The organism is Caballeronia zhejiangensis (assembly GCF_000698575.1).
In the GTDB taxonomy this organism is placed as follows: Bacteria; Pseudomonadota; Gammaproteobacteria; order Burkholderiales; family Burkholderiaceae; genus Caballeronia; species Caballeronia zhejiangensis.
The window spans coordinates 284,550-325,850 of record NZ_JFHD01000004.1 but is presented as its reverse complement, the minus strand read 5'-3'; the positions used below and the strand labels follow the sequence as shown (position 1 = coordinate 325,850).

General features: G+C 64.2%; 40 protein-coding genes and 1 pseudogene (1 of these 41 cut by a window edge). 20 read left to right on the top strand and 21 right to left on the bottom strand.

Annotated elements, in window-relative coordinates:
• From BG60_RS09355 to BG60_RS09340, 4 genes are all read left to right on the top strand, one after another.
• A partial coding sequence (locus BG60_RS09355) for a tetratricopeptide repeat protein (protein WP_034471141.1) occupies positions 1-1,319 on the top strand: 1,319 nt, incomplete at its 5' end.
• A gap of 11 nt (positions 1,320-1,330) precedes the next feature.
• Positions 1,331-1,732, top strand: coding sequence for a hypothetical protein (locus BG60_RS09350; protein ID WP_008345340.1), 402 nt, complete (start codon positions 1,331-1,333; stop codon positions 1,730-1,732).
• A 49-nt stretch (positions 1,733-1,781) separates the two neighbouring features.
• Positions 1,782-2,180 (top strand): MarR family winged helix-turn-helix transcriptional regulator, encoded by a 399-nt coding sequence (locus tag BG60_RS09345; protein ID WP_008345341.1) that lies wholly within the window; start codon positions 1,782-1,784, stop codon positions 2,178-2,180.
• A gap of 48 nt (positions 2,181-2,228) precedes the next feature.
• Positions 2,229-3,536: a chloride channel protein gene (locus BG60_RS09340; protein WP_008345342.1), complete on the top strand. Its 1,308-nt coding sequence runs from the start codon at positions 2,229-2,231 to the stop codon at positions 3,534-3,536.
• Between the two features lie 9 nt (positions 3,537-3,545).
• Here BG60_RS09340 and BG60_RS09335 read toward each other — a convergent pair whose 3' ends face one another.
• Both BG60_RS09335 and BG60_RS09330 read right to left on the bottom strand, forming a co-directional pair.
• On the bottom strand, positions 3,546-4,877 hold the full coding sequence (locus tag BG60_RS09335; protein ID WP_033535671.1) for a type II toxin-antitoxin system HipA family toxin: 1,332 nt from the start codon (positions 4,875-4,877) through the stop codon (positions 3,546-3,548).
• Positions 4,877-5,218: a helix-turn-helix transcriptional regulator gene (locus tag BG60_RS09330; RefSeq protein ID WP_008345344.1), complete on the bottom strand. Its 342-nt coding sequence runs from the start codon at positions 5,216-5,218 to the stop codon at positions 4,877-4,879. The genes BG60_RS09335 and BG60_RS09330 overlap by 1 nt, the downstream gene beginning before the upstream one ends.
• Positions 5,219-5,372: 154 nt before the next feature.
• On the opposite strand from BG60_RS09330, the gene BG60_RS09325 reads away from it, so the two are divergent.
• The 3 genes and pseudogenes from BG60_RS09325 to BG60_RS09315 form a co-directional block, all read left to right on the top strand.
• Positions 5,373-6,644, top strand: a complete 1,272-nt coding sequence (locus BG60_RS09325) for an acyl CoA:acetate/3-ketoacid CoA transferase (RefSeq protein WP_008345345.1) — start codon at positions 5,373-5,375, stop codon at positions 6,642-6,644.
• Positions 6,641-7,192, top strand: a complete 552-nt coding sequence (locus tag BG60_RS09320) for a shikimate dehydrogenase family protein (RefSeq protein ID WP_008345346.1) — start codon at positions 6,641-6,643, stop codon at positions 7,190-7,192. Before BG60_RS09325 ends, BG60_RS09320 begins: the two co-directional genes overlap by 4 nt.
• A pseudogene (locus BG60_RS09315) lies at positions 7,135-7,533 on the top strand (fumarylacetoacetate hydrolase family protein); the annotation flags it as partial. The gene BG60_RS09320 and the pseudogene BG60_RS09315, both read left to right, overlap by 58 nt.
• Before the next feature lie 63 nt (positions 7,534-7,596).
• Here BG60_RS09315 and BG60_RS09310 read toward each other — a convergent pair.
• Entirely contained in the window at positions 7,597-8,742 is a 1,146-nt protein-coding gene (locus tag BG60_RS09310) for a porin (protein WP_008345348.1), read from the bottom strand.
• A 387-nt stretch (positions 8,743-9,129) separates the two neighbouring features.
• Here BG60_RS09310 and BG60_RS09305 point away from each other — a divergent pair, with 387 nt between their 5' ends.
• Both BG60_RS09305 and BG60_RS09300 read left to right on the top strand, forming a co-directional pair.
• Entirely contained in the window at positions 9,130-9,849 is a 720-nt protein-coding gene (locus BG60_RS09305; protein ID WP_008345349.1) for a response regulator, read from the top strand.
• An 11-nt stretch (positions 9,850-9,860) separates the two neighbouring features.
• The gene (locus tag BG60_RS09300) at positions 9,861-11,165 is read left to right on the top strand and encodes an ATP-binding protein (RefSeq protein ID WP_034471160.1); all 1,305 of its coding nucleotides are present in this window, start codon (positions 9,861-9,863) and stop codon (positions 11,163-11,165) included.
• A gap of 8 nt (positions 11,166-11,173) precedes the next feature.
• On the opposite strand, the gene BG60_RS09295 is transcribed toward BG60_RS09300, so the two are convergent.
• The gene (locus BG60_RS09295; protein WP_008345351.1) at positions 11,174-11,866 is read right to left on the bottom strand and encodes a response regulator; all 693 of its coding nucleotides are present in this window, start codon (positions 11,864-11,866) and stop codon (positions 11,174-11,176) included.
• Positions 11,867-11,869: 3 nt separating this feature from the next.
• A complete protein-coding gene (locus BG60_RS09290) occupies positions 11,870-13,477 on the bottom strand; it encodes an ATP-binding protein (protein WP_008345352.1) in 1,608 nt (535 codons plus the stop codon).
• Positions 13,478-13,683: 206 nt separating this feature from the next.
• Between BG60_RS09290 and BG60_RS09285 the strand changes: the two genes are divergently transcribed.
• A complete protein-coding gene (locus BG60_RS09285; protein WP_051078953.1) occupies positions 13,684-13,977 on the top strand; it encodes a DUF2866 domain-containing protein in 294 nt (97 codons plus the stop codon).
• A gap of 2 nt (positions 13,978-13,979) precedes the next feature.
• Positions 13,980-14,732 (top strand): winged helix-turn-helix domain-containing protein, encoded by a 753-nt coding sequence (locus BG60_RS09280; RefSeq protein WP_008345354.1) that lies wholly within the window; start codon positions 13,980-13,982, stop codon positions 14,730-14,732.
• Positions 14,733-14,785: 53 nt separating this feature from the next.
• On the opposite strand, the gene bamA is transcribed toward BG60_RS09280, so the two are convergent.
• Both bamA and BG60_RS09270 read right to left on the bottom strand, forming a co-directional pair.
• A complete protein-coding gene (gene bamA / locus BG60_RS09275; RefSeq protein ID WP_034471139.1) occupies positions 14,786-17,080 on the bottom strand; it encodes an outer membrane protein assembly factor BamA in 2,295 nt (764 codons plus the stop codon).
• Positions 17,081-17,116: 36 nt separating this feature from the next.
• Entirely contained in the window at positions 17,117-17,506 is a 390-nt protein-coding gene (locus tag BG60_RS09270) for a hypothetical protein (RefSeq protein WP_008345356.1), read from the bottom strand.
• 353 nt (positions 17,507-17,859) lie between these two features.
• Here BG60_RS09270 and BG60_RS09265 point away from each other — a divergent pair, with 353 nt between their 5' ends.
• The 3 genes from BG60_RS09265 (at position 17,860) to BG60_RS09255 (ending at position 21,485) form a co-directional block, all read left to right on the top strand.
• Complete coding sequence (locus tag BG60_RS09265) at positions 17,860-18,129, top strand: hypothetical protein (RefSeq protein ID WP_008345357.1); 270 nt, start codon at positions 17,860-17,862, stop codon at positions 18,127-18,129.
• A 396-nt stretch (positions 18,130-18,525) separates the two neighbouring features.
• Complete coding sequence (locus BG60_RS09260; protein ID WP_008345358.1) at positions 18,526-18,825, top strand: hypothetical protein; 300 nt, start codon at positions 18,526-18,528, stop codon at positions 18,823-18,825.
• A complete protein-coding gene (locus BG60_RS09255) occupies positions 18,822-21,485 on the top strand; it encodes an ATP-binding cassette domain-containing protein (protein ID WP_008345359.1) in 2,664 nt (887 codons plus the stop codon). Before BG60_RS09260 ends, BG60_RS09255 begins: the two co-directional genes overlap by 4 nt.
• 61 nt (positions 21,486-21,546) lie before the next feature.
• On the opposite strand, the gene BG60_RS09250 is transcribed toward BG60_RS09255, so the two are convergent.
• From BG60_RS09250 to BG60_RS09200, 11 genes are all read right to left on the bottom strand, one after another.
• On the bottom strand, positions 21,547-22,539 hold the full coding sequence (locus BG60_RS09250) for a UDP-glucuronic acid decarboxylase family protein (protein ID WP_033535669.1): 993 nt from the start codon (positions 22,537-22,539) through the stop codon (positions 21,547-21,549).
• 27 nt (positions 22,540-22,566) lie between these two features.
• Positions 22,567-23,526: a glycosyltransferase family 4 protein gene (locus BG60_RS09245; protein WP_008345361.1), complete on the bottom strand. Its 960-nt coding sequence runs from the start codon at positions 23,524-23,526 to the stop codon at positions 22,567-22,569.
• Positions 23,513-24,568, bottom strand: coding sequence for a glycosyltransferase family 9 protein (locus BG60_RS09240; protein WP_008345362.1), 1,056 nt, complete (start codon positions 24,566-24,568; stop codon positions 23,513-23,515). Before BG60_RS09240 ends, BG60_RS09245 begins: the two co-directional genes overlap by 14 nt.
• A complete protein-coding gene (locus BG60_RS09235) occupies positions 24,565-25,581 on the bottom strand; it encodes a glycosyltransferase family 2 protein (protein ID WP_051078954.1) in 1,017 nt (338 codons plus the stop codon). Before BG60_RS09235 ends, BG60_RS09240 begins: the two co-directional genes overlap by 4 nt.
• Positions 25,582-25,613: 32 nt before the next feature.
• Positions 25,614-27,359, bottom strand: a complete 1,746-nt coding sequence (locus tag BG60_RS09230) for a carbamoyltransferase family protein (RefSeq protein ID WP_034471137.1) — start codon at positions 27,357-27,359, stop codon at positions 25,614-25,616.
• Positions 27,360-27,362: 3 nt separating this feature from the next.
• On the bottom strand, positions 27,363-28,523 hold the full coding sequence (locus BG60_RS09225; protein WP_008345365.1) for a glycosyltransferase family 9 protein: 1,161 nt from the start codon (positions 28,521-28,523) through the stop codon (positions 27,363-27,365).
• Positions 28,520-29,098, bottom strand: coding sequence for a D-glycero-alpha-D-manno-heptose-1,7-bisphosphate 7-phosphatase (locus tag BG60_RS09220; RefSeq protein ID WP_008345366.1), 579 nt, complete (start codon positions 29,096-29,098; stop codon positions 28,520-28,522). Before BG60_RS09220 ends, BG60_RS09225 begins: the two co-directional genes overlap by 4 nt.
• A complete protein-coding gene (locus tag BG60_RS09215; protein WP_008345367.1) occupies positions 29,095-30,366 on the bottom strand; it encodes a glycosyltransferase family 4 protein in 1,272 nt (423 codons plus the stop codon). Before BG60_RS09215 ends, BG60_RS09220 begins: the two co-directional genes overlap by 4 nt.
• A gap of 184 nt (positions 30,367-30,550) precedes the next feature.
• Entirely contained in the window at positions 30,551-31,498 is a 948-nt protein-coding gene (locus BG60_RS09210; RefSeq protein ID WP_008345368.1) for a glycosyltransferase family 2 protein, read from the bottom strand.
• Entirely contained in the window at positions 31,491-32,165 is a 675-nt protein-coding gene (locus BG60_RS09205; RefSeq protein ID WP_008345369.1) for a PIG-L deacetylase family protein, read from the bottom strand. The genes BG60_RS09210 and BG60_RS09205 overlap by 8 nt, the downstream gene beginning before the upstream one ends.
• A gap of 351 nt (positions 32,166-32,516) precedes the next feature.
• A complete protein-coding gene (locus tag BG60_RS09200) occupies positions 32,517-33,458 on the bottom strand; it encodes a helix-turn-helix domain-containing protein (protein WP_008345370.1) in 942 nt (313 codons plus the stop codon).
• A gap of 93 nt (positions 33,459-33,551) precedes the next feature.
• On the opposite strand from BG60_RS09200, the gene BG60_RS09195 reads away from it, so the two are divergent.
• The 5 genes from BG60_RS09195 (at position 33,552) to BG60_RS09175 (ending at position 39,140) form a co-directional block, all read left to right on the top strand.
• Positions 33,552-34,802 (top strand): DUF1479 domain-containing protein, encoded by a 1,251-nt coding sequence (locus tag BG60_RS09195; RefSeq protein ID WP_008345371.1) that lies wholly within the window; start codon positions 33,552-33,554, stop codon positions 34,800-34,802.
• Positions 34,803-34,842: 40 nt separating this feature from the next.
• Entirely contained in the window at positions 34,843-36,090 is a 1,248-nt protein-coding gene (locus tag BG60_RS09190; RefSeq protein ID WP_008345372.1) for an ABC transporter substrate-binding protein, read from the top strand.
• Positions 36,091-36,300: 210 nt separating this feature from the next.
• Positions 36,301-37,377 carry a taurine ABC transporter substrate-binding protein gene (gene tauA / locus BG60_RS09185; protein ID WP_008345373.1) on the top strand — a complete coding sequence of 359 codons (1,077 nt, stop codon included), beginning with the start codon at positions 36,301-36,303 and terminating at the stop codon, positions 37,375-37,377.
• A gap of 49 nt (positions 37,378-37,426) precedes the next feature.
• Entirely contained in the window at positions 37,427-38,242 is an 816-nt protein-coding gene (locus BG60_RS09180; protein WP_008345374.1) for a taurine ABC transporter ATP-binding protein, read from the top strand.
• 10 nt (positions 38,243-38,252) lie between these two features.
• The gene (locus BG60_RS09175) at positions 38,253-39,140 is read left to right on the top strand and encodes an ABC transporter permease subunit (RefSeq protein WP_200889158.1); all 888 of its coding nucleotides are present in this window, start codon (positions 38,253-38,255) and stop codon (positions 39,138-39,140) included.
• A gap of 6 nt (positions 39,141-39,146) precedes the next feature.
• Here BG60_RS09175 and BG60_RS09170 read toward each other — a convergent pair whose 3' ends face one another.
• The 3 genes from BG60_RS09170 to BG60_RS09160 are packed head-to-tail and all read right to left on the bottom strand — an operon-like array spanning position 39,147 to position 40,894.
• A complete protein-coding gene (locus BG60_RS09170) occupies positions 39,147-39,686 on the bottom strand; it encodes a hypothetical protein (protein ID WP_008345376.1) in 540 nt (179 codons plus the stop codon).
• A gap of 33 nt (positions 39,687-39,719) precedes the next feature.
• Positions 39,720-40,298, bottom strand: coding sequence for a hypothetical protein (locus tag BG60_RS09165; protein WP_144403557.1), 579 nt, complete (start codon positions 40,296-40,298; stop codon positions 39,720-39,722).
• Positions 40,299-40,324: 26 nt separating this feature from the next.
• The gene (locus BG60_RS09160) at positions 40,325-40,894 is read right to left on the bottom strand and encodes a hypothetical protein (RefSeq protein ID WP_008345378.1); all 570 of its coding nucleotides are present in this window, start codon (positions 40,892-40,894) and stop codon (positions 40,325-40,327) included.
• Positions 40,895-41,064: 170 nt separating this feature from the next.
• Between BG60_RS09160 and BG60_RS09155 the strand changes: the two genes are divergently transcribed.
• Positions 41,065-41,301, top strand: the 5' portion of a protein-coding gene (locus BG60_RS09155) for a DUF6484 domain-containing protein (RefSeq protein ID WP_008345379.1). 231 nt of this gene lie beyond the right edge of the window; the window shows 237 of its 468 coding nt (coding positions 1-237); the start codon lies at positions 41,065-41,067; its stop codon lies off the right edge, out of view.

The following is a 41,301-nucleotide window of genomic DNA, read 5'->3' as shown; positions in this document are numbered from 1 at the left end:
CCTATTGCGACGCGGCGCGCGTGCAGGCGTCGGCGTATCGGCATGAAGCGGCGCTTCGGCTCGTCGCGCGCGGGCTCGAAATCGCGGATGCGGACAGCGACCGCGCCGCGCTCGAATGCCTGCGCGGCACGATCCTGCACGACGCGGGCGACATGACATCGGCGCTCGCGGCGTTCGAAACCGCGCTCGGCTTCGCCACGACCGACACGGCGCGCTGTCACGCGTGGATCGGGCGCGCGACGGTGAAGCGCGTCATCGACGATCTCGATGGCGCGTGGGCCGATCTGAATCGCGCCGCATCGGCCGCGACCGCGCAAGGACTGCTGCGCGAGGAAGCGCGCATCCATTTCCTGCGCGGCAACCTGTGTTTTCCGCGCGGCGATATCGAAGGCTGCGTGCGCGAACACGAACGCAGCCTCGCGCTCGCGCAGCAAGCGGGCGACGCGGAACTGGAGGCCGCCGCGCTCGGCGGAATCGGCGACGCGCAGTACATGCGCGGACGGATGATCAGCGCGAACGACGCCTTCAGCCGCTGCATCGAGCTGTGCCGGCGTCACGGATTCGGACGGATCGAAGTCGCCAATCTGCCGATGCACGCGATTACCGCATGGTTCGCGGGCGCGGCGAACGCGGGGCTCGATGCGGCGCTCGCGAGCGTGGCCGCGGCGGAGAAGGTCGGGCAGTTGCGGGCGCTCGCGGTTGCGCATCATGCGGCGTTTCACTGCCTGCACGATCTCGCGCAGTGGGATCGCGCGTGGGAGCATGTCGGCCCGGCGCTGCGCTGTGCGCGCGAACTGAAATCGAGGCGCTTCGAAGGCGAGGCGCTCGCGTTGCGCGCGGAATTGCATCGTGTTGCGGGACGCCGGCGCGACGCGCTCGACGATATCGAAGAGGCGCTGTCGATCAGCCGCGAGACCGGCATGACGTATCTGGGCGCCGCGTATCTCGGCGTGCTGGCGCGTTCGACGGACGACGTCGCGGTCTTCGACAGCGCGCTCGCGGAAGGCGAAGCTCTGCTCGCCAGCGGCGCGGTGAGCCACAACCACTTTCTCTTTCGGCGCGACGCGATAGACGCGTGCCTCGATCGCGGACTTCTGGACGCGGCCGCGCATCACGCTGCGGCGCTCGAAGATTACGCGCGACGCGAGCCATCGCCGTTTTCGGCATTCGTCGTGGCGCGGGCGCGCGCGCTCGTCGCGCATGGCAAGGGCGACCGGAAAGCGGCGTCGACGGATGCGCTACAGCGACTCGCGCAAGAGGGCAGGAAGCGCGGCTTGGTTTGCGCGGTCGCAGCAATCGATGACGCGCTGCGTCGATGAGGACGGCGATCATGTGGAACGAATGGACGCGTCGAATCAAGGTCTTCGTTCAACGCTTCTGGCAGCCGACGAGCGCATGCATGACGTGCATGCCCGGCAGCTGGGGCAATATCGCCAGCGCCGCGCACTGGATGGTGGCGTTCAAGACCGGGCTTCTGACCGGACTGCTCGCGCTGCTTCTGACCTTCACGCCCGCCGCGAAACTCTACGGAAACCGGTACGGCAATGCGGCGCTCGTCGGCGTGCTCACCGCGATCGGCGATGCGTATGCGCATCCGGGCCACTATCGTCTGCCTTACGTCGAGCATGTGCTGACGGGCGCCGTCTCCATGCTTCTCGCGCTGCTCGCTTCGTATCTGTTCGAGGACCGCGCGCGGCGCCTTCGGGTGGCGTGGCGACGCGTGTTCGGGTAGCCGGCGTCGTATGATCCGCGAGCAAGCCAATCTCGAATCAGGATCGCCAATGTCATCGAGCATCAACAAGCAGGACCTGGAAGCGATGTCGAGCTTCCGTTACGAGCTGCGCAAGTTCCTGCGCGTGTCGGAGGAAGTCTGCAACGCGGCCGGCATCACGACGCTTCAGTACCAGTTGCTTCTGCATGTACGCGGATTTCCCGAACGGCGCTGGGCCACCGTGGGCGAGCTCGCGGAGCGGCTGCAGGCCGCGCCGAACGGCACCGCGGCGCTGGTGTCGCGATGCGAGACGGCGGGACTCGTCACTCGCAAAACCGACAAGACCGATCGCCGTCAAGTGCAGGTTCACCTCACCGCGAAGGGCGAGCGGTGCCTGCTCAGGCTCGCTGCAGAACACAAGGCGCACTATGGATCGTTCGGCTGGGTGTTCGGTCCGCAGGAAGTGTGATGCAACTTTTATGTCACAATGTGCCTTAAATTTTAGGCGGCTTCCCCGATGCACATTCCTGGATTCATCGACCGGCGCACCATCCTGCGCGCGCGCAGACTGTGGCTGCATTACGGCGTGTTCTGGCTCGGCGCGATCGCGACCGGGCTCGTCGCGGTCATGTATGCACGGCTGATCGACTTCGGGTACGACGCTTTTCTGCGCGTCGTCGCCGTCTACTGGTGGTTGCCGCTGCTGCTCACGCCCGCGATCGGCGCGCTCGCTGTCTGGCTGACGCGCCGCTTCTTTCCCGGCTCCGAAGGCAGCGGCATTCCGCAGGTCATCGCCATGCTGCACGACAAGCGCGAGCTCGGGCCGCGCTTGCTCACGCTGCGCATTCTCGTCGGCAAGATCGCCATATCGTTTCTGTCGATTCTCGGCGGCTTCACCATCGGACGCGAAGGGCCGACCATCCATGTGGGCGCGGCGCTCATGTTCAGCTTGCGCCGCTTCTATCCCACACGCTTGCGCAACATGCGCGGCGGCGCGCTGGAACGCAATCTCGCGCTCGCGGGTGCGGCTGCGGGATTGTCGGCGGCGTTCAATGCGCCGCTCGCCGGCGTGGTGTTCGCCATCGAAGAGCTCACGCGCAGCTTCGAGCAGCGCACGAGCGGCGTGCTGATTACGGCGATCATCTTTGCCGGCATCGTTTCGCTCGCGCTGCAAGGCAACTACGTCTACTTCGGCACGATCGATCTCACCGGACACTTCCCCGAATCGCTCGCGCTCGCCGTCGTTTTGCTCGGCGTGGTGACGGGCATCGCGGGCGGCATCTTCTGCTGGCTGTTGCTCAACACGGAGCGCTGGATGCCGGGCCGTCTCGCGAGCTGGCGTCAGACGCATCCGGTGGCGTTCGGCGCGGCGTGCGGGCTCGTCATCGCGGTCATCGGCGTGGTGGCGGGCGGCCATACCTTCGGCAGCGGCTATGCGGAAGCGCGCGGCATGCTCGAAGGCCACACGGAAGTCGGCGCGAGCTATCCGTTGCTGAAAATGGCGTCGATGGTCGGGTCGTATCTGCCGGGCGCGCCGGGCGGACTTTTCGCGCCGTCGCTCGCGATCGGCGCGGGCATCGGCAATGCGCTGCATCTCGTGTTCGGCAACATGGAATTGCCGATGCTGATCGCGCTCGGCATGGTCGGCTATCTCGCCGCCGTCACGCAGAGTCCGATCACGGCGTTCGTGATCGTCATCGAGATGATCAACGGTCACGCGCTCGTGCTGTCGCTGATGGCCACCGCGCTGATTGCGAGCCAGGTGTCGAAGCTGTTCGCACCGCCGCTCTACGAAGCGCTCGCGCAGAAGTACATGGGCAAGTGACGCCGCGCGTCACGATGCGAGCTTGCGCGCGAGGCGGCGCATGCCGTCGAAGATCGTCTCGGCGACGTCCATCGGGAAATCGCGTGGCAAGCGTGCGGCCACTTCGTCGATGACGTGCGGCGTGCGCGCGCCGAGTTCATCGATCTTCGTTTCGACATCGTTCGCGGCGAGTCCCACGCGCCGCCCCTGCGCGATCCAGTGCCGCCGCTGAATCTCGCCGATCAGATAGTGCGCGTTCTTGCTGCGCACGGCCATCGCGAGGCGCACGCGTTGCGCGGCGAATTGATTGGCCCGCGTACCGATGACCGGATGCGCCGAGAGCACGTCATAAAGCGGCGTCGATTCATACCGGTTGCCGGGCAGATGCGCGATGCTGAAGTTCTTCGCGTGACCATCGGTGGCGGCGAGTATCCAGAAGATCATCTGCGTGCGAAAGAAGCGAAGACGGTCCTGTGCGGCGTGCGTCGATCCGGCGAGCACCTCCATGATCCGTTCGATGCCGGGACCGCCGTCCGACTCGTACTTGAGCAGCGCGGGCGTGCCGGTGGCCTGACACATGTCCTCTTGCGGCAGGCGCAGGATCCACGATTTGTCGCTCGACAGACGGCGATCGAAGCGCTCGACGACGAGCACCTTCTGATCGTCGAAGCGTTCCATTTCGCATCGCGCGATGGGCAGGCCGAACGCCGCGACGATCTTCGAGCAGAGCCATTCGTTCTCGACCGACGTACGCATGTCGGCGCGCATGTTGCCGACGAGCCCGAGCGGCAGCTTGAAGATATGCGTGGTCGGCGTGCTGCCTTCGGGCAGAAGCCAGCGCTTGCCGTGACGCAGAAGCGCGGTCTTTTCCTGCGCCCCGGCGATGGACAGGCGCAGGTCGTCGACCGTTTCGTGCTGACCGAGTTGTGGCGCCGATGTGGTCTCGCGTAACAGACGCGCGATCTGCGATGCGGTGAGCGCACGGCCTTTTATGGTGTCGAGATCGACGGGCGCTTCGCCGGGCGGCAGCATTTGAAGGGCGCCGACGCAATCGCGGCCCAACTGCGCGAGCAACTGGAACGGCGCCGTGCCGCCGGTGCGGAATCGCGTGGCGATGCGGCGGCGGATCGGCTCGCTATCGGGCAGGAGATTGTCGAAGAAGTCGGTGACGACTTGCCCGCGCCACGGCTGATTGCCCGGCGTGAAGGGCAGCGACAGCGATAGCGGACGGCCTTGAGGATCGGCGATCCAGTCGTCGCGATAGACGAGGCGTTCGCCGGCCGCGCCTGTTTCCCAATGCCCGACGGGCAGGCCGTTCATCCACAGGTCGAGTCGGCCGGATTGCGTGCGGCGCGCCATGATTACCAGTTCTCCCGTTTCTTCGAGGCCGCAGCGGCGGCCGTGGCGCGCTTGCGTGCGGGGCGCGCGGCGGTGGCCTTGGCCGCGATGGGCGGCGGCGGGTGTATCGGCGTGGCTTCGCTCGCCTTTTCCGCTCGCGTGAGCGCGAGTTCCACGTCGAGCACGCGTAGAACCTTGAAGAGACGTTCGACGCTCACTGCTGCCGGATTGGCTTCGAGTTGCGCGTACGTCTGCTGCGTAACGCCGAGACGCGCCGCGACCGCCGCTTGCGTAAGGCCCGCCGCCTTGCGAAAGCCGATCAGGATCGGCCTGAGCTGGCTCAGTGTTTTCAGCGAATAGTCCATCGCGTGCTCCTACAGGTTTTGATCTGTAAAGCCATTTTACAGCCTTTGATTTGTTAAGCGTGAAAACAGATCATAGCCTGTAAATCGATGCGTGCCCGTCGATGCCTCGTACTTTGGGTTTGTCCCAATGGCCTCGTCGTCAAGGTCTCAACTGATGCGCGAAATGGCGGGCGGGCGTCCCGGCCTCATCACGAAGACCGGGCTCGGCACGTTCGTCGATCCGCGTCAGCAGGGCGCGCGTCAGAGTCCGTCGACGGAAGAGATGCTCGTCGAGCTGATGCGTATCGACGGCGAGGAATGGCTGCGCTTCAAGCCGTTCCCGATCGATATCGCGTTCCTGCGCGGCACCACCGCCGACGAAGACGGCAACGTCACGATGGAACAGGAAGCCGTGCTCGGCGAAATGCTCGCGATGGCGCAGGCGACACGGCGCGCGCGCGGCATCGTCGTCGTGCAGGTGAAACGCATGGCGCGGCGCGGCACGCTGCCGCCCAAGCAAGTGAAGATCCCCGGCATTCTCGTGGACTTCGTCGTCGTCGAGCCGGAGCAGCGTCAGACTTACGCGACCGATTACGATCCGAGCTACGCCGGCGAATTGCGCGTGCCGCTTTCGGAGATTCGTCCGCTGCCGTTCGGCCCGCGCAAGGTAATCGTGCGGCGCGCGGCGATGGAGCTGTATCCGCATGCCGTGTGCAATCTCGGCGCAGGCATTTCGACGGGACTCTCGACCGTCGCCGCGGAAGAAGACCTGCTCGACTCGGTGATCCTCACCAACGAGCAAGGGCTGATCGGCGGTGCGCCCATCACAGGCCGCGATTCGGGCGGCGCGCAGAACTTCGCCGCGATGATCGAGCAGCCGTCGCAATTCGACTTCTACGATGGCGGCGGTCTCGATCTCGCGTTCCTCTCGTTCGCGGAAGTCGACGCGCACGGCAACGTGAACATCAGCCGCTTCGGCGACAAGATCGTCGGCGTCGGCGGGTTCATCAACATCAGCCAGAACGCGAAGCGCGTGATCTTCAGCGGCACGCTCACCGCGGGCGGGCTCGACGTGCAATGGGAGAACGGCAAGACGCGGATCCTGCAGGAAGGCAGGCATCGGAAGTTCGTGCGTTCGCTCGAACAGATCTGCTATAGCGCGCCGCTCGCGCACGAGCGCGGCAATTCCGCGTTGTTCATCACCGAGCGCGCGGTGTTTCGTGTCGGCGATAAAGGGCTGGAGTTGATCGAAGTCGCGCCGGGCATCGATATCGAACGCGATGTCTTCGCGCAGATGGATTTCGGTCCAGCCATCGCCACCGACGTGCACGAGATGGACGCGCGCATCTTCGCGCCGCAACTCATGGGCATCAAGGATGAAACGGTGGCCCGGGAACGTAGGCATCGTTCGCAACGCATCGCCGAGTGGTACGGGAGCCGCGCATGAGTGCCGCGTCGATCACGGGGCGCACGCGCTTGTACGGCATCATCGGCGATCCTATCGCGCAGGTGCGCTCGCCCGAAGTCTATACGCGCAAGTTCGCCGACGCGGGCATCGATGCGGTGCTCGTGCCGATGCACATCGAGGCAAGCGAGATCGATGCGGTTCTGCCCGCGCTGCTGCGCCTGAAGAACCTCGACGGCCTGCTCGTGACGTCGCCGTTCAAGACACGTGCGCTCGCCATCGCCGATGAAGTGCATTCGCGCGGACGGCGCATCGGCGCGGTGAACGCTTTGCGTCGCGATGACGAAGGCCGCTGGCACGCCGACATGTTCGACGGCGAAGGCTTCGTGCGCGGCCTGTTCGCGAAGGGCCACGACGTGAAAGCGAAGCGCGCGCTCGTGCTCGGATGCGGCGGCGCGGGCGCGGCCATCGCGGTATCGCTCGCGGATGCAGGCGTCGCGCACATCACGCTCTGCGATATCGATCGCGCGAAGTCTGCAACGACGTGTCCGAGCGCGCGTTCCAGCTCGAACACGGCGGTCAATGGGTGAAAGGCAAGATGGCGCCCACCTTCGGTCCGCTCGGTCCGTGGCTCGTCACGCCCGATGAACTCGGCGACGTGCAGAATCTGCCGCTGTGGCTCGAACTGAACGGCAAGCGCATCCAGAACTCATCGACGTCCGACATGATCTTTCCGATCAGCAAGCTCGTTTCGTACATCAGCCAGTTCGTCGTGCTCGAAGCGGGCGATGTCATCACGACGGGCACGCCGCCGGGCGTCGGCCTCGGCATGAAGCCCGAGCAATACCTGAAACCGGGCGACGTGATGAAGCTATCCGTCGAAGGGCTCGGCGTTCAGGAACAGACCGTCGCGCGCTGGGACGATCAGTAACGCCGCAACCCATGCGACGCAAAAACGGCGGACATACGCGTCCGCCGTTCGCTCACGCTTCGATCAGAAGCGGTGACGCAAGCCCACGGTCGCCGAGACCTGGCTGTTCGTCGACGATGCCGACAGTCCGTTGATCGCCGCCGTGATGCCCGAATCGCCCGTATCGCTCACGTGCTGATACACGCCTTGCAGATACACGTCGGTGCGCTTGGACAGCGCGTACGCCGTTTGCAGGCTGAACTGATTCCACTTCGGATCGACGCCTTCGAGATGGCCGTCGGTGAAGGTGTACGCGCCCGACACCGACCACGCGGGCGTCAGGTTGTAGCGGCCGTTCACTTCGTAGTTGGTGAAGCGCGCGCTGCCGCCATCGAGCGTGATGCCGTTGGTCGTGCCCGATGCCGATGCGCCGATGCCCGTCGCGCCGTCGAGTCGCGTCTGCGTGAAGACGAAGCCCGCTTGCGCCGCGCCGAACGTGTAGCTCAGGCCCGCGCCGAACGTGCGCTGACGGCTTGCGCTGAACGTGGCGTCATCGCTGACTGCGCCGCTCGAATTCAGCGTCGCGCCCGCGTTGTTCAGCTGCATGTAGCTCGCCGCTACGTTCAACGGACCGTAGTTGTACGATGCGCCCACGCTATACGCGCGATTCGTCGCGAAGCCGCCCGCATCGTTCGAGAAGCCATACAGGCCGCCGAACTTGAAGCCGCCGTAGTTCAGGCTCTGGTACTTCACGGAGTTGCTGACGCGGAACGAGTTGTCGAGGTTGTCGTTGTCGAACGGATGCGCGGCCTGCGTGCCGCCGTATTGCGTGCCCGTGAGTGCGAGCGGGCCGAGATAATCGACGACGGAATCGTACTGACGGCCGAGCGTGAGTGCGCCCGCGCGATCGCTCGACAGTCCGACGAACGCCTGACGGCCGAACTCGCGTCCGCCTTGGCCGAGCTTGCCGTTCATGATGCTGAAGCCGCTTTCGAGGGTGAAGATCGCCTTCAGGCCGCCGCCGAGATCTTCCGTTCCGCGCAGGCCCCAGCGGCTGCCGTTGACGGCGCCGCTCGTCGCCTGAACGTTATGCGCGCCGCCCTGATTGTTCGTGTAGGTGAGGCCCGCGTCGATGAGGCCGTAGAGCGTCACGCTGCTTTGCGCGTGCGCCGTGCCGGCGACGGTGCCGAGCGCGGCCAGCGCGCTCAGCGTGAATAGGGATTTCTTCACTGTGGTATCTCCAAGAGAGCTTGAGGTTCTTTCCGATCGATCGGTCGACGCATCGGACGGCGGATTAAATCACGGCACATGACGTGCTTTCGTTGGACGCGAGTTACCGAATGTTGTGTAACGCGTGCGCCTGCGGAGCACAGCGAAAGAGGAATCCCTTGAGCATCAATGCGTTCGCGTGCGCGCGATGCCGCAATGCGGCGCGAATCGGGATTACCTGCGGTAATGTCTTGTGCGAATCGGAAGGACGTTGTGGTCTGCGCGCGACATCCGCGTACTGAGTAAGATGGCTGAGTGTGTCCGGATTGACATCAAGTTCAGGTCCGGATTGATGGACAATCTCGTCTTGAGGCGCGACGCCGCCCGCTCTCGAACCGGTGCAACGAAGTGAACGAATCTCAACTGCTGCTCGTGGAAGACGACCCGGAAATCAGCGAATCGCTCGCGGATTATCTGCGCGGCAAGGGCTTTCGCGTGCAGGTCGCCGGAAGCGCGGAAGCCGGACACGAACTGCTCGCGCGCGGCGGCTTCGACCTCGTGCTGCTCGACGTGATGCTGCCCGGCGAAGACGGCCTGAGCTTCTGCCGTCGCGTGCGTGCATCGGGCGGGCCGCCCATCATCATGCTGACCGCGCTGTCCGAACCGACCGACAAGGTCGTCGGCCTCGAACTCGGCGCGGACGATTACGTGTCGAAGCCCTTCGATCTGCGCGAGCTGCTCGCGCGCATCCGCGTCGTGTTGCGCCGCGGCCAGACGAACGAGGCCGCCGCGCGCGCGCCGGCAAGCGAAATCGTGATGACGTTCTCCGGCTTCACGTTCTATCCGTACCGGCGCTTTCTACGCTCGCCCGCCGGCTTGCGCGTGCCGTTGACGGGCGCCGAAACCGACTTGCTGCTCGTGCTGTGCCAGCATCCGCGGCAAGTGCTATCGCGCGAAGAACTCATCCGTCTCACGCGCGGCAAAAACTTCCCGATCGCGACGCGCTCCGTCGATCTGCTCGTGAGCCGGCTGCGCCGCAAGCTCGCGGGCGACGATCCGCTCGATGATCCGATCCGAACCGTGCGCGCCGACGGTTACGCGTTCCAGCCCGAAGTGACCGCCCAGTGATGCGCCGCCTGATGCCGCGCGTTTTCGCGACCACGCTCGGGCAGATTCTCGCGATCGTCGCGGGCTCGTCGGCGGCGACGCTGTTGCTCTTCATCGTGTTGCTGTTCTATCCCGGCGCGCCGCCGAGCCCGCCGTGGCCGTGGCAGACGTCGTATCGCATCGTCGCGCTGGTGGACATGCTGAGCGCGACGCCCGACGCGGACCGCGTGCGCGTGCTGGCCGCCGCCGGTCGCGCGCGCATGACGGCGAAGCTCGTCGACGATGCCGTCATCTGCAAAGGCTCGACGCTCGACACCCACGATCTCGAAGCCGCGCTCAGAGCGGAACTGCACGCGGGCGCGGCGCTGACGGTGCGAACGTGCGATGCGCGTCAGCCGACGCAGAATCTTCAAGTGCTGATTCCCCTCGGCCAGCGCACGCTGGAGATTCGCACCGACCGCAACGAACGCGAGCCCGATCGCTTCACGATTCCGTTCTTCGGCGCGCTCGCGTTTCTGTGCGTGGGCGTCGCGGGATTGTCGGCGTGGGCGGTGTCGCGCGTGATTCGCCCGTTGCGGCGATTGTCCGAGAAAGCCGATGCGTTCGGCCGCGACATCACCGTTGCGCCGATCGATGAAGAAGGACCGCTCGAAATCCGCCGCGCCGCGCATGCGTTCAACCGCATGCAGGAACGCATCGCGCGCTCGATGCAAAGCCGCACGCGCATGCTCGCCGCGATCAGCCACGATCTGCGCACGCCGCTCACGCGCATGCGCCTGCAGCTCGACGCCGAGAAGAAAGAGATCGAGCGCGCCAAGCTGCTGCGCGACATCGATCTGATGCAGACAATGGTGAGTTCCGCCCTCGCATTCCTCACGAGCGATGCGGGCGCGGAGAAAAAAGAGTGGCTCGATCTCGGCGCGCTGCTCGGCACGCTATGCGACGAATACGCGGAGTCGGGCGCGGCGATCCGCTACGACGGGCCGGATCAGATTCCGTTCTTCTGCAAGCCGGATGCGATCCAGCGCGTTCTCACGAATCTCATCGACAACGCCATTCACTTCGGCACGGAGATCGTCGTGACGGCGGCGCTCGATGCAGGCAACGTGGTGATCGACGTGACCGACGACGGGCCGGGCATTCCCGCAGATCGCCTTCAGGACGTGATCGAGCCGTTCGTGCGCCTGGACCCGGCGCGCGCGCAGCGGCCCGGCAGCGTGGGCCTCGGGCTGTCGATCGTCGATGACATCGTGCGTTCGCACGGCGGCACGCTCGCGCTCATCAATCGCGAGCCTTCGGGCCTGATCGCGCGCGTGACGATGCCCGCATCGAACTGAACGTTCGCTCAGATTTCGAGCTTGTATCCGACGCCGTAGACCGAGACGATGATCTCGCCCTCGGGCCGGACGTCCTGCAGCTTGCGGCGCAGATTCTTGATGTGGCTGTCGATCGTGCGATCCGTCACCACGCGATGATCCGCGTAGACGTTATCGAGCAGAAACGAGCGCGGCAGTATTCGGCCCATCGACACATGCAGCAGATGCAGCAATCGGAATTCGATCGGCGTGAGGCGCAGTTCGTGGCCGTCGAGCGTCACGCGATGAAACTGCGGATCGATTTGCAGCGCACTGGCCGCCGCGCCGCTCGCGGTTGCGTTCGCGCCGCCCGCGCGACGCAAGATCGCCTTCACGCGCGCGACCACTTCACGCGGGCTGAACGGCTTGCACACGTAGTCGTCCGCGCCGGTTTCGAGTCCGAGCAGACGATCGATCTCGTCGATGCGCGCCGTCAGGATGATGACCGGCAGCTCCGAAAACGTCCGCAATTCGCGGCAGATATCGAGTCCGCCGCGGCCCGGCAACATCAGGTCGAGCAGCATCAGCGAAGGCGGCGTTTGACGCACGAACGGGATGACCTGCGCGCCATCGGCGAGCGTCGTCACGATGTAACCCGCGACGCGCAGATAGTCGGCGAGCACGGCGGCCAGCTTCGGCTCGTCCTCGACGATCAGGACATGGGCGGGAGAAGTTACGGGCATCGCTTACTCGCGGTGGGAAGGAAAGCGCGCGGTGATCGACACGCCGCCGTGCGCCGAATCGTCCGCGCGGATGCTGCCGCCATGCGCCGTGACGATCGCCTTGCATAGCGAGAGCCCGAGTCCCGCGCCGCCGCTTTGCCGGCTGCGCGATTCGTCGACGCGATAGAAACGGTCGAAGAGATGCGGCAGCGCGGACGTCGGCACGCCCGGCGACGAGTCCTGCACGTTGAGCGTCCAGTCGTCGGGTGCGCCCGCGAGCGCGACGCGCACGCGCCCGTTCGGATCCGTGTAGCGCAGGGAATTCTGCAGCAGGTTCTTCAGCAATTGCACGAAACGCGCGGCGTCGACATCGACATCGGCGGAGGCGAGCGCATCGCTGCATTCGACATCGATGGCGAGCCGCTTCGCGCGGAACGACTGACGCATCGCATCGACGGACGCGCGCGTGAGCGCGTTCACCTGCGCGGGCGCCTTGCGATAGCGCAGCATGCCGACATCGCTCAGCGACAGGTCGTACAGGTCTTCGATGAGCTTGTTCAGCGCCGCGACTTCCGTCTGCAGCGAGGCGAGCGATGCGGCATCGAATACATGCACGCCGTCTTCGATCGCTTCGAGTTCGCTGCGCAGCACGGCGAGCGGCGTGCGCAATTCGTGCGACACGTCCGCGATGAACTCGCGCCGGCAACGTTCCGCGCGCTCCAGCGAATCGGCGAGCGAGTTGAAGTCCGATGCGAGCTTGTCGAGCTCGTCGCGATTCTTCGCGGGCACGCGAATCGAATAGTCACCGCTCGCGAGCCGATGCGTCGCGGCCATCACGCGGCGCACCGGCACGAGCACGAGGCGCGCGAGCACCATCGCGACGACGGCGGCGAGTATCACGGCGACGCCGCCGATCTGCCAGGTCGCGCGCATCTGCTGCGCCTGAAACGCGATGTCGGCGGCGTCGGTGAGCGGCGTCGGCCCGGCGGTTGCGAGCCAGCCGACGATCTTGCCATGCACGCGCACGGGCGACGCGGGCGCATCCGGCGGCGGCGGCTCGTTGGTGGATGCGACGAGCGCGCGATCCGCATCGAACAGCGCGGCAGGCGGACGTTCCCGTCTATGCCCGCGCACGCGATCCGCCGATTCGATTTCGGGCGCTGTATTCAGCGAATCGCGCAGACGTGCGGATTCGGGCGGCGCGAAAGGCGACGGGTTCGGCAACGCGTTCGAAGGACGCATGCCCCAGTGCGGACCGTGCCACGGCTCGCCGAGCGGCCCGAGGATGCGCGCCACGCTCCCGCTGCCCGGAAAGCTGCGCCACGCGCTCGGCACGGTCGCGCGCATGTCTTCGATCTCGCGCCGCACGAACTGCTCCTGTGCGTCGTCGAGCAGCGCGAGCCATGCGTCGTCGTTGCCGCGCAGGAACGCCCAGTTGCCGTGCGCGGCGTACTCGCTCGCGACCTTCGCCATCACGGCGCGTTCGCGCCCCGCATCGCGTTCGCGCACGTAATGCAGAAAGCCGTTCTCGAAGCTGACGCGCACGGCGTAGCCCATCGTCAACGTGATGACGAGACACGCGACCAGCACGAGCAGAAAGATCTTCGAGGCGATGCCAAAACGAAACTTCAATGAGGAACCCTTCGCGTGGCAGGCGGATTGAATGACGGCCGATTCTAGTTGATGCGGCCTTCGTCACGCAGTTTCCTCGCGAATCTCCACGACTTCTCCATTTTTTCTCCATGCTGGATGCGGCATTGATCGCTAACGTCGCTGGCAATCTCAAGGGAAAACCACGGAGTTACGCCATGCCACGCACCGAACGAAAGGAGGCCGATATGAAGCGCCCGTCCTGGCCCGGACGAAGTTCCGCCGATGTAGCGCAGATCGCCGACGAACCCGCGACGAAACTGCGCGGCTGCCGCCTTTCCGCGCCGATCGTGCAGCCGTGGGGCGCGTCCTGCCGTGTCGTCGAATGGATCAACTTTCGCGGCGAACGCTCGTTCATCGCGGTGCATGTGAGCGCGACGGAACCGGAAATCCGCGAGCGCATGCGCCTGCACGCCAACGGCGAACGTCACGTCGCGCTCGATGCGGCCGCGCTCGGCCGTCCGAAGCTGCGGAGGGCGTAACGATGATCTCAGGTACGCACGAGCCGCATCGCATTGTCATCGTCGAGCCGGATGACGGCGTTCGGCAAAAACTGCGCGCATTTCTTTCGAGCTATTACCCGGCGATGCGAACGATCTCGAATGCAGAGACGCTCGCCGTCGAGATCGAGCACACGAAGCCTTCGCTGATCCTGCTCAGCAACGAACTGACCGACACGCCCACGGCAGCCGTGCTCTGCGATCTGCGCACGCTGCATCCGGATATCGCGGTGCTCGTCATCGGCGCGCCGCACGGCTGGATGGACGCCATCACCTGTCTCGATCTCGGCGCCGACGACTTCGTGCAAATGCCCTGCAACGAGCGCGAGATTCTTTCGCGGATGCGCAATCTGTTGCGTCATCGCGCGCGGCGTGCATTGCCGGTCACGCCCGGCGACGGCAAGCTGCGCCTCGGCGACTTCGTGCTCGATCCGGCGAAGCGCACGCTGAAGCGCAAGCGCGTGGCCATCGACGTACACGACAGGCTCATCGAACTGCTCGCATTGTTCGCGCGCAATCCGATGACGGTGATGTCGCGCCTGCGCCTCACCCGTCAGTTGAGCGAGCAGGGCTGTGCGCTGTCCGAGCGCTCGGTCGATGCGCTCGTGTGCCGTTTGCGACAGATCGTCGAGGACGATCCCGCAGAGCCGCGCCTCATTCAGACGATACGCGGGCGCGGCTACGCCTTCAGTCCGAATGGCGCGAAGCTCGGCGCGGTCATGCCCGCTCATGCGTAGATCGCCGAACCGGGACGGGCCGGACTGTTCGCCGGAGATTCACGTAAAGAGCCTTAAAACGCGGTGCCGATCTGAAACTGGAACTTCTGATACGTGTCTCCGCTGTGATGCACGATCGGGAAACCGAGGCTCAGCTTCAGCGGGCCGATCGGCGAAATCCATTCGAGGCCCATGCCGTAGCTGTAACGCAGGCCGTTCGATCCGGTGCTGTTGCCTTCGTCGCCCCAGACGTTGCCGCCATCGACGAAGGTGAACACGCGCAAGGTGCGGTCGTAGCCGGTGCCCGGCAACGGGAACGTCATCTCGATGTTGGCGACGACCATCTTCGAGCCGCCGATCGGATCGTTCGTCGTCTTGTCGCGCGGACCGAGCGAGCTCGACTCGTAGCCGCGCACGGAACCGATGCCGCCCGCGTAGTAATTCTTGAAGATCGGATACGACTTGCCACCCAGACCCGAGCCATAGCCCGCCTGAAGATTCACGCCGAACACGAAGCCGCGCGAGAACGAGTGGTAATACTGCGCGGTGAAATCGGTCTTGTAGTACTCGGTGTTGCCGAGCGGCGTGCCCACTTCCGCGTTGGCCTGCAAATAATAGCCGCGGCTCGGCACCAGCGCGCTGTCGCGATGGTCGCGCTTCCAGCTCGCCGTGAGCGGCACGTTGTTCACCACACGGCCGAACTCGCTCACGTAGTCCAGATACGATTGCGGCGTATCCGAATCGGTATTGAAGCGATCCTGCTCGACGCCCGCGCCGAAGTACACCATGTCCGATTCGGAGAACGGAATGCCGAACTTCGTGTCGACGCCCATGCTCACGATACGAAAGCTCGAATCGCTCGAATAGTAGAGCGGATACGTCGTCCGGTAATACGCATCGGTGATGCGCTGAATGCCGTCGACGGTGAAGTACGGGTCCGTCTGCGTGATGCTCAGCGTGCGATACGTCTTCGCCGTATTGACGTTCACGCCGAGACTCGTGCCCGAGCCGAACACGTTGTCCTGCGTGACGCCGGCGGACAGCACGACCTTGTCCGTCGATGAAAAGCCCGCGCCGAGCGTGATCGCCCCTGTCGGTTTCTCTGTCACTTTCATCTGCACGTCGACCTGATCCGGATCGCCTTCGATGGGCACGGTCGTCACATCGACATCGGTGAAATAGCCGAGACGGCTGATGCGGTCTTTCGAGAGCTTGAGCGCCTGACTGTCGAACCATGCGCTTTCGAACTGGCGCATTTCACGGCGCACGACTTCATCGCGCGTGCGCGTATTGCCGATCACTTCGAGGCGGCGCACATACACGCGCTTGCCCGGATCGACCTGCAACGTGAGCGCGACCGTGTGATGCGCCTGATCGATGTCCGGCTGCGCGTTCACGCTCGCGAAGGCGTAGCCGTATCCGCCGAGCCTGTCGACGAGCGTCTGCGTCACTTGCTGCAGCTTGTTAGCCGAGAACAGCTCGCCCGGCTCGATGCTCACGAGCCGCGCCAATTCCGCATCGCGCCCGAGCAGATTGCCCGCGAGCTTCACGCTCGTGATGGTGTAAGGCTTGCCTTCGTGCAGCATGATCGTCAGATACATGTCCTTCTTGTCGGGCGAGATCGAAACCTGCGTCGATTCCACGCTGAATTCGAGGTAGCCGCGATCGAGATAGAACGAGCGCAGGTTTTGCAGATCGCCGGTGAGCTTCTCCTTCTGATAAAGATCGTTCTTCGTGTACCAGGAAAACCAGTTGGGCGTGGAGAGCTGCATCTCGTCGTGCAGCGTCTTTTCATCGAACGCGGTGTTGCCGAGAAAATTGATCTGCCTGATCTTCGCGCTCGGTCCTTCGGCGACCGAGAAAAGCAGTTGCACGCGGCCGCGATCGAGCGGCGTCACCGTGGTCGTGACTTCGGCGGCGTAAAAGCCGCGCATCAGATATTGGCGCTTGAGTTCCTGTTCCGCGCGGTTCGCGAGCGCCTTGTTGTAGGTCTGACCCGGCGCGAGTCCGACCGATTTCAACGCCTTCGACAAATTGTCCTTGTCGAATTCATGCACGCCCGCGAACTGAACGCCGGCGATGGCCGCCGCTTCGACGACGCGCACGACGAGCACGTCGCCTTCGGTCGACACGCTCACGTCGGTGAAGAGGCCGGTGTCGTAGAGCGCGCGGATCGCATCGGTGGCTCCCGTCTCGGTGAAGGTGTCGCCGCGCCGTATCTTGAGATTGGCGAAGACCGTCGACGGATCGACGCGGCTCACGCCTTCCACGCGAATGTCGCGCACGATGAAGCTGCTGCCGGCATGCGCGTGCGCGCTGACGAGGGCGCCCGCCGCGACTGCGAGCGAGCGATAGATGTGATGCTTCATGCGGGAACCGGGAAAAGTGGAGAGAGCGGCGCGGGCTTACTGGATCGGTGCATCGCCGATGGCGGGCAGGGACTGGCCGGTCGCCGCGCCGATGACTTCATGGATCTGCAGCGCGCTTTCGCGGCGTATGCGAAAGGAGAGCTGCGCGCCGCCCTGAAGGACGAAGGAGAGAATCAGCGCGCCGGTGCCATCCGCATCGAGCGCGACTTCCCAGCCTGCGCAATGCATCGTGAATTTGGCCGCGCGATTTTTCTTGCGGATTCTTTCCGAGCACGCGATGGCGTGCGCGAGCGCGGCGATCAACTCGTGCATGACGGAGCAATGCAATGCGACCGACGAGCCCGAGCGCGCGTCGACGACGAGATAGCCGCCGTCTTCGCTAAGCCGGAAGCTCGCGAGCGAATCGATGGTGAGAGCCGGGCGCATGTGCGTTCGAAGCGGGTTATCGAAAGCGCACAGTCTATGAAGGCACGACGCGCATTGGGTTACGCGCCTCTTACCGGATGTTGCCCGGGATGCGGCCAAGAAAGCGGCGCATTCAATCGAATGCTTTCCTATAACCACATCATGAAATGCGCGTGATTTTTTAGGCGCCGCGGTCCGATATTTGCTCGATAAGGGCTAAGCTATCCGAATGCCTGATTTACATCGCATGTCTGGAAAAACGTGCATTGCGTGGCCGTCGAAAGCGGCGCGGCAAGGCAGCGCTCGAACGGTCGGGCGTTTCTCCGGGCGTTCGGACCTTGCATCAGCAGATGTGCTTTTAAACGAAGGACATCATGTACTCCATGAGCGGTTTTTTTGTCGAGATCATTCCAGAACACGTACCGGATGATGGCTGGACCGCGATCGCACAGTTCTCGCGCCAGCGAGATTATCGAAAGCACGACGAAGTGCCCAAAGCGACCTTTCCGACCAACGTCGCGTATGGAACACGGAGCGCCGCCGAGCGCGCCGCCACGCAATGGGCACGCGAATTCGTCACGTCTTCGAGCGAAGTTCTCGAATCGTCTTTGCGGCTGGAAGAGGCGGCGCGCAAGGCTCATTGAAGGCAATTGCCTGCAAACGTACTGGGTCGAGTCTTTTCGATCTCAATCCACTACGACAAGATGGATAGGCAGACTCTCTCGAGGATCGACCTCACGCTCACGCAATTCGAGCGTAGAGTTTCCGAACAGGAATAGCGTCAGATTCGTCTACGACAGATCGGTTGCAATGGTAAAGAGTGCATGGCATTGCTTCACGAATTGCAAAACAGCCTGAGATGCCTCCGGCGATATCGATTCGCTGTCGGACAAGACTTCGGGCGCCCCGATGATGACGTGGGTTCATGCTGGATTCAGGCCCCTTGACGCTTCCCATTCGGTCCGTCATTGCGGTCCCGGGCGCACGGGTTGCTGATCGACACACCAGTGCTGACCACTCCCTGTTGCAGGAAGAACGCCATGAATCGCAAATTACGATCGGGAATGATCCACACGCTCGCGTGCGTCTCGCTGTCGGGCGTCACGCTCGCAAACGCCCAGCAAAACGGTGCGCCGCCAGGCCATTCCACATCGGGAAACCAGGCATCCGGGAAATCCGCGGGTGTCGCCGGCGGCGCGGGCGCCGCGGGCCAGTCGGGCACGGACCCGGCCACGCTTAGCCGCATGGAAGAAGAGCGCGTGCAGAAGAACAACGCGCAATCCGCGACGAAGGGCGCATCGAGTCCCGGCGCGGGCAAGCGCAAGGACTGGAAGGAGTGACGGCCCGCGTAACGGAGGATCAGGAGCGCGCGCGCGTGCGCAGGCGCATCGGCGCCGATCTGTGGCGCGCGGTGTGGGCCTGGCGCTATCAGACCGCCGCGGCGGTCGCGCTGATGATCGGCGCGCGGCTCGCGGTGGTCGGCGTGCCGCTGATGCTCAAGCGCGTCATCGACGAGTTCAGCCATCCCGCATCGAGCGTCGTCTTTCCGGTCTTTCTCGTCCTCGCCTACGTGCTGCTGCGCTATCTCGGCGATGTGCTCAACGAAGCGCGCGACGTCGTCTTCAGCATCGTCACGCAGCGCACGGTCGCGTCGTTCACCGAGCGCACGTTCGCGCATCTTCATGCGCTCGGCGCGCGCTTTCATGCGCGGCGCGAAACCGGCGCGGTCGTGCGCGACGTGCAGAAGGGCGCGGACGGCATCGGCTTTTTGCTCGGCACATCGCTCTTCACGATCGTGCCGGTGATGATCGAGATCGGCACGATCGTCGCGGTCATGGTGCACGCGTATTCGCTGGAATTCATGGCGATCATCGGCGCGACGTTCGTGCTGTATTCGGTGTGGACGGTCATCTTCACGCGCTTTCGCATGCGCTTCCAGCGCGCGGTGAACGGCCTCGAAGCACAATCGGACGGCCGTCTCGTCGACAGCCTGCTCAACTACGAAACGGTGAAGTTCTTCGCGAGCGAAAGCATCGAAACGCGGCGTCTTTCGAGCGTGCTGGAGCAGTGGGTGCATGCGCGCATCGCCAATCAGCGCGCGCTCACGCTGCTGCATGTCGGGCAGAGCACGATCATCACGATCGGCATTGCGGCGGTGATGTTGCGCGCGGCGCAACACGTCGTCGCGGGCACGATGAGCGTGGGCGATCTCGTGCTCGTCAACGCGTATATCGTGCAGGTGTGCAATCCGCTCAACACGCTCGGCTTCGTGTTTCGCGAGACCAACGACGCGATGGTCAACGTCGAGCGCATGTTCAACATTCTGCTGTCGCGCGGCCGCGTGCGCGAGGATGTCGATGAAGCGCACGCGAAGCCGCTCGTCGTGACGGCGGGCGAGATCGAGTTCGATCATGTCGAGTTCGGCTACGATCCGGCGCGGCAGATTCTGCGCGATGTCGATTTTCGCGCGCATCCGGGCAAGAAGCTCGCGGTCGTCGGCGGCAGCGGATCGGGCAAGTCGACGCTCGTGAAGCTGCTGTTCAGGCTCTACGAGCCGACGGCGGGCGCGATACGCATCGACGGTCAGGACATCTCGCAGGTCACGCAGAACAGCCTGCGCGCGACCATCGGCATCGTGCCGCAGGACACCGTGCTCTTCAACGACACGATCGCCTACAACATCGGCTATGGGCGTCCCGGCGCGACGCGCGCGGACATCGCGCGGGCGGCCCGCGCGGCGCAACTCGACGGCTTCATCGAGCGTCTGCCGGACGACTACGAGACGCGCGTCGGCGAGCGCGGCGTGCGGCTCTCCGGCGGCGAGCGTCAGCGCATCGCGATTGCGCGGGCGATACTCAAGAATCCGCGCATCATCGTGTTCGACGAAGCGACGTCCGCGCTCGATACGCGCTCCGAACGCGCGATCCAGAACGAGCTCGACAGGCTCGCGGAGGGCCGCACGTCGATCGTCATCGCGCACCGGCTGTCCACTGTCGTCGATGCCGACTGGATTCTCGTGATGGAGCATGGACGCATCGTCGAGCAGGGACAGCACGACGAACTGCTCGCGCGCGATGGCGTGTACGCGCGCATGTGGTCGCTGCAATGGCAGCAGGGCGAGCTGAAGCACGCGCAACGCAAGGTGTCCGCGACGGCGCTCGGACTGGATGCGCTCGTCGCAGGCGTGGTCGATGCGCTGCACGACGAGATCGTCACGCGCGGCGTGAATCTCTACACGGTCATCAGCGATCCGGGTTTGCGCGTCTCGGGCGATGCCAGCGTGCTGCAGCAGATCGTGGCCGATCTGTGCCGTTCGCACATGAGCTCGGCGGCGCGCGGCGAGCGCATCGAACTGCGCGTGTTTCGCGAAGACAATCACGCGAATCTCACGGTGATCGGTCAGCGCGCGAGTCCCGCCGATCTGTCTTCGCAGCAGATGCGGCGGCTCGAATCCGCATTGAACGAAATGGGCGGCGGCTTCACGGTGCGCTATATCGACGAGCATGTCGCGTATGTCGCGACGATGCCGCTGCGTCCCGTGCTCGACGATCCGCAAGCGTCCGAAGCCACGCATGACGATGCATTGGCCGGCATCACCGTGATGGTGCTCGACGATCAGGAAGACGCGCGCGATGCGCTCGAAGCCGTGCTCGAATCGGTGGGCGCGCGCGTCATGTCTTGCGCATCGGGCGATGAAGCGCTTGCGCGTCTGCGCGAACTGCCCGGCGCGCAGTGGCCGGACGCGCTTCTGTGCGACATCGTGCTAGGCGGCGAACAGAACGGCTACGACGTGCTGCGACTCATTCGCGAGGAAGAGTCGCGCCGCGGCGCGTCGCTGTCCGAACGCATGCCCGCGATCGCGCTGACGGGACACACGCAGGCGGATGCACGTTCGCGCGCACAGGCCGCGGGCTTTCAGGCGCATCTGACGAAGCCGGTCGCCGCGCCGAAGCTGATCGCGACGATCGGCGACGTGACGGCGCGCACATCGCTTCGATGAGGGCGGCGCGAGCGCGCGTTCGAATGTGACCGATGCAATGCTGCGCCGTTGAACGGAAGCATCAACCTGACGTGGCGATATTGAGCGCGTGACGCCCCTGCATCGCCTCGATGACGCCACGGAAATGCTGCGCCGTGCGACGCAGGCCTTCGTCGAGCGGCGTCGTCGGTGTCCAGCCGAGGGCATCGCGTGCGAGCGCGATATCCGGCTGACGATGCCACGGATCGTCCATCGGCAAAGGCTTGAACACGATCTCCGATGACGATCCCGTCAATTCGATGATGCGCCGCGCGATCTCGAGCATCGAAAGCTCGTGCGGATTGCCGAGATTGACGGGTCCGGTGAGTTCATCGGGCGTGTCCATCAGGCGGATGAATGCGTCGACCATATCGTCGACATAGCAGAAGGAGCGCGTCTGCGAGCCTTCGCCGTACACGGTGATCGGCTCGCCCGAGAGCGCCTGCATCATGAAGTTGGAGATCACGCGTCCGTCCGACGGATGCATGCGCGGCCCGTACGTGTTGAAGATGCGCGCGATCTTGATCGACAGTCCGTGCTGCCGCCGATAATCCATGAAGAGCGTTTCGGCGCAGCGCTTGCCTTCGTCGTAACACGAGCGCGGACCGATCGGATTCACGTTGCCCCAGTACGCTTCCTGTTGCGGATGCACATGCGCGTCGCCATACACTTCGCTCGTCGATGCCTGGAAGATGCGCGCATGCACGCGCTTCGCAAGCCCGAGCATGTTGATCGCGCCGTGCACGCTGGTCTTCGTCGTCTGCACCGGATCGTGCTGGTAATGAATCGGCGAAGCGGGGCAGGCGAGGTTGTAAATCTCGTCCACTTCGACGTAAAGCGGAAATGTCACATCGTGCCGCATCAGTTCGAAATTCGGGCTGTCGAGCAGATGCGCGATGTTGTCCTTCGTGCCGGTGTAGAAGTTATCGACACACAGCACATCGTGCCCGAGCGCGAGCAGCCGCTCGCACAGATGCGAGCCGAGAAAGCCCGCGCCGCCCGTCACCAGAATTCGCTTTCTATAGGCTTCTCTCATGTCGCCTTCATCCTTTCGATGTGTGTGCTAACTGCATACGAAGCGCAGCGTTTCGTCCCAGTCGCGGGCGAAGCGCGCGATATTGAATCGTTCGAGCGCGGTGCGCCGCGCGCCTTCGCCGAGACGCCGCGCTTCGGCGGGATCGCGCAGCAGGTGCTGCATCGCGTCGATGAGCGCCTGCGTGTCGGTATGCACGTAGCCGCTTTCGCCGTTGCGGATCACGGTGGCGAGTTCGGTCGTCGCGAGACCGATGATCGGCATGCCGATCGTCATCGCTTCGACGATGGCGAGCCCGAGGCTCGTCCAGCGAATCGGATTGAAGAAGAAGCGATAGCGCGCGCTGAACGCCGCAAGCTCCAGATTGCCGATCTCGCCGATGCCGCCCGCCGACTGCGCATCCATGCCGACGAGATCGAGTGGCACGCGCGCGGCCGCTTGTGCATAGACATCGTTGCCGAGCCGCCTGCCGCGCTGGCGCAGATGATTGATCACCGCGATGCCGCGTTCGAGTTCGCCGCTATAGCGCACGCCTTCGGGCACGATCACGCCGTGTTCGATGACGCGCGTCGGCGTTTCGCCGCTGTCCCACATCAGCTTGTTGAAGTGCGTGACGTGCACGAGCAGCGTGTCGCGTTCCTGCACCCAGTGCTTCTGTTCGAAGGGGTTTTCCTGCGGCGGATCGTGCTCGATGTAGACGCGCGGCAGCCGGCGTTGCGCGTCGCTCAGCAGATTGATGCGGTCGTCGTCCCATTGACGCTTGTGCTGAAAGAGCACGACATCGAAGGATTGCGACTGCACTTCGCTCGCCGGAATTTCATGCACGTTCGGGCCGAAGGGCAACGCACCCGCCGTGCCCGCATAGCCCGGCGGATAACCGGGGCGCGTGACGAGATAGAAGTCGTGCGGCGCCTGGCTCAGATAGTAAAGATAATTGCCGTGAATATGCCAGGTAAGCACGCGCAGACGCCGGGAACTAGTCGTGGGCATGAAGAAGCGTCTCCTCTCGGACGGTCGATTCAAGCTGGGCGAATGCCGTGTCGATCACGGATTGCACGCTTATGTTCATCGCGCATTCATGACCGTAAGGGCACTCGCGAAACGCGCACGGACGGCACGAGGGCCAGTCCGCGAGCACGCGATGACGCGCGTGATCGAGCGGCGCCCAGCGACGTGTATCGCTGCCCGACGCGACGACGACACTCGGCGTGCGCATCGCTGCGGCGACATGCGAAAGCCCCGTGTCGTTGCATACGATGAGCCGCGCCTTCGCGACGAGCGCCGCGAGCGAGCCGAGCGACGTGCGGCCGGCGAGATCGATGCCGGCACCTTGCGCAACGCGCGCCGTCAACGGGGCTTCACCCGCGCTGCCTGTGACGGCGACTTGCCAGCCGCGCCGCGACAACGCGCGCGCCACGTCGGCGAAGCGCTCGACGGGCCATCGACGGGAAGGCAGCTGCGCGCCCGGATGCACGAGCACGAGCCGCTCGCTATCGAGCGCGCACGCTTCGATCAGCGCATCGCATTCGCGATTGTCGGCATCGGTCAGCGGAATTTCGAGATCGAGATCGTTTGCGTCGATGCCGAGCCGCTGCATGAGCGCGGTGTATCGCGCGGATTCGGGCAGATCGTCGGGCCATGGCATGAAGACGCCTCTACGCATGGCTTCGTCCGGCTTCAGAAAGCCCGCGTTCAGACGCGCGCCGATGCCTTCGACGATATCGTTCGCCACGCCGCCGCTTCCATGCAGTTGAATCGCGAGATCGAAGCGACGTGCGCGCATCGCTTGATGAAAACGAGGCAGATGTGCATCCGTTTCCTGCTGCTCGGGAAAACCGATAGCGCCGGGAAACACGATGAGTTCATCGACGAGATGCGCGTATCGTTCGACGAAACTTGCCGCCCAAGGCAGACCGATAAGCGCGATATGTGCTTGCGGATAGGCGCGGCGCAATGCACGCAACGCAGGCACGGCGCACAACATGTCGCCGAGCTGCAATGCGCGAAAGATGACGATGCGCTCGACGTTCATAGAAAGAAGACCCTGAACTTGAACGCGCCGCGTATGCGCCAGTAGATCGACAGATACGGAATGATCGCCGACGTCCACAGCATTTCCGCGACGTGCGACGGCGTGCGCGCAGTCGTCTTCAATCGTTGCATACTGAACCATATGGTCATCGCGGCCCAGGCAAGCAATGCGAGCGACCCGGTGCGCGGCGCGTGTGCTGCGAACGATCCGATCGCAACGACGAGCGCCGCGAGCATCGCGTAGTACAAAAGCGGCGGATTGCGGCGGATGCGCGTGCGAAACATCGCGGGATACTTTTTGTAGAGCAGTGCATCGAACTGGCTCTTCTTCTGCTGCGATATGCTCACGCCCCAGCGCGCAGGGCGCACCGGATGCAGCACGGTTGCGTCTTCCGCACGCGCGATGACGAGTCCCGCCTTCATCAGCGCGAATTGCAGATCCGAGTCCTCGCGCCACGCCGCCGTAAAGCGCGCATCGAAGCCGCCCGTACGTTCGAGTGCGGCGCGCGTGACGAAGGTGTTCGCCGTCGCGAATTCGGCGCTGGCGAGTCCGGCGGCGTCGCGTTCGTAATCGGTCGGGCGTGGTCCCAGCGGCACGACGATGCGGCCCGACACGGCATCCGCGCCCGCATCGAGCGCACGCATGCCATTGGCGATCCAGTTCGGATCGGGAATGGTGTCGTCGTCGGTGAAGGCGATGCGCCGCGCGAGGGATGCGCGCCAGCCCGCGTTGCGCGCGCCCGCCGGACCCTGCGTGGCGGTGACGGGAACGTAGCGGATCAACGGGCCGCGCCGCGCACGCGATTGCGACAGGCGCTGCACGCATGCCTTCGTCGCTTCGTCGGGGCCGTCGTCGCATACGATGATCTCGTAGCGCGCCGGATCGTAGGTCTGCGCCGCGAGCGCCAGCACGCAGCGTTCGAGCATCGCGGGGCGGCGATACGTCGGCACGACCACGGTCACGTCCGGGATGAAATCGCCGCGCGGTATCGCGGGTGCATCGGCCGCGCTCATCGCGCCGTGATCGAAGAGTTCGGCGTAGGTGCTCATGCGTGCGCGCCCGGCTTTTCGACAAGGAACGAGCCGATCACGAGCGCATCGAGCGGCGACGTCCAGAACGATTCGAGTGCGTCGCGCGGCGTATTCACCATCGGCTCGCCGCGCGTATTGAACGATGTATTGACGAGAACCGGCACGCCCGTGCGCGCCTTGAACGCCGCGAGCAGATCGTAGTAAAGCGGATGCTGCGCGCGATTGACGGTCTGCACGCGCGCGGTGCCGTCGATATGCGTGACCGCGGGAATGCGCGTCTTCATGTCGTCGCGCACGTCGAACACGAAGAGCATGAACGGCGCGACGCGTGCATCGACGAACCAGTCGGCTGCGTGCTCTTCCATCACGACGGGCGCAACCGGACGAAAGTCCTCGCGATCCTTGATCTCGTTGAGGCGCGCCTGCATGGACGCATCGATGGGCGATGCCAGAATCGAACGCGCGCCGAGCGCACGCGGGCCGAACTCGGTGCGTCCCTGATACCAGCCGATGACGCGGTTTTGCGCGAGAATGTCCGCGGTTTCTTCGGCGATATTCGTGAGCTTGCGATACGGCGCGCGCGTCCACTTGAGGAAGGTTTCGATCTCGTCGTCATCGAACGACGGTCCGAGATATGCGTGATCCATGCGCCATTTTCGACCGCGATCGCCGGTCTTCGCGCGTTGCTGATAGTCGGTCCACAAGGCAGCGCCGAGCGCCGTGCCCGCATCGCCGGCGGCGGGCTGAACCCAGATTTCATCGAACGGTCCGCGATCGCGCAGGCGCGCGTTCATCACGCAGTTGAGCGCGACGCCGCCCGCCATCGCGAGATTCTTCAGACCCGTACGTTCGTGCAGCCACTTCGCGAGTTCGAGCGCGGTCTCTTCCAGAACGACCTGCAATGAATGCGCGATATCGAAATGATGCTGCGTGAGCGGGCCGCCGCGTTCGCGCGCGGGACCGAAGCGCTCGACGAGACGCGGCGCATCGACGGTATAGCTGCCGTCGCGGCGATACTTCACGATCTCGCGAAACTGATCGACATACGCGGGCTTGCCGAACGACGCGAGCGCCATCACCTTGTACTCGTCGGACGAGTGCAGGAAGCCGAGATAGCCCGTCACCGTTTCATAGAGCAGGCCGAGCGAGTGCGGCAGTTCCACTTGCTTGATGCGCGTGTATTCGCCATTCACGAATTGCCCGAGACTCGTCGTGACGCCTTCGGCGCGACCGTCCATCGTAAGTACGGCGGTGTCGTCGAAAGGTGCGGCGAGAAACGCGCTCGCTTCGTGACAGAGATGATGATCGACGTTATGCCACGCGAAGCGCGGGGCGCGTCCGCCGCTTAGGAAACGCCGCTTCAGATGATGCGGCGCGCCGTCGATCAACTGACCCTTCGCATTGACGATATAGCTCAGGAACAGCGGATCCCAGGGCGATTCGGACGGGTTCGTCATCGCTTGCGCCGAGGGCATCATCGGCAGGGATATGTTCGCGTTTGCGTCCTTCGGCATGCCGGAAAACAGATGCGGATCGTACGAATACGCGATGTGATCCACATCCGCGAGTTCGATGCCCGCTTCCTTCAGGCAATAGTCGATTGCATCGAACGGAAGCTGCCATGTGGAAAACGGCACCGGCCGTTTCGCATGCTTGACGTGCGTGAAGCGCTCGTCCTCGGCCGCCGCGATGACGACGCCGTCCTTGACCAGCGCCGCGGCGCTGTCGTGATAAACCGCGTTGATTCCAAGTGTGTACATAGCTTAGCTTGCCTGTGTTATCGGATGGACGGGCGATGCATGTTCTTCTTCGATGAGCTCGAGCGCGGCGGAGACAACCTCGTCTACCTCGACGCCGACAAGGCACGCGTGATGGCCTTCGGGACACACGCTGCGATAGCACCAGCGGCACGAGACATCGTGATACAGCACGCGATGCGACGTTTGCCACGGCATGTGCTGCGGATTCGTGAGTGCGTAGAGATCCACGACGGGCGCGCCCAGCGCGGATGCGAGATGCACCGGTCCGCTGTTGTTCGAGATGAGAACGCGAGCGCGCTGGATGAGCGCGGCGAGTTCCCCGAGTTCGAGCGCGCCGGACAGATCGTGCGCGTAGGGACTCGTGCCGCAGGCGGCGCGGCACAAGTGACTTTCGCTTCGCGAGCCCGTCACGAGAATCGGCCATTCCAATTGAGCGCCGAGACGTTCGATCGTTTCGGCAAAGCGTTCGACGGGATAGCGGCGCGATTCCGCGCTCGCACCCGGATGCACGACGATGAACGGTGCGTCCATATCGACATCGCGGGCGATGAGCTTTTGCGTCAGCGAGTCGATATCGGCGGGGCGCACGGAGAAGCGCATGCGCGTATCGTCGGCTTTCGCACCGACTCTTGCGACGAGAGCGAGTTGCCGCTCCACTTCATGCCGTGTGCCGTGCTGCGGTTCAGTCTCCTGAACCCAGTCGGTGAGCAAACCATACGGATTCTCGCGGCAATGCGCGAGCCGCAGCGGAATGCCGGCGAGATGACACAACATGGCCGCGGGCAGCGGATTCTGGCTGTAGACGCTGAAGATCACCGCTGCATCGAAATGCGCCGATGCAAGGCGCGCACGCATGGCGAGATCGGCGAGGGCGTCGATGGGCGCATCCTGCCTGACCCACGGCGCGTCGTATTCGATCACATCGTCGATTGCATCGATGAAAGGCGCCGTCGCCTTGCCCGCTCGCGATGCGAGCAAGGTCAGATGCCTGCCCGGCTGCGCGGCGCGTAACGCGTGCAGCGCGGGCGTCGTCATCAGCACGTCGCCGAGATTGTCGAGACGGATGCAGAGAATGCGCTTGACATCCGCGCCCCATTCGCGCGCCTGGCTCGCGGCGCTCTTGCGCGCATGCGCTTCGACGACGGGTGCAAGCATGGGCTTCATGCGGGACACTCCGCATTGACGACTGCAATCGCCGCCTCGTACAGGTCCTTCGCGACGATATCCGGCTCGCGTCCAACGCCTTTGAGCCATTCGGTTTCGTTGCCGTTATCGATCAGCGCACTGCGGCAGCCCGCGCGATGACCGGCTTCGACGTCATCGAGAATGTCGCCGATGAACCAGCTCTGCGAAAGATCGATGCCATGCTCGCGCGCCGCACGCAACAGCAGGCCGGGCGCGGGCTTGCGGCATTCACACGCGCGCGTGAATTCAGGCACGACGCCCCGCGGATGATGCGGGCACCAGTAAATGCCGGCGAACGACGCGCCCGCTTCGGCTGCGAGTTCACGCAAACGCGCTTCGACGCGATCGAGTGCCTGCAAGTCGAACTTGCCGAGCGCGACGCCGCTCTGATTGCTGATTACGAAGATCGGCAGTTCGAGCCACGAAAACAGGCGCAACGCGTCGAGCGCGCCCGGCGCGAGGCGCATCTTCAGCGGATCGACGTTCCAGGGCACATCGTCGAGCAAGGTGCCGTCCTTGTCGATGAAGATCGCAGGCCGCAGTGGTTGCGTCATCGTGCGGCTCCGCCCATGGCAACGCGCGCGGCGGCTTGTCCTTCCTCGCCCGCAAGTCGCGCGTAGACCTGTGCGAGCGCCTGCGCGACGCTCGACCATGTGAACATTGCGTTCGCGCGGGCGAGGCCCGCTTCGCCCATTCGCGTGGCGAGCGCGGCATCTCGCTTGAGCGCGACGAGCGCATCCGCGAGCGCGGCCGGATTCTTCGGCGGCACGAGCAAGCCGGTTTCTCCGTGCGCCACCGAGTAGCGAATGCCGCCGACAGCAGCACCGATGACGGGCCGCCCGCAAGCCATCGCCTCCAGCGGCGTGATGCCGAACGGCTCGTACCACGGCGTCGTCACGAAGACATCGGCTGCGTTATAGAAGTGCTTCAGTTCACCTCGTCCATGACGGCCCACGAAGTGAACATGCTCTTCGATGCCGCATTCGCGCGCGACCCCGCGCAGCCTGCCGATCTCCGGCGTCGCGTTCTCGTTCGCTTCGTCGGAATTGCCGCCCGCCACATAAAGCTCGGCACTTTCGCCATGCTCACCGTGTAGCATGCCGAGCGCGCGCACGACATTGTCGACGCCCTTGCGCGGCACCATGCGCCCGAGTTGCAGCACGATGAACCGGTCTTGCGGCCAGCCGAGACGTTCTCTCGCTGCCGCCTTGTCTAGCGGATGGAACTCCGCGCGATCGAAGCCGCACGGCACGAGGTCGATGCGCGCGGGATCGGCGTCGTACAGATGAATCAGATCGTTCTCGTCCTGGGGACATTCGGCGATGACCGAATCGGAGCGCCTGACGAGCTCGTCTTCGATATCGAAGCGCGCATCGGGAAAGCCGTCCGATTCGCCTTGATGCAGGCGTCGCACGCGCCCCAGCGCATGAAACGTCGTGACGAGCGGCACGCCGAGCGCGTCCTTGATGCGCAGACCCACGAGGCCCGACATGAAGAAGTTCGCGTGCACGATGTCATACGGTTGCGCTTCCTTCTTCATGAAGTCGATCATGAAGCCGGCGAACGCATCCATATGCGGCAGAAGCTGTTCCTTCGGTAACTGCACGGGCGGACCGGCCGGTACATTTATCACGCGGATGTTTTCGAAGCGCGAGACGAGCGGCAATAACGAACGGTCGCAACGAGTGAACACATCGACGTCGTGACCGATGCGAACGAGCTGACGCGCGACATTCGCCACATAGATGTTTTGCCCGCCGCTGTCTACGCCACCCGCGATCGCCAAGGGCGATGCGTGCTCACTGATCAATGCGATTTTCACGGAAGTCCCCTTATCTTGCGATCCCAATGTGCGTGTGCGCGGCGCGCCATCGCGTGGATCAGTCACCAGCGTTCAGCATTCCCTGTGCCACTCGTTGTCGAACTGGCGAGAACTGCGAAACGATTTGCGGTTCGATGCGGGACGAACCAAATTTCGTTTGGTTCGTCGCGCGACGCACGCGTTTTTACGTGGGGCGTGTAGAACCGAAAGACGCCGACGATTTCGTCTGCCTGGCGCGGCGCAAATCGTCTTCGCGCACGACGCGGCGCATGTCCTGGACGCGCGAGGGGATCACGCGGCGCCTGGTCATCGCCCATGCGATGCCGCTTGCGAGGATCGGTAAATCGCGCATCAACGTGCGCTCGCGCCATGCCACGAGGAAGGCTTTTCCGGTGGCGTGAAGGGCTTGGTCGAATGGCAGGCGCATCCATGCGACCCACGCGGCGTTGCGCGCGAGGAGCCTGCGCCGTTGTGCGCTGTCGCGCAGCGGTGAGGGATGGTGATGAAGGACGAGGTCATCCATATAGACCATCTCGTAGCCGGCGGACAGGACATCCAGCGAGACGAGCGTTTCTTCTCCGCCGATGAAAAGCCTGGGCTCGTAGCCGCCGACTTGCCGGAAGACGTCGGTGCGGAACACGCACGCGCCCGCCATGAAGCCGACGAGCGCGGGACCGGGCAAGCCACGATGCGGCAGCGGGCTTTCGCGCATTCGTTGGCAGGTCTCGTCCGCCGCGCCGTCGGCACCGACGACGACGCGCGCGTTGAGCACCGCGACGCGCGGCGCCGCATCGAGGATCGCGACGGCGCGCGACAGCGATCCGGCGCTCCACCAGGTGTCGTCATCGCAGAATGCGACGTACTCCGTCGCGACGCGAGCGACGCCGAGATTGCGTCCGGCCGCGCCGAGATTGTCCGGCGCCACGACGAGTTCGACCGATGGAAACTGCGCCGCAATGCGCTCGGCCGTGCCGTCGGTGGACGCATTATCGACCGCTACGATGCGGATGCGGTCCGGCAGCGCGGCAAGTCTTGCGAGCGTGTCGAGCACCTGATCGGCTCTGTTGTACGTCAGCACGACGACGGTGAGCCGCGCGCGATCGGGCTCGGAAAGTGTTGCCGGTTCAGCCATGGTCGACGGCTCGCAGAGTCCAGAAGCGTTCGGGCGCGAGCACGTCGTCATAGCCGTGGGGCCCGAAGGCTTTGAGCTGACTCGCATAACATTGCACCGCGCGTTGCTTCGCTTCGATGCAGCGCGAGAGCGTGGCGGCATCGATCGGATCGAGCAGCGGCGTCGCTTCGATGCCGCTTCCGATGAGCTCGACGAGCCGTTGCTGCACGAGGCCATCCATGCGCCGATATAGACAGTCTTCGTACGCAATGCATGCCGTCGCGTCCGAAAGGCACGCCTCGCGCGCGGCCGTATGAACCAGCGCGTGGTCGGAATGAAAGAGGCCGAGCGGGATGAGGAGCGTGGCGCAATCCTTCTCGCGCATCACGTCGCGAATGGCCGAGGCGATCTTGGCGGTGGTCGCGCTCGTGCCGCCTTGCGTGTATTGGGAGTCGAGAAAGCCGAGATGCACGGCACGAGCGCCCAGGACGTGCAGCGCGGCTTTGTCTTCGACACGGCGCTCGCGCATCGCCTGATGTGCGTCCGCGAAGCCGCACTGCGCGTCCCAGTCGGTGGCGAGCGCCGTGTCCGGCGCACCCGCGAATATCGTGCAGACGGATGCGCCCGGCGACGCGGCGAGCAGGGCGCCGCAACTGAAGACGGCATCGTCGAGATGCGGGGAAATCACCAGGGTTCTTTGAGCGGAGAGAGGCATGGCCGGTTGCTTTCGATGAATCGATCCGAAGCCACTGCGCAATGAGCGTGCCTCGACGCGCCGGTCTGCAGGTAATCGTCTGATCGTGCGCGGTCGGCGCGTGTCGATTGATTAGGAACCCAAGCTAATCGCAACGCGGAGACGACTTCAGCCCGTTCGCATGAAGGCACCGCCGGGGTCCGCTCCGACCCAGGCGCATCGGCCGCGACCGACGCTTAACAAAAGCGTGAGCACGCCGGCGCACAAGAAGGCGAGCCGGACGATCGTGGGCTATCTGAGATTGTCGCGCGATGCAGGGCATACGCTCAGCGCATCGCGATAACTTCAACGCCGCCGCTTCTGCTGAAGCGAAGGCGGCCGTTCGGTCAGGCTGTTCGCCGTGTCCTTGACGAGCGCGCCTGCATCGATGAACTGACGCCGGTACTCCGCCGGCGTCGTTTGCTTCGCGGCCTTGAATTGCCGATTGAAGTTGGCGACGTTCGCAAATCCCGAGCGCGCGGCGATGACCGATATCGGCAGGGACGTGTCGCCCAGCATCCGGCACGCATGGCCGATTCGAACCCGAGCGATGTATCGCCCGACGCTCTCGCCGATGTGCTGCACGAAATAGCGCGTCAAGGTGCGCTCCGAAAGGCTCGCCGCTTCGCATAGCTCCGATAGCCGGAGCGGTTCGGCAAAGCGCGCATCGATCATCGAAAGAACGCGATTGATGCGCTCGGGCTCGTGACCGGACGGCCCCGCGTTCGTCTGATTGAAAGCGCTCGGCGACGCGAGCGGATGGCCCGGCGCATCGGCGAGCGTGCACAGGACATCGAGCGCGGCGCTCAGGCGTTCGCGCGGCGCGGTCGAGAGCAACTGTTCGAGACGGCTGCGCATCCGTTCGCCGGCGGGAGGCTCGAACGCCAGCCCGCACGCCGCACGGCGCAGGAGCTTGCGAAGCGGCTCGTATTCGCGGCAGCAGTCCGCCATGCGCCGCGCCCAGTCGCCGTCGAACCAGATGACGATCGCGACTTGCGGCAACGACGAGTCGATCGACCGGTTCGACGACCACGTATGCGGCAAATCAGGCGGCACGAGGACGAGATCCTCGGCCTGATAGTCGTTCACCGAATCGCCGATATAGCGCTTGCCGTGACTGTTCATCGTCAGCGTCAGCTCGTATTCCGGATGGTGATGCCATTCGAATGGAATACGCGCGAGCCGCCGATGGTAAACCCGCACCGAACAGTCCGCGCCGAATTCGACATGCTCGTAGGCTGGTTTCATGGCCGAAAACGCAAATGAATTGCCTGAATCGTATCACCGCCGCAGACGGACGCATCATATGCTGTGTCCACGGAAATTCATGTGGAGACGATCATGGCGCTGAAAATCGATGACTTGCCGGGCGCGATCCGGCAAGCAAAAAAGGAACTGCGCGCCGCGCTGCCGAACTACCGCGAAGTGTTCGCGCAAGTCGAGCAGACGATCGGCGAGGAAGCGAAGCGGATCGCCGCGCGGCGCGATCGCGGCGAAGACGTCATTCCGGAAATTCAGTTCGCCGACATCACCGAAGGGCGCGTGAGCGGCGAGCAGATCGCGCTCGTCAAGTCGAGCGGCGCGTGCGTGATCCGCAATGTCTTTCCACGCGCACAGGTACAGCAATGGGATGAAGACATCGCGCATTACGTCGAACGAAATCGCCTCGACAAGCGCCTCGAAAACCGCGCCGAAGACAAGTACTTCGGTCAGCTCGCGTCGAGCAAGCCGCAAATCTACGGCGTGTACTGGTCGAAGCCTCAAGTGCTGGCGCGCCAGTCGGAGTCGCTGACCGCGGCGCGCGTGTTTCTCAACAAGCTCTGGCGCAACGAGAGCGAAGGACGCGTTCACTTCGACCCGGAACATGTGCCGGTTTATGCCGACCGTCTGCGCCGGCGGCCGCCCGGTTCCGCGTCGCTCGGCTTGTCGGCGCATTGCGATGGCGGCTCGGTCGAGCGCTGGATCGAAGGCAATTTCCGCAAGGTGTATCGCCACGTCTTCGCGGGCAACTGGCGCGATTACGATGCGTTCGACGCCGCTTTCCGTCCCGATGTCGAAGAGATCGCATCGCCGGCCGTGTGCTCGATGTTCCGCACGTTCCAGGGCTGGACCGCATTGACGCCGCAAGGTCCGGGCGACGGCACGCTGCAGCTCGTGCCCATCGCCAACGCGATGGTGTACATCCTGCTGCGCGCGCTCCAGGACGACGTCGCCGACGACGACCTGTGCGGCGCGATGCCCGGACGCGCGCTGTCGATCAGGCCGGAGTATCACGCGCCGCTGTTCGAGGCGCTGTCGTCGATCCCGAAGATGGATGCGGGCGACACCGTGTTCTGGCATAGCGACGTCATTCACGCGGTCGAAGACGAACACAAGGGCGCCGGCTACAGCAACGTCATGTACATCGCTTCCGCGCCCGGATGCGCCAAAAACGACGCGTATCTGAAGCGTCAATTGCCGAGCTTCCTGAAGGGCGAAAGCCCGCCCGATTTTCCAGGCGATCATTTCGAAGTCGATTTCGAAGGCCGCGCGACGCCCGACGACCTGACGCCGCTCGGCAAGTCGCAACTCGGATTCGAACAGCGCGCGTGAACGCGTCGCTTCATAAATAAATAAAACCCGGAGACAAGCAATGAAACGATCAACGATGTCGGTTGCGGCAGCCGTCGCGATGTTCATCGCCGGCACGCACGCGGTATCGGCCGCCGAACAGATCTCGGTCCTGCACTGGTGGACTTCCGGTGGCGAATCGAAAGCGATCCGCGTGCTCAAGGACGACATGAGCAAGCAAGGATACGAATGGAAGGACTTCGCCGTCGCGGGCGGATCGGGCACGGCGGCCATGACCGCGCTGAAGACACAGGTGATCTCGGGCAACGCGCCCTCCGCCGCGCAGATCAAAGGACCGCTGATTCAGGACTGGGCCGATCAGGGCGTGGTCGTCACGATCGATCAGGCCTCGGCCGACTGGAAAGCGCACACGCCCGCGCAGATCGACAACGCGATGAAGTCGGGCGGACATTACGTCGCCGCGCCGTTCTCGGTGCATCGGATCAACTGGCTGTGGATCAACAAGGGGGATCTCGACAAGGTCGGTGGCAAGCCGCCCACGACGTGGCCGGAGTTCTTCGCGCTTGCCGACAAATTTCGCGCGGCGGGCATCACGCCTGTCGCGCATGGCGGTCAGCCGTGGCAGGACATGACCATCTGGGAGACGGTCGTGCTGTCGCAAGGCACGGACTTTTATCGCAAGGCGCTCATCGATCTCGATCAGAAGACGCTCACGTCGCCGCAAATGATTCAGGTCTTCGAGACGGTGCAGAAGATACGCACTTACTTCGACAAGGCCTATCACGGCCGCGACTGGAATCTCGCCACCGCGATGGTGATCTCGGGCTCGGGCGGCATGCAGTTCATGGGCGACTGGGCCAAGGGCGAATTCGCGAACGCGAGCAAGAAGGCGGACGTCGACTTCGTCTGCGCGCCCGCTCCGGGCACGTCGAACGCCTACACGTACACGGCGGATGCCTTCGTGTTCTTCCAGCAGAACGGGAAGAAGGATGCGACGCCGGGACAGATCGCGATGGCGAAGACGATCATGTCGCCCGAATTCCAGGAACAGTTCAGCCTCAACAAGGGTTCGATTCCCGTTCGCCTCGATGTGCCGATGGACAAGTTCGACAGCTGCGCGAAGAAGTCTCGCGCGGACGAGCAGGCGACGATCAAGTCGGGCGGCTTCCTGCCTTCGCTGGCTTTCGGCGAACTTCAATCGCCGGTGACGGCGGGCGCGATCACCGACGTCGTGACGAATTTCATGAACTCGAACGAGGATGCGAAGGAAGGCGTGCGCAAGCTCGCCGCCGCCGCGAAGATCAAATAAAAGGCGCATCCGTAGCGCCGACGCCTTCATAAGAAGCCTTCCCGCCGCCCGACGGAATGTGGACTCAACGATTGTTCCCGTCTGGCACTAACTTCCTGGATTTTTCGCTGTGGATACTCGGTCATCGGTTCGCCGCTTGCGCGACGGACCGCACCGAAACGGGGAATGCCGCGCCGGCGAGCCCGATTTTCCACTTCTCCAGGAACCGTCATGAACACGATCCGCGTCTGTGGCTTGAAACGCCTGCCGGGCAAGTTGCTTAGAAAGTTCTCGCCGGCGCGCGCGCTGGCGACACTCGCCGTCGCCGTGTGCGCGTGGGGCGGCGCGCAGGCCGCGAACGCCGAAGACAAGGAAGTGACGATCGCGTATCAGCAGATCGTCGATCCCTGGGTCGTCGGCATCGCCGATGGCTCCATCGCCAAGGCGACCGGCTACAAGATCAACTGGCGGCAGTTCGAATCCGGCGCGAAGGTGGCGACCGCGATGGCCTCGGGCGACATCAAGATCGGCGTGATCGGCTCCAGCCCGCTCGCCGCCGCCGTCAGCCAGGGCGTGGACGCGCAGCTCTTCTGGATTCTCGACAACATCAACGAAGCCGAGGCGATGGTCGTGCGCAACGGCTCGGGCATCGCCAAGCCGGCGGATCTGAAGGGCAAGACCATCGGCGTCCCGTTCGTCTCGACGACGCACTATCACACGATGTTCGCGCTGCAGCACTGGGGCATCGATCCGTCGTCGGTGAAGATTCTCAACATGCAGCCGAATCAGATCGCGGCGGCGTGGGAGCGCGGCGATATCGACGCTGCCTACGTGTGGGATCCGGCGCTCTCGCAACTCAAGAAGAGCGGCAAGGTGCTGATTACGTCGGGCGATCTGTCCAAGCTCGGCAAGCCGACGTTCGACGGCATCGCGGTCGATCGTGCGTGGGGCGAAGCGCACAAGGACTTCATGGCGAAGTTCGTCAAGGCCATCTCCGATCTCGATGCGCAATACCGCAACGATCCGGCCAAATGGACCGCGCAGTCGCAGCAGGCCGCGGCCATCGCGAAGACGATCGGCGGCGCGCCGGCCGACGTGCCGGGCTCGCTTTCGCTGTATGGCTATCCGTCGGCGCAGGAGCAGGCGACGAAGCAGTGGCTCGGCGGCGGCGCATCGAGCCGCGCGGCCTTCGCGCTCAAGGACACGGCGGACTTCCTGAAGCAGCAGAAGCGCGTCGACGCCGTGCTGCCGGACTATTCGAAGTTCGTGACGGCGGAATACGTCGAAGCCGCGGAAAAACTGAAATAAGCCCGGCCGCGCGCCGCTTGCCCTTGGCACATCCGAGTCCGGAGGACATATGGGTTGCATGCAGGTGAAGAACGTGAGCGTGGTGTTTCCGGGCCGACGCCCGGGCGAGCGCGTGCAAGCGCTCGACGGCATCGATCTCACTATCGGCGATGGCGAATTCGTCGTCGCGCTGGGTGCGTCGGGTTGCGGCAAGACGACGCTTTTATCGCTGATGGCGGGTTTCATCGCGCCGTCATCGGGTGAGATGCTGCTCAACGGCAGGCCGGTAGAAGGGCCGGGCGCCGATCGCGGCGTCGTGTTCCAGAAGCACGCGCTCTTGCCGTGGCTCAACGTGCTCGACAACGCGACCTTCGGCCTGAAGCTGCAAGGCGTGCCGAAGGCGCAGCGCGAGGACATCGCGAAGCGCAATCTCGCGCTCGTCGGCCTTCAGGATTTTCATCGGCACATGATTTATCAGCTGTCGGGCGGCATGCAGCAGCGCGTCGGCATTGCGCGCGCGCTGACCTGCGATCCGGCGATGCTGCTGATGGACGAGCCGATGGCCGCGCTCGATGCCCTCACGCGCGAGACCATCCAGGAGCTGCTGCTCGATGTCTGGCAGCGCACGCAGAAGATGTTGTTCTTCATCACGCATAGCGTCGAGGAGGCGCTTTTTCTGGCGAGCAGGCTGATCGTGATGTCGCCGCGTCCGGGCCGCATCACGCATAGCTACGATCTCGATTTCAACCGCCGCTTCCTCGCCACACGCGATGCGCGCGCGATCAAGTCCAGCCCCGATTTCATCGAGATGCGCGAGCGGGTGCTCGGCATCATCTACGGCGACGAGCGCGCCGCTCATCATGCGGAGGAGATTCATCATGGTTAAGCGCGCATCGATGACGGTGCCGGGTCCCGCGATCGACAGCGGCATCGGCGCATCGCGGCGTCCGCCGGGCCGGCCCGCGCGGCAATCGAAGAAGAAGCCGGTGAAGCCGGGCGACACGTTCGGCGTGCCAGGCTACGGCAGCAGCTTCGCGATGAGCATCGCGACCGTCGCCGTGCTCGTGGCCGGCTGGTTTCTGATCACCGGCATGCACTGGGTCAAGCCGCTCTTTCTGCCGTCGCCGCAAGCGGTCTATGCGAAGTTCATCGCGGTGGCGAGCGATGGCTTCGCGAACTCGACGCTCGCGGAACACGTCGTCGCGAGCTTGCTGCGCGTGTTCGGCGCATTCGCGCTCGCGTGTGCGACGGCGATTCCGGTCGGCGTGATGATGGGCGTCTCGCGGCACGCGCGCGGCGTGTTCGATCCGCCGATCGAGTTTTACCGGCCGCTGCCGCCGCTCGCGTATTTGCCGCTCATCATCATCTGGTTCGGCATCGGCGAGTTCTCCAAGATCTTCCTGATCTATCTCGCGATCTTCGCGCCGCTCGCGATCGCCGCGCGCGCGGGCGTGCGCTCGGTGTCGATCGAGCAGATCCACGCCGCGTATTCGATGGGCGCGTCGCGCACGCAGGTCGTCACGCATGTGATCCTCAAGTCCGCGCTGCCGGAGATTTTCACGGGCATGCGTATCGGCATCGGCGTCGGCTGGACGACGCTCGTCGCGGCGGAGATGGTCGCTTCGACGCGCGGTCTCGGCTTCATGGTGCTCAACGCGGCCGAGTTTCTTGCGAGCGATGTCGTCATCATGGGCATCATCGTGATCGGCTTCTTCGCGCTTTGCTTCGATCTGCTGATGCGGTATCTGGAAAAAGCGATGGTGCCGTGGAAAGGCCGCGTGTGATGCCTTTCAATAGCCGATCCTGAGCGGCTCGGGATGCGTGCGGCTGATCGCGAGCGTCGCGCCGACCTTGAAGCCCGAAAGCGTGATGGATGCCGTGAACGGACGGCATCCGTTCGCCGCGTTCGGATCGAGCGCCGAATTCGCCTGGAACGACTGCGTGACGCCTTCGGCCGCGAAGTACACGGTGACGTCGTTGCCGCGTCTGACGGCGAGCGCGGCGCGCGGTCCGTTGAGCGAGTCGAGGATCGGATCGCCGCTGCAATCGGGCGATGCGAAATCGACGACCTTCGTCGCGAGCCAGTTGAAGTCGGTCGCGGAAAAGTGAAAGGTCGCGTCCTGTACGCGTGCAATGGGAATCACGGCGGTTGCGTCTCCGGCCGTCAGCGCGACGCCGTTTTGCGCGGCGAAGATCGTGAGATCGCCGATGACGTGACCGTTCGCATCGAACACCCTGACAGGGCGATGCCTTGCCTGATGCGCGAAGTCATCGGCGGGCGATGTTGTTGCGTATAGCGCGATCAGCGCTCCGATCAGCCAGTGCCTCATGTCGGTCTCCGTGCGGTCCGTGCGCGTCTTCCGTCAATAAGCCACGCGCAACGGCTCGGGATAATGCTGCGTCAGCGGATACGTGCGCTCGATGGCCCAGTAGTTGGCGCCTTGGTCAGACAGACTCGTCAGGCAGGTCGTCGCCCCGGTAGACGGATCTGTCTGCCTGAACGACCACACTTGCACGTTGCCGGACATTTGCTTGCCCGCGATATAGACGGTCACGTCGGCGCCTTCTCTGAGCGGCATCGCCGGAGCGGGGCTGCCGGCATCCGCGACGGCGACGCTTCCGGTGCAATCGCGCGATGGGTACGGCACGAACGTATAGCCGACCCATTCGTATTGCGAGGCCGAATACTGCAACGGACCGACGCGCTTGTGATTCACCGCCACGAAGACGGGCTCGCCGTCTATCGCGAGATACACGCCGTTGACGCCCGAATAAACCTCCAGCGGGCCGACGCGCTTTCCCTGTGCGTCGTACACCATCGGCTGGCGCAATGTGTTCTCGCCGGAATGCGCGCGATCGTCGCGTTTATCGCGTTTATCGCGTTCATCGGCGGCGCTCACGCTCGCGCACAGGACGAGCAGCAAAACAAGCATTCGACACATGAAGCGTCTCCGTCGATCGTGCCCGATCAATATCTGATGGTGAGCGGCTCGGGATAATGAGCCGTCAGCGGATAGTTCGTCTCGGCCGTGAATGCGGGCACGGGCGCGGTGGATGGCGGCATGTGCCCGATAGTCGGCGGCGGCGTGCACTGCTTGCCGTCGAAGACCGCGACGACCTGAGCGGGCGACGAGTCCGTATCGCCCGCGATCAGGAGCGTGACGTCCGCGCCCGTTCTCATCGCGATCGACGGTCGTGGGCCGCTGCCGGGAGGAATGATCGGCGAGCCGCTGCAATCGGCGGTCGAGTAGTCGAATGGTCCGTAAGTCGACCACTGGAATTTCGCCGAGTCGTACGCTTCGCCGTTGTTGTTCAGGCGCGTGATCTGCGCGAAGACGAGCGCGCGGTCGATCGTGAGGAACACGCCGTCGTAGCCGCCGTAAGAAGCAAGGCGTCCGATAAGTTTGCCTTGTGCATCGAATACTTTCAGAGCGGGCTGGTCGCGATGTCGTCGCCCGTCCTGCCTGTCGTCTGCGTCCGCATGCAGGGACATTGCGCTCACGGCCGACAGGACCACGAAGATAAGCGACAGACGCATGAGGCGTCTCCTTCCACTGACGACGTCCGCATGGGGCTTGCGGACCGGATTCGACTGTTCAATGAGCATAGGTTCGCGATGCGCTTATTTCAAGCGCCGCGAAGTCATGGATAGCTTTGCAAATCGCCGTCGGCTCGTTCGTCTTTGAATGAGACGCGAAGGAGCACGCGATGAGCGGACGCGATTTTCTCGAACAAGGCCCTCTTGCGGCCATCGACGGGGTGAGGATCGGCGAGTTGATCGGACTCGATGGCGACGCTGCGTCCCCGTTCGTCGTCTACCCTGGCCAGCCGGGGAGCGCGGCGCTCGTCGCGCGCACGGTCGTCGATCTGCGCGGCATGCATATCGGCCGTCAAGTCGCGCTGATGTTCGAAGCCGGAGACCCGACGCGCCCGATCATCATCGGC

Coding starts and splice junctions, on each gene's coding strand:
- BG60_RS09350 (WP_008345340.1), top strand. CDS start 1,331: ATGTGGAACGAATGGACGCGTCGAATCAAGGTCTTCGTTCAACGCTTC.
- BG60_RS09345 (WP_008345341.1), top strand. CDS start 1,782: ATGTCATCGAGCATCAACAAGCAGGACCTGGAAGCGATGTCGAGCTTC.
- BG60_RS09340 (WP_008345342.1), top strand. CDS start 2,229: ATGCACATTCCTGGATTCATCGACCGGCGCACCATCCTGCGCGCGCGC.
- BG60_RS09330 (WP_008345344.1), bottom strand. CDS start 5,218: ATGGACTATTCGCTGAAAACACTGAGCCAGCTCAGGCCGATCCTGATC.
- BG60_RS09325 (WP_008345345.1), top strand. CDS start 5,373: ATGCGCGAAATGGCGGGCGGGCGTCCCGGCCTCATCACGAAGACCGGG.
- BG60_RS09320 (WP_008345346.1), top strand. CDS start 6,641: ATGAGTGCCGCGTCGATCACGGGGCGCACGCGCTTGTACGGCATCATC.
- BG60_RS09300 (WP_034471160.1), top strand. CDS start 9,861: ATGCCGCGCGTTTTCGCGACCACGCTCGGGCAGATTCTCGCGATCGTC.
- BG60_RS09295 (WP_008345351.1), bottom strand. CDS start 11,866: ATGCCCGTAACTTCTCCCGCCCATGTCCTGATCGTCGAGGACGAGCCG.
- BG60_RS09285 (WP_051078953.1), top strand. CDS start 13,684: ATGAAGCGCCCGTCCTGGCCCGGACGAAGTTCCGCCGATGTAGCGCAG.
- BG60_RS09280 (WP_008345354.1), top strand. CDS start 13,980: ATGATCTCAGGTACGCACGAGCCGCATCGCATTGTCATCGTCGAGCCG.
- bamA (WP_034471139.1), bottom strand. CDS start 17,080: ATGAAGCATCACATCTATCGCTCGCTCGCAGTCGCGGCGGGCGCCCTC.
- BG60_RS09270 (WP_008345356.1), bottom strand. CDS start 17,506: ATGCGCCCGGCTCTCACCATCGATTCGCTCGCGAGCTTCCGGCTTAGC.
- BG60_RS09265 (WP_008345357.1), top strand. CDS start 17,860: ATGTACTCCATGAGCGGTTTTTTTGTCGAGATCATTCCAGAACACGTA.
- BG60_RS09260 (WP_008345358.1), top strand. CDS start 18,526: ATGAATCGCAAATTACGATCGGGAATGATCCACACGCTCGCGTGCGTC.
- BG60_RS09250 (WP_033535669.1), bottom strand. CDS start 22,539: ATGAGAGAAGCCTATAGAAAGCGAATTCTGGTGACGGGCGGCGCGGGC.
- BG60_RS09245 (WP_008345361.1), bottom strand. CDS start 23,526: ATGCCCACGACTAGTTCCCGGCGTCTGCGCGTGCTTACCTGGCATATT.
- BG60_RS09240 (WP_008345362.1), bottom strand. CDS start 24,568: ATGAACGTCGAGCGCATCGTCATCTTTCGCGCATTGCAGCTCGGCGAC.
- BG60_RS09235 (WP_051078954.1), bottom strand. CDS start 25,581: ATGAGCGCGGCCGATGCACCCGCGATACCGCGCGGCGATTTCATCCCG.
- BG60_RS09230 (WP_034471137.1), bottom strand. CDS start 27,359: ATGTACACACTTGGAATCAACGCGGTTTATCACGACAGCGCCGCGGCG.
- BG60_RS09225 (WP_008345365.1), bottom strand. CDS start 28,523: ATGAAGCCCATGCTTGCACCCGTCGTCGAAGCGCATGCGCGCAAGAGC.
- BG60_RS09220 (WP_008345366.1), bottom strand. CDS start 29,098: ATGACGCAACCACTGCGGCCTGCGATCTTCATCGACAAGGACGGCACC.
- BG60_RS09210 (WP_008345368.1), bottom strand. CDS start 31,498: ATGGCTGAACCGGCAACACTTTCCGAGCCCGATCGCGCGCGGCTCACC.
- BG60_RS09200 (WP_008345370.1), bottom strand. CDS start 33,458: ATGAAACCAGCCTACGAGCATGTCGAATTCGGCGCGGACTGTTCGGTG.
- BG60_RS09195 (WP_008345371.1), top strand. CDS start 33,552: ATGGCGCTGAAAATCGATGACTTGCCGGGCGCGATCCGGCAAGCAAAA.
- BG60_RS09190 (WP_008345372.1), top strand. CDS start 34,843: ATGAAACGATCAACGATGTCGGTTGCGGCAGCCGTCGCGATGTTCATC.
- tauA (WP_008345373.1), top strand. CDS start 36,301: ATGAACACGATCCGCGTCTGTGGCTTGAAACGCCTGCCGGGCAAGTTG.
- BG60_RS09180 (WP_008345374.1), top strand. CDS start 37,427: ATGGGTTGCATGCAGGTGAAGAACGTGAGCGTGGTGTTTCCGGGCCGA.
- BG60_RS09175 (WP_200889158.1), top strand. CDS start 38,253: ATGACGGTGCCGGGTCCCGCGATCGACAGCGGCATCGGCGCATCGCGG.
- BG60_RS09170 (WP_008345376.1), bottom strand. CDS start 39,686: ATGAGGCACTGGCTGATCGGAGCGCTGATCGCGCTATACGCAACAACA.
- BG60_RS09165 (WP_144403557.1), bottom strand. CDS start 40,298: ATGTGTCGAATGCTTGTTTTGCTGCTCGTCCTGTGCGCGAGCGTGAGC.
- BG60_RS09160 (WP_008345378.1), bottom strand. CDS start 40,894: ATGCGTCTGTCGCTTATCTTCGTGGTCCTGTCGGCCGTGAGCGCAATG.